The 57,671-nt window shown below is 42.2% G+C and carries 51 protein-coding genes (1 of these 51 running past the window's edge); 30 read left to right on the top strand and 21 right to left on the bottom strand.

Translation table 11 applies throughout. The features are described 5' to 3' along the window. The 3 genes from C1E24_RS19025 to C1E24_RS19015 all read right to left on the bottom strand — a co-directional run. On the bottom strand, nt 1–184 hold the 5' end (the start) of the coding sequence (locus C1E24_RS19025; protein WP_138484207.1) for an insulinase family protein. It extends 2,702 nt beyond the left edge of the window; only the first 184 of its 2,886 coding nucleotides appear in the window; it begins with the start codon at nt 182–184; the stop codon falls past the left edge of the window. A gap of 196 nt (nt 185–380) precedes the next feature. Further along, on the bottom strand, nt 381–1,481 hold the full coding sequence (locus C1E24_RS19020; RefSeq protein ID WP_138484205.1) for a c-type cytochrome: 1,101 nt from the start codon (nt 1,479–1,481) through the stop codon (nt 381–383). Nucleotides 1,482–1,623: 142 nt separating this feature from the next. After that, the gene (locus C1E24_RS19015) at nt 1,624–2,454 is read right to left on the bottom strand and encodes a mechanosensitive ion channel family protein (protein WP_138484203.1); all 831 of its coding nucleotides are present in this window, start codon (nt 2,452–2,454) and stop codon (nt 1,624–1,626) included. Nucleotides 2,455–2,590: 136 nt separating this feature from the next. On the opposite strand from C1E24_RS19015, the gene C1E24_RS19010 reads away from it, so the two are divergent. Continuing rightward, on the top strand, nt 2,591–2,830 hold the full coding sequence (locus tag C1E24_RS19010; RefSeq protein WP_138484201.1) for a hypothetical protein: 240 nt from the start codon (nt 2,591–2,593) through the stop codon (nt 2,828–2,830). Between the two features lie 98 nt (nt 2,831–2,928). Here the strand turns inward: C1E24_RS19010 and C1E24_RS19005 are convergent, their stop codons facing one another. Both C1E24_RS19005 and C1E24_RS19000 read right to left on the bottom strand, forming a co-directional pair. Further along, on the bottom strand, nt 2,929–3,330 hold the full coding sequence (locus tag C1E24_RS19005; RefSeq protein ID WP_138484199.1) for a helix-turn-helix domain-containing protein: 402 nt from the start codon (nt 3,328–3,330) through the stop codon (nt 2,929–2,931). A 120-nt stretch (nt 3,331–3,450) separates the two neighbouring features. Then, nucleotides 3,451–3,837, bottom strand: a complete 387-nt coding sequence (locus tag C1E24_RS19000; RefSeq protein WP_346765680.1) for a VOC family protein — start codon at nt 3,835–3,837, stop codon at nt 3,451–3,453. A gap of 515 nt (nt 3,838–4,352) precedes the next feature. Here C1E24_RS19000 and C1E24_RS18995 point away from each other — a divergent pair. The 3 genes from C1E24_RS18995 (at nt 4,353) to C1E24_RS18985 (ending at nt 8,662) form a co-directional block, all read left to right on the top strand. Beyond that, on the top strand, nt 4,353–6,371 hold the full coding sequence (locus tag C1E24_RS18995; protein WP_138484196.1) for a DUF1800 domain-containing protein: 2,019 nt from the start codon (nt 4,353–4,355) through the stop codon (nt 6,369–6,371). A 10-nt stretch (nt 6,372–6,381) separates the two neighbouring features. Beyond that, nucleotides 6,382–7,710, top strand: coding sequence for a DUF1501 domain-containing protein (locus C1E24_RS18990; RefSeq protein ID WP_138484194.1), 1,329 nt, complete (start codon nt 6,382–6,384; stop codon nt 7,708–7,710). Between the two features lie 103 nt (nt 7,711–7,813). Next, complete coding sequence (locus tag C1E24_RS18985) at nt 7,814–8,662, top strand: DMT family transporter (RefSeq protein ID WP_138484258.1); 849 nt, start codon at nt 7,814–7,816, stop codon at nt 8,660–8,662. On the opposite strand, the gene C1E24_RS18980 is transcribed toward C1E24_RS18985, so the two are convergent. After that, a complete protein-coding gene (locus tag C1E24_RS18980) occupies nt 8,659–9,786 on the bottom strand; it encodes a helix-turn-helix domain-containing protein (protein ID WP_138484192.1) in 1,128 nt (375 codons plus the stop codon). The genes C1E24_RS18985 and C1E24_RS18980 overlap by 4 nt on opposite strands. Before the next feature lie 275 nt (nt 9,787–10,061). Between C1E24_RS18980 and C1E24_RS18975 the strand changes: the two genes are divergently transcribed. Then, nucleotides 10,062–10,910, top strand: a complete 849-nt coding sequence (locus C1E24_RS18975) for a DUF2306 domain-containing protein (protein ID WP_240722056.1) — start codon at nt 10,062–10,064, stop codon at nt 10,908–10,910. Between the two features lie 129 nt (nt 10,911–11,039). Then, nucleotides 11,040–11,822 (top strand): SDR family NAD(P)-dependent oxidoreductase, encoded by a 783-nt coding sequence (locus C1E24_RS18970; RefSeq protein ID WP_138484190.1) that lies wholly within the window; start codon nt 11,040–11,042, stop codon nt 11,820–11,822. 32 nt (nt 11,823–11,854) lie between these two features. Here C1E24_RS18970 and ygjK read toward each other — a convergent pair whose 3' ends face one another. From ygjK to C1E24_RS18955, 3 genes are all read right to left on the bottom strand, one after another. Further along, complete coding sequence (gene ygjK, locus C1E24_RS18965; protein ID WP_138484188.1) at nt 11,855–14,185, bottom strand: alpha-glucosidase; 2,331 nt, start codon at nt 14,183–14,185, stop codon at nt 11,855–11,857. A gap of 3 nt (nt 14,186–14,188) precedes the next feature. Further along, entirely contained in the window at nt 14,189–17,395 is a 3,207-nt protein-coding gene (locus C1E24_RS18960; protein WP_138484186.1) for a glycoside hydrolase family 2 TIM barrel-domain containing protein, read from the bottom strand. A gap of 128 nt (nt 17,396–17,523) precedes the next feature. Continuing rightward, the gene (locus tag C1E24_RS18955; RefSeq protein ID WP_138484184.1) at nt 17,524–18,588 is read right to left on the bottom strand and encodes a LacI family DNA-binding transcriptional regulator; all 1,065 of its coding nucleotides are present in this window, start codon (nt 18,586–18,588) and stop codon (nt 17,524–17,526) included. 138 nt (nt 18,589–18,726) lie between these two features. Here C1E24_RS18955 and C1E24_RS18950 point away from each other — a divergent pair, with 138 nt between their 5' ends. The 4 genes from C1E24_RS18950 (at nt 18,727) to C1E24_RS18935 (ending at nt 23,571) form a co-directional block, all read left to right on the top strand. Beyond that, nucleotides 18,727–19,761, top strand: a complete 1,035-nt coding sequence (locus tag C1E24_RS18950) for a UDP-glucose--hexose-1-phosphate uridylyltransferase (protein ID WP_138484182.1) — start codon at nt 18,727–18,729, stop codon at nt 19,759–19,761. 2 nt (nt 19,762–19,763) lie between these two features. Further along, on the top strand, nt 19,764–20,909 hold the full coding sequence (galK, locus tag C1E24_RS18945; RefSeq protein WP_138484180.1) for a galactokinase: 1,146 nt from the start codon (nt 19,764–19,766) through the stop codon (nt 20,907–20,909). A 44-nt stretch (nt 20,910–20,953) separates the two neighbouring features. Next, nucleotides 20,954–22,537, top strand: coding sequence for a sodium/sugar symporter (locus C1E24_RS18940; protein ID WP_138484178.1), 1,584 nt, complete (start codon nt 20,954–20,956; stop codon nt 22,535–22,537). Nucleotides 22,538–22,614: 77 nt separating this feature from the next. After that, on the top strand, nt 22,615–23,571 hold the full coding sequence (locus C1E24_RS18935; protein ID WP_138484177.1) for an aldose epimerase family protein: 957 nt from the start codon (nt 22,615–22,617) through the stop codon (nt 23,569–23,571). A gap of 57 nt (nt 23,572–23,628) precedes the next feature. On the opposite strand, the gene C1E24_RS18930 is transcribed toward C1E24_RS18935, so the two are convergent. Then, nucleotides 23,629–24,180: a DUF1415 domain-containing protein gene (locus C1E24_RS18930; protein ID WP_138484175.1), complete on the bottom strand. Its 552-nt coding sequence runs from the start codon at nt 24,178–24,180 to the stop codon at nt 23,629–23,631. A gap of 18 nt (nt 24,181–24,198) precedes the next feature. Beyond that, nucleotides 24,199–25,455 (bottom strand): lipid IV(A) 3-deoxy-D-manno-octulosonic acid transferase, encoded by a 1,257-nt coding sequence (gene waaA / locus C1E24_RS18925; protein WP_138484173.1) that lies wholly within the window; start codon nt 25,453–25,455, stop codon nt 24,199–24,201. 153 nt (nt 25,456–25,608) lie between these two features. On the opposite strand from waaA, the gene C1E24_RS18920 reads away from it, so the two are divergent. Genes C1E24_RS18920 through hldE form a run of 3 tightly spaced genes read left to right on the top strand, consistent with a single transcriptional unit; the run spans nt 25,609 to nt 29,158 of the window. Then, on the top strand, nt 25,609–27,060 hold the full coding sequence (locus C1E24_RS18920; RefSeq protein WP_138484171.1) for a capsule assembly Wzi family protein: 1,452 nt from the start codon (nt 25,609–25,611) through the stop codon (nt 27,058–27,060). Nucleotides 27,061–27,113: 53 nt separating this feature from the next. Next, nucleotides 27,114–27,716, top strand: a complete 603-nt coding sequence (locus C1E24_RS18915) for a D-sedoheptulose-7-phosphate isomerase (RefSeq protein ID WP_240722055.1) — start codon at nt 27,114–27,116, stop codon at nt 27,714–27,716. Continuing rightward, on the top strand, nt 27,716–29,158 hold the full coding sequence (gene hldE, locus C1E24_RS18910; protein ID WP_138484169.1) for a bifunctional D-glycero-beta-D-manno-heptose-7-phosphate kinase/D-glycero-beta-D-manno-heptose 1-phosphate adenylyltransferase HldE: 1,443 nt from the start codon (nt 27,716–27,718) through the stop codon (nt 29,156–29,158). Before C1E24_RS18915 ends, hldE begins: the two co-directional genes overlap by 1 nt. A 70-nt stretch (nt 29,159–29,228) precedes the next feature. Here the strand turns inward: hldE and C1E24_RS18905 are convergent, their stop codons facing one another. Next, nucleotides 29,229–29,951, bottom strand: coding sequence for a 3-deoxy-D-manno-octulosonic acid kinase (locus C1E24_RS18905; protein ID WP_138484167.1), 723 nt, complete (start codon nt 29,949–29,951; stop codon nt 29,229–29,231). 145 nt (nt 29,952–30,096) lie between these two features. Between C1E24_RS18905 and C1E24_RS18900 the strand changes: the two genes are divergently transcribed. The 6 genes from C1E24_RS18900 to glpG all read left to right on the top strand — a co-directional run bounded on the left by C1E24_RS18900 (nt 30,097) and on the right by glpG (nt 35,418). Continuing rightward, the gene (locus tag C1E24_RS18900; protein ID WP_138484165.1) at nt 30,097–31,149 is read left to right on the top strand and encodes a glycosyltransferase family 9 protein; all 1,053 of its coding nucleotides are present in this window, start codon (nt 30,097–30,099) and stop codon (nt 31,147–31,149) included. Nucleotides 31,150–31,189: 40 nt separating this feature from the next. Then, a complete protein-coding gene (gene gmhB, locus C1E24_RS18895) occupies nt 31,190–31,744 on the top strand; it encodes a D-glycero-beta-D-manno-heptose 1,7-bisphosphate 7-phosphatase (protein ID WP_138484163.1) in 555 nt (184 codons plus the stop codon). Nucleotides 31,745–31,907: 163 nt separating this feature from the next. Further along, nucleotides 31,908–33,104, top strand: coding sequence for a glycine C-acetyltransferase (locus tag C1E24_RS18890; protein ID WP_138484162.1), 1,197 nt, complete (start codon nt 31,908–31,910; stop codon nt 33,102–33,104). Nucleotides 33,105–33,194: 90 nt separating this feature from the next. Continuing rightward, nucleotides 33,195–34,220 (top strand): L-threonine 3-dehydrogenase, encoded by a 1,026-nt coding sequence (gene tdh, locus C1E24_RS18885; RefSeq protein ID WP_058028994.1) that lies wholly within the window; start codon nt 33,195–33,197, stop codon nt 34,218–34,220. Nucleotides 34,221–34,282: 62 nt separating this feature from the next. Next, nucleotides 34,283–34,600: a thiosulfate sulfurtransferase GlpE gene (glpE, locus tag C1E24_RS18880; protein WP_138484160.1), complete on the top strand. Its 318-nt coding sequence runs from the start codon at nt 34,283–34,285 to the stop codon at nt 34,598–34,600. Next, nucleotides 34,597–35,418, top strand: coding sequence for a rhomboid family intramembrane serine protease GlpG (gene glpG / locus C1E24_RS18875; RefSeq protein ID WP_138484158.1), 822 nt, complete (start codon nt 34,597–34,599; stop codon nt 35,416–35,418). The genes glpE and glpG overlap by 4 nt, the downstream gene beginning before the upstream one ends. On the opposite strand, the gene C1E24_RS18870 is transcribed toward glpG, so the two are convergent. Then, nucleotides 35,415–35,804, bottom strand: a complete 390-nt coding sequence (locus C1E24_RS18870; protein ID WP_405127328.1) for a flagellar basal body-associated protein FliL — start codon at nt 35,802–35,804, stop codon at nt 35,415–35,417. The two genes, glpG and C1E24_RS18870, sit on opposite strands and share 4 nt — an antisense overlap. Before the next feature lie 239 nt (nt 35,805–36,043). On the opposite strand from C1E24_RS18870, the gene C1E24_RS18865 reads away from it, so the two are divergent. Together C1E24_RS18865 and ubiA are read left to right on the top strand one after the other, a co-directional pair. Further along, entirely contained in the window at nt 36,044–36,568 is a 525-nt protein-coding gene (locus C1E24_RS18865; protein WP_171040935.1) for a chorismate--pyruvate lyase family protein, read from the top strand. After that, entirely contained in the window at nt 36,558–37,427 is an 870-nt protein-coding gene (ubiA, locus tag C1E24_RS18860) for a 4-hydroxybenzoate octaprenyltransferase (RefSeq protein ID WP_138484155.1), read from the top strand. The genes C1E24_RS18865 and ubiA overlap by 11 nt, the downstream gene beginning before the upstream one ends. Before the next feature lie 58 nt (nt 37,428–37,485). On the opposite strand, the gene C1E24_RS18855 is transcribed toward ubiA, so the two are convergent. The 3 genes from C1E24_RS18855 to C1E24_RS18845 all read right to left on the bottom strand — a co-directional run bounded on the left by C1E24_RS18855 (nt 37,486) and on the right by C1E24_RS18845 (nt 40,471). Next, entirely contained in the window at nt 37,486–38,379 is an 894-nt protein-coding gene (locus C1E24_RS18855; RefSeq protein WP_138484153.1) for a LysR family transcriptional regulator, read from the bottom strand. A 109-nt stretch (nt 38,380–38,488) separates the two neighbouring features. Continuing rightward, nucleotides 38,489–40,018 (bottom strand): DUF3369 domain-containing protein, encoded by a 1,530-nt coding sequence (locus C1E24_RS18850; RefSeq protein ID WP_138484151.1) that lies wholly within the window; start codon nt 40,016–40,018, stop codon nt 38,489–38,491. A gap of 57 nt (nt 40,019–40,075) precedes the next feature. Next, entirely contained in the window at nt 40,076–40,471 is a 396-nt protein-coding gene (locus C1E24_RS18845) for a DUF2721 domain-containing protein (protein WP_138484149.1), read from the bottom strand. Between the two features lie 37 nt (nt 40,472–40,508). On the opposite strand from C1E24_RS18845, the gene C1E24_RS18840 reads away from it, so the two are divergent. Genes C1E24_RS18840 through tsaD form a run of 3 tightly spaced genes read left to right on the top strand, consistent with a single transcriptional unit; the run spans nt 40,509 to nt 42,458 of the window. Continuing rightward, a complete protein-coding gene (locus C1E24_RS18840) occupies nt 40,509–40,832 on the top strand; it encodes a DUF2007 domain-containing protein (protein ID WP_138484147.1) in 324 nt (107 codons plus the stop codon). After that, the gene (locus C1E24_RS18835; RefSeq protein WP_138484145.1) at nt 40,825–41,415 is read left to right on the top strand and encodes a YjaG family protein; all 591 of its coding nucleotides are present in this window, start codon (nt 40,825–40,827) and stop codon (nt 41,413–41,415) included. The genes C1E24_RS18840 and C1E24_RS18835 overlap by 8 nt, the downstream gene beginning before the upstream one ends. 29 nt (nt 41,416–41,444) lie before the next feature. After that, on the top strand, nt 41,445–42,458 hold the full coding sequence (tsaD, locus tag C1E24_RS18830; RefSeq protein ID WP_138484253.1) for a tRNA (adenosine(37)-N6)-threonylcarbamoyltransferase complex transferase subunit TsaD: 1,014 nt from the start codon (nt 41,445–41,447) through the stop codon (nt 42,456–42,458). Nucleotides 42,459–42,468: 10 nt separating this feature from the next. Here tsaD and plsY read toward each other — a convergent pair whose 3' ends face one another. Continuing rightward, on the bottom strand, nt 42,469–43,056 hold the full coding sequence (gene plsY / locus C1E24_RS18825) for a glycerol-3-phosphate 1-O-acyltransferase PlsY (RefSeq protein WP_138484143.1): 588 nt from the start codon (nt 43,054–43,056) through the stop codon (nt 42,469–42,471). Nucleotides 43,057–43,168: 112 nt separating this feature from the next. Here plsY and folB point away from each other — a divergent pair, with 112 nt between their 5' ends. Genes folB through C1E24_RS18810 form a run of 3 tightly spaced genes read left to right on the top strand, consistent with a single transcriptional unit; the run spans nt 43,169 to nt 44,816 of the window. Continuing rightward, nucleotides 43,169–43,525, top strand: a complete 357-nt coding sequence (gene folB, locus C1E24_RS18820; protein WP_138484141.1) for a dihydroneopterin aldolase — start codon at nt 43,169–43,171, stop codon at nt 43,523–43,525. A 1-nt stretch (nt 43,526) separates the two neighbouring features. Continuing rightward, nucleotides 43,527–44,006 (top strand): 2-amino-4-hydroxy-6-hydroxymethyldihydropteridine diphosphokinase, encoded by a 480-nt coding sequence (gene folK / locus C1E24_RS18815; RefSeq protein ID WP_138484139.1) that lies wholly within the window; start codon nt 43,527–43,529, stop codon nt 44,004–44,006. A gap of 3 nt (nt 44,007–44,009) precedes the next feature. Then, nucleotides 44,010–44,816, top strand: a complete 807-nt coding sequence (locus C1E24_RS18810; protein ID WP_138484137.1) for an undecaprenyl-diphosphate phosphatase — start codon at nt 44,010–44,012, stop codon at nt 44,814–44,816. Nucleotides 44,817–45,110: 294 nt separating this feature from the next. Here C1E24_RS18810 and C1E24_RS18805 read toward each other — a convergent pair whose 3' ends face one another. After that, on the bottom strand, nt 45,111–48,014 hold the full coding sequence (locus C1E24_RS18805; RefSeq protein WP_138484135.1) for a TonB-dependent receptor plug domain-containing protein: 2,904 nt from the start codon (nt 48,012–48,014) through the stop codon (nt 45,111–45,113). A gap of 449 nt (nt 48,015–48,463) precedes the next feature. Beyond that, nucleotides 48,464–49,582 (bottom strand): tRNA nucleotidyltransferase, encoded by a 1,119-nt coding sequence (locus C1E24_RS18800; protein ID WP_138484133.1) that lies wholly within the window; start codon nt 49,580–49,582, stop codon nt 48,464–48,466. Between the two features lie 100 nt (nt 49,583–49,682). Between C1E24_RS18800 and C1E24_RS18795 the strand changes: the two genes are divergently transcribed. Together C1E24_RS18795 and C1E24_RS18790 are read left to right on the top strand one after the other, a co-directional pair. Then, on the top strand, nt 49,683–50,603 hold the full coding sequence (locus C1E24_RS18795; protein ID WP_138484131.1) for an ExeA family protein: 921 nt from the start codon (nt 49,683–49,685) through the stop codon (nt 50,601–50,603). 11 nt (nt 50,604–50,614) lie between these two features. Further along, entirely contained in the window at nt 50,615–51,700 is a 1,086-nt protein-coding gene (locus C1E24_RS18790; protein WP_138484129.1) for a general secretion pathway protein GspB, read from the top strand. Between the two features lie 113 nt (nt 51,701–51,813). On the opposite strand, the gene C1E24_RS18785 is transcribed toward C1E24_RS18790, so the two are convergent. Both C1E24_RS18785 and putA read right to left on the bottom strand, forming a co-directional pair. Continuing rightward, nucleotides 51,814–53,022, bottom strand: a complete 1,209-nt coding sequence (locus C1E24_RS18785) for an HD-GYP domain-containing protein (RefSeq protein WP_138484128.1) — start codon at nt 53,020–53,022, stop codon at nt 51,814–51,816. Nucleotides 53,023–53,159: 137 nt separating this feature from the next. After that, nucleotides 53,160–56,963, bottom strand: a complete 3,804-nt coding sequence (putA, locus tag C1E24_RS18780) for a bifunctional proline dehydrogenase/L-glutamate gamma-semialdehyde dehydrogenase PutA (RefSeq protein WP_138484126.1) — start codon at nt 56,961–56,963, stop codon at nt 53,160–53,162. 138 nt (nt 56,964–57,101) lie between these two features. Between putA and C1E24_RS18775 the strand changes: the two genes are divergently transcribed. Beyond that, nucleotides 57,102–57,581, top strand: coding sequence for a winged helix-turn-helix transcriptional regulator (locus tag C1E24_RS18775; protein ID WP_058029014.1), 480 nt, complete (start codon nt 57,102–57,104; stop codon nt 57,579–57,581). The last annotated feature ends 90 nt before the right edge of the window (nt 57,582–57,671 follow it).

Raw genomic sequence — 57,671 nt, 5'->3', positions numbered from 1 at the left:
AAATCACTTCAATGTTATTTTCTAACTTTAAAGTTCTGTAGCCGCGTTGGTCATTCGGGCTAACAGCAAGCTTATCAAGTGGCGCAAGCGCGTTTGTTGCATTCGCTTGTGTGTTGTTATTTGATGTTTGTGAACAAGCAGCCAGTGCTAGTGCTAGTGCACTAATCGTAAATGCTTTTTTCATAGGTGTCGTCCTTTGAAATTTATCAGTTTTGAATATTTAGTTTACGCCTTTGGAATAAGTTAATCACTCAATTCTAATGGCGTTTTGTAAAGTGATGTAACAATCCCACTTCAGTGTTTAAAAGTCTCATATCAAACAATTATAAAACCAGCTTAAAAATTGTTATTAAAATTTATCTTTTATAAACAATGACTTGTTAGTCATTCACCCCTGAGATATTTCCACGTCTTACAGGGTAGCCCAAATGCATCCAGCCGAAAATACCTTCCCACAATACGGCTGTGCGAGTGTAACCCCTAGCACGGAGGCGATTGATAGTGTGATCTGCAGCGGCGCGAGGGCAAGAGCAATAGGCTACTATTTGCACGTCTTTGGGAATTCCAGCTACGGTTTCATCTAAATCAGCATAGTAGGGGAAGGGGATGGCGCCTTCTATATGTGCTGTTTGCCATACTGAGGTTACGCGCGTGTCTAGCAATACCATGCGTTTTTTTGTATTGAGTGCTTCATTGAGATCTTTTGAAAGTACATACATGCCATCTTTCAAATCAAAGTTAGGGTCTTCTCCCGCTTTGTTAACAATATAATCTTTGGGTTCAGGCAGTGCTCTAAGGACTGGTTTTTCTTCAACCTGCCCCATTGATTTGCTGCGTAAAAAGGCGGTGATATTATTAATGTCAGATGTTGATAGCTTATTTTTGAAGGCTTGCATTGGCGTACCTTGTCGACCCTCTTGAATGGCATAGCGAATAAACTCATCGGTATTATGGGCAAGGGCTGATTGATTCATCAGTGCAGGTGCTGTAATGCCTTCACCTTGTTTTCCATGACAACTCGCACACTCCTTTTGATAAGCAACTTCTCCGCGTTTTATATCGCCCTGTACTGGATTGGTTGAAAACTTAAGTCTGTCGTACCCTGCTTGCTCAAAAAGCCAATAAGTTAAATCCCAAGTTTCAGCAAGTGTCATAGGGCCGCCTACTTCATCTAAGTAGCCGCCCATCGCCGTGCCTTTTCGGCCATATTGCATGGGCCTCAATATCTGATGTGCCACGCCTGATTCCATCAGGCTTTTGCTACGAAGTGATGGGGCATGATCATTCTTATGTCCTTCGCGGTTTTCACCATGGCACAGCGCGCAGTATTTTTGATAGTTATTAGCTGCAATGCGAGCTTGCTCTGTTGTGAGTTTACGCGGTGGAGCGCGTCGCTCTCTTTCTTGCGAGTAAGCAATACTCGTATGGAAAAGCAAAACGATAAAGCTGCTTATCAGCAGTCCGAAAGATAGTTTAGACATAACCAACCCTGGAAAAAATGACGGTTAAATGAGCATAAAGGGTGGTGATGTTGTTTTCTAGCGAAATACAAATCTGGTAACAATTTAAGTGAAAGGGTTTGACTTAGCTCTTCCCCCAAAGAGGTTGAGCTAGCAAGAGAAATTAGCTGCTCTCATTAACGAGAATCACTTTTCTATGTGGGAAAGGTATTTCTATTTCAGCTTCATCAAGTGCTTTTTTGATCTGTTCAGGGACAGAATATAGAAGATCAAAATAGTGCTCTCCTTGACAGAAAGGCCTCACTAAGAAATCAACAGAGCTGTTGTTGAGTGATTCGACTTCAACAAAAGGTGCTGGGTCTTGTAAAACAAATTGGTGATCAGAAAGTACTTTTAGAATGACTGCTTTAGCTTTATCTATGTTTTCGCTATAAGCGATACCAAACCGCATATCAACACCTCTAATTGTATAATGCGAGTGGTTGATAATCTTGTTACCCCAAATATGGCTATTCGGAATAACAATTTGCTGGTTATCGAAAGTTTGCATGATTGTGGTGAACATATCTATTTCAGTTACTTTACCAAACTGCCCAGTTGTATCAATAAAGTCTCCGACTTTGTAAGGCCTAAATATAAGCAGCATTACCCCTGCAGCTAAATTAGAGAGCGTCCCTTGTAAAGCAAGACCTACGGCTAAGCCTGCCGCTCCCAGTAATGCAATAATAGAAGCGGTCTGCACGCCAAATCGATTCAAGACAGCGATAGCAACAAAAGCAAGTATTGTGTAACGAACCACACTGCCAAAAAACTTAAATAAAGTGTCATCCAGTTGATCATATTTATTAGCAATAGCGGTGACTGCTTTATAGGCTTTGCCAGCTATCCATATACCGACTAATAAGATGCCAAGCGCAAGTAACAAATTTGTTGCCCAATCTAAAGCGGTTGGTAAGTATTGGTTTATATCTAGCTTTTCAATAAAACTATTCATGAAGTAGGTCCTTATTGTTAATATATAGTTAAATTAGGCTAGAATCTCTACCTTATCAAGGTGGCAAGTTTCAGGTTGTTTTATAAAATTGTGTCTATAATTACTTTCTACGATAACCTTCAGAAAGTGAAATAAAGTGAAATTAAACAGCGTTTTATTAATTCTAATTTTGAGTAGTTTGGTTGCATGCTCTCAGGCTGACTCTGTGCCAGAGAGTGAATGCGATAAAGTTGTCGCCCATGCTAAATCGGTCTTAAAAGAAAATGCACCGAGTAAATCCGATATGTTGAAGCAATGTAAGGCTGCATCAGATGAAGCCAGAGGATGCGTTATGGCCGCGGATAAACCAATGAAATTACTTAAGTGTGACTTTTAATTTGAAGCATATTCACGCTTGAAATAACTGCCCAGAACCACCTAGTAAGTTGTCTCGCTAGGTGGTTTTTTATGCTCAAAAAGAATAGCTAATCAAGCTTAAGTGTTTTCTTCTTCATCTTCTAATGCTTTAAAGACACCAAAAACTTCTAGTCCTTCAAATAAAAGATATAAACTACCACCAAGGAATATCCACCAAACCCAATTTTCACTTTCTGTTGAGGTGACACTTATAACCATTAAAGACAGCATAACTACAGCAAAATAGATTAAGTTAGAAATAAATGACTTTTGCTCTTTATTTAAAGTAACGCTTAACTTATTTTCTCGAGTTAGCGTATTTACTTCAACATCTAGTGCTTTCGCAATGTCCTTGAGTGTCTCGAGGTTTGCGCGTTTGCCGTTTTCGATACGTTGTATAGTACGAACACTTATCTTACTTTCTTCGGCCAAAGTCTCTTGGGACCAGCCTTTTTGAGCACGAAGTTGTTTTAATAACATGGCATACCTCTTTTTTAAACTTGAGCTTTTAATGTAACCCAAGAACTTGAGTAATAACCACGTAATGTTCCAGACATAGGCGCAAAAAAGGTTTAAATAAATTTACTTATTGAGAGATTGCTAGTGATAAGCCTCCGAACGTTCTATCACTTCAATTTCATAGCCATCAGGATCGGCAATAAAAAAGAATTTAGCGACGAGTTCATCATCATTATAAAAAGACTTAACTGGGCGAGGTTGATAACCCAGCTTTACCGCTTTCTCATGCAGCGCTTCTATATTTTGCGCGCTAAATGCCAAATGACCATAGCCATCACCTAGAATGTATGGCTTGGTTTTATCATGATTTACGGTAAGCTCTAGCTCAAAATCACTTTCATTATTCCCCAAATAATGCAGGTCAAAGCCGTCAAAGTTTAAGGTGCGCTTTATCTCTAAGTTGAGTATATCTTGGTAAAATTGCGTTGATTTTTTTACATCCAAAACTCGGATCATACTGTGGATCATTTTTGCCACTTTTAAAATACCTATCTATTGTGTGAACTCTACCCATCGAAGCCACAAGGTTTATTTGAAATAACAAAACGCTCAGTACGTATTTAAAAAGGTGTTACTAAAGTTCAGGTCAAGCAGTGATTAGAGCGGTTAGCGACTGATTAAGACCGACCGGTTACAGAATTTATTTCACCCTAATATCAAACGATAAATAAACTCATTGGCAGTGAGAAAAAACTTGCATCAATGTTAAGAGTTACTTGTTAAGTTAGCGTGTTGAATAATAAATAAAGCTGGGTCACATAGGGTAGTAACCAAATACTACATTCAAATTAAATTTATTTGTCTGGCCTAATTAATCACTCGTTCAGGTTAATGTCCCTATTTTTAAAGGGTGGATAAAAAGCACTTACTTACTTGTTCAGGTATGACCAGAAACTTGAACAAAACTCATACAAAATAATTGCGTAAAACTAAATTTATAATGCTAAAGTTTCACTGTTTTTAATCAGTACTAAGGCATAAAGATGAGTAAGCGCATAGCAATTGCTATACTTACGAGCTGTTTCTTAGTTGCATGCGGCGGTGGCAATGAAGCAAACACGAGTAAGGATACACCCGTATCAGAGAGCCCTACAACAACACCGGCTAATGGTGGCACGGATGGGTCAGATAACAATGGAAATAATGGCGGCAATGATAATAGTGGCAGTGATGACGACGACAATTCAGCGTCAGAGAATAAAACGCCCGTCATAAAGTTAACCTCTCCGACAGAAGTTAACCATGGTCAGCAAGTCGAAATAAAAGCCAATGCCAGTGATGCAGACGGCGATACGCTTAGCTATAAATGGCAACAATTAGCTGGGCAGGCTGTGACATTATCAGCCCAAGCCGAGATCTCTTTCGAAATTCCTCAACCGATAAATGGCTTTGACGAAACGTATCGTTTTTTATTAACTGTAACCGATGAGCATGGTGCGCAAGCAAGCCAAGAGTTTGAATTTACAGCTAAAGCAGTTATGGATAGAAAGCAAGCTGCTCGTTTACTTCATCAGGCTGGAGTTGGGCCAAGATATGAAGAAATTTTAGCCGCAGAGGGCATGAGTGCACAGCAGTGGATCGAAGCACAAATGCAGTTGCCAATAACTTACCATGTTGATTATTTGGAAAACTATCCGAACCGTGATTATCCAATTCAAATTAATCGCATTGATGCTTGGTGGAAGGGGACAATCAATGCGCCTGATCAACTTAGACAGCGTGTAGCATATGCTATGAGTCAAATCTTTGTGGTGTCTGACTATAACAATGCGTTAGCCAATCAACCTAAGGGGATGGTGAGTTACTACGATATGTTGCAAACTCATGCATTTGGCAACTTTAGAGACTTACTCGAAACCATTACCTTATCGCCCATGATGGGCATTTATCTAGATCATCTCAATAATGAGAAGGCCGATGAAGAGCGCAATATTCGCCCTGACGAAAACTATGCCCGCGAGCTACTACAGCTATTTAGTTTGGGTTTGAACGAGTTAGAACTTAATGGCACAGCCAAAAAAGATGAAAATGGGTTGCCTATTCCGGCTTATACTCAAGAGCATATTGAAGGGTTTGCAAAAGTATTTACGGGCTGGACTTATGGTGCCAGTGAGTTTTGGAACCGGCCAAGTAACAACCACTCAATCCCCATGAGCCCATTTGAGGAATATCATTCAACTGCAGCAAAGCATTTGCTCAATGGCGTAGTGATCCCTGAGAATACAGGGCCAGAGGAATCGTTAAAAATCGCCCTTGATACCATTTTCGAACACCCGAATGTCGCGCCTTATATCAGTAAGCAGCTGATCTTAAAATTAATCACATCAAATCCAAGTCCTGGTTATGTTGAGCGTGTCGCCAAAGTGTTTAACGACAATGGTGAAGGCGTAAAAGGTGACTTTGCAGCAGTCGTAAAAGCCATTTATTTAGATGCCGAAGCTAGGCAATTTGGCGCGCCACTTGAGTACTTTGGCAAAGTAAAAGAGCCTCTATTAAAACAAGTACATTTGTGGCGTGTATTTGATGCGAAAGCACTTAACAATTTTTATTTTACAGGCAATTTACCCTTGATGTTTGGTCAAGGGCCTCTGCAATCAACGTCGGTATTTAACTTTTATCAACCGGATCACCAACCGCAAGAGCTCTCGGGTTCAGAGTTGCTCGCACCTGAGTTACAAATCGCCAATGACGCGTATGTCATCAATACCTTGAATAGCCATTTTGATGAATTTAGCAGCCGTGTCGCAGAGCGTTATGATAGCTTGTATGAAAACCGCATCTACTTATACATGTCAGAAGACATGGCGTTATTGGCAAACTATGGTTTGAATGCGGTGATAGATAAATACGATACCTTGTTTTTTGCAGGCTCCATGTCTGAAGAAATGCGCCAAGCGATTTACGATATGGATGCCTATTTCTCTTCGAGTGAAAGTCACCTAAGGCTTTCTTATATAATCTTTTTAATCACTGTCTCAGCTGAATACAGCTTGCAACAATAGGAGCAATATCATGGATAGAAGAAAGTTTTTAGGCATGTGTTTAAAAGGCGGTGTATCAATGGCCGCCTTAACACAGCTTCAGTTGCAAGCATTTCAGGGTTCAACAAGTATTGGTGATGATGATTATAAAGCACTGGTTTGTGTGTTTTTATCTGGAGGTAATGACTCGCTGAATATGTTGGTACCACTAGAAGGTGAAGCGCGTAGTTTATACGAAGCGAGTCGTCAGGGCTTAGCTGTAACGAACCCTCTGGCATTGTCACCTTATACATCTCAAGAAGGCGGAGTGGGTTTGCATAACTCACTGGCTTCACTACAAAACTTATTTGCTGAAAAGCAATTAGCTTTTGTAACTGGCGTAGGGAGCCTTATCGCGCCTACAACGCAGCAGGATGTGATAAATAAATCTGTGCCGTTACCTTTGCATTTATTCTCACACAACAAACAGCAAGCGACTTGGATGTATGGTAAAGAGCAAAGTTCAATTAATACAGGCTGGGGCGCACGATTATTAGAACGCCTTGAGCAAGCTGAGCAATTTGGTGGCAATATTTCGCTTTCGGGTATGAACCATTGGCAAACTAGCGTAAATAGCATGCCTTTTAGTTTGAGTACTAATGGTATAAGTCAAATTAATGCCTTAAGTGGTCGTCAGGAACGCAATGAGCATGTGAGCGATTTATTTAATCGAGTTTTAACCGGACAGAAAAACCCGCTTGGTCAAGCTTATGGCGCTAGGGTGAAGGCCTCGATAGACAAAACATCAGCGATGAATCTGGCGTTACAAGAGTCCGATCCCATTGATGGGGTATTTTCAGGCAGTGTGTTGTCGAGAAGACTGCGCACTATCGCACGCACTATTTCGATTCAATCTCAACTGGGCTGTAAGCGCCAAGTGTTTTATGTATCTATGGGGGGCTTTGACACCCATGGTAATCAAAACCGTAGTCATGCCTCATTACTCGGTCAATTATCTCAGTCACTGTCTGAGTTTAACCAAGCCATGACTTATTTGAATCAGCAAAATAATGTCACTACGTTTACCATGAGTGAATTTGGTCGAACCTTAACGTCAAATGGTAATGGTACTGATCACGGTTGGGCTGGAAACCATATTGTCATGGGGGGCGCGGTGAACGGCGGTGATTTGTACGGCAAGTTACTGACTCAACACCTTAATGGACCGAGAGATACGCGCGGTGGCCGGCTTATTCCCGAAGTTGCCAATGAGCAGTATTTCGCAACCTTAGCTAGGTGGTTTGGTGTGCCAGACTCAGAGCTGGTCGATATCTTCCCGAACTTGGCTAATTTCAATCAGCATACACTCGGGTTTATGTAATTTCTCTTATCGCTAAATTTCAAAGCCACAGTCGAGATGAGTGTGGCTTTTTGTTTTTGGGTATTCATGGTTTACTAAGCGAAAATAATAATCTGGTTTTATGATGTTTTATTTAGCCTTTGTAACCTGTTTATGGGCGTTTTCTTTAAGTTTAATTGGCGTGTATTTGGCAGGACAAGTCGATGCTTGGTTTAGCGCTTTTAGCCGAGTGGCACTCGCAACTTGCGTGTTTATTCCTTTTTTAATCCGCTCACGTATTCCCAAAGAGCTCATTCTTAAATTAATGGCCATCGGTGGTGTGCAGCTCGGTTTAATGTACGGGTTTTACTATCACTCGTTTTTGTTTTTGAGTGTGCCCGAGGTGCTGCTGTTTACTGTGATGACGCCGGTTTATATCACCTTACTCAATGATGTGTTAGATAGGCAGTTTAACGGTAAATATCTACTGGTTGCGGTGATAGCCGTAAAAGGTGCGGTCGCCATTCGTTACGAAAATCTTGATGGTGAGTTCTTATTTGGTCTGTTGTTAGTGCAAGGCGCTAACCTTTGTTTCGCTACAGGGCAAGTGACGTATAAACGTTTAATGCAAGACAGTGAACTCGATCATAAAACCGTGTTTGGCTGGTTTTTTGTCGGTGCATTAATCGTGTCTTTGTTGTTCTTTTTATTGTTTGGCAATACAGAAAAGCTACCAACGACCAGCACCCAGTGGGGCATATTAATTTATCTAGGCTTGGTGGCCTCTGGCTTTGGTTATTTTGCATGGAATAAAGGTACCACCTTGGTGGATGTAGGTGCACTTGCGGTGATGAATAACGTACTTATTCCTGCGGGTATACTGGTTAATTTGGTTATTTGGAACCGAGATGCTGATTTAATCAGGCTTGCGATAGGGGGAGGTATTATCCTTCTCGCACTTTGGGTTAACCAAAAGTTTGCTTCAGGTCGCTAAGCGACCTGAGCTTTATTAGGGCTAAATTGCTGCCTGTATTGGTTAGGCGTTGACCCTGTAAATTGTTTAAAAGCACGAGTAAATGGCCCGACCGATGCAAAGCCGCTTTCAAGACCAATTACTAACACGGGCCAATGCGATTTATCCGACTCAGAGAGAAGTTGTTTGGCGTGCTCGACTCTGAGTTGGTTTATGTAATGGTTAAAGTTTCGAGCACCGAAACCCTCTTTTATTACGCGGCTGACCTTATATTCAGGTAAATCGAGTTGCTTGGCTAAATCACCTACTTTCAGGTTTGCTTGTAGATACAGCTTTTGACCTATCAATAATCGTTGAATGGTGTCTTTCAGTTTAATGCCTTGAGGCTCTTCAGTTTGTATTGCCAAAGAGCTAGCTTGTATTTGTGTTTCATTTAACTTGGGTTTGAAAGCACTCACTTGCGTTGTGTTTAATGAGTTTGCTGGATTACGGGCAGAGTTAGATTTAAAGCGCCAAAACATCAGTATTTGTGTAACAAGCAGCATAAAAATAGTGATACTGGCGATGATGGATTCTTTTATATGCGGCGTGTCTATGAAGAAGCCTTTGGCGACTTTACTAATAAGCACCGCTGAAATAATGGCACACAAATAAAGCACTCGTTGCTTTTGTTGAGTCTTAGAGGCTTGATTAAACCCCCTTAATGCTTCCCATATAGATAAAACGATGATCGCAGAAGACAGCAAAATAGTAATTTCTGTGAGCGTATACTTAGCAAAACTTAAGCCGTTTGATTCTATCTGCCACAGCTCAGTGACAAACAAATAGCCTTTGCTCATCATGATTAACACAGCAATGCCAATGGCAAGTGCGATATGCTGCACACCGATGGCATTATTCCCTCTAAAATAACTGCGCACAAACAACCAATAACAGTTGCAAGTTGCACAAGCGCCTAACCCGACCAAATATTGATAAGCGCCAAAGCTATCAGCAGATAGCTTTTGCATCACTCCCATGGCAACTGAGCCACAAAATACCGCAAATAAAATATGCGTTGTATGTTTGTTTTTCACCCACAATTGGGCGAGTAAGCAGGTTAATGCCACTATAAGCTGAATGGAATAAATGTTTGATAAGGTCATCAGGGGCGCTCCAAAGTAACACTGAAGAGTTTATCTAATCGTTCGTTCTCTCTCAATTGTGCGTTTGTAAGAAAGCATGTCGCATTTTATTTGATAATCGGACAAGTAAAAAAGTTAGCATTATTTTCATGCTGTTATATTGGTTTTAGGCTCTCTTTATCAAAATTAAAAATGCGTAAACCGCTAAAACCATAGGCCGATTTTAAAATTCGGTGCGAATCGAGTTGACCACAATGCCAAGCTACTTACATCAACATAAGAGTAAGGAGCGTGTTATGGAGCAGCTAACCGTAAATCAAAAAAATATCTGGGGTATGTCAGCCGATTCTGCACTTAAAAAGGCGGTGACTAGTTGGGTCAGTATTGTATTAGTCGGGCAATGGGCGTTTGCCGTTTATATTCTCAGTTTGTATGCCATCCCTTTATTGATAGGGGCCGTGCATCAGGCAGATGAAATCTCTCCTGCAAGAGGGTTTGATACCAGTGCGGGTTTTGATTCCATCATGTTTTTTAGCCATATTTTGCCAGCGGCGATTATGGCAAGCAGTGGTTTGCTACAAATCATTCCAAAAATACGTAAAACCTACCCTAAGTTTCACCGCTGGAATGGTCGAGTATTTTTTGCTTTAGGGCTGTCTGGTGCTGTTACGGGACTGTATTTAACTTGGGGGGCTGGTATTCGCTTTAGTGACATAGGTGCGTTAGGTGTCACACTAAATGGCGTACTTATATTAGTCGCGATATTCTTTGCTTGGAAAACCGCAGTTAAAAAGCAATTTGCTCAGCATCAGCGCTGGGCGGTACATGCCTTTATTTTAGTGAATGGCGTATGGACCTTTCGATTATTCTTGATGGGCTGGTACTTAGTTAACCAAGGCCAAAACGGCAATAATAATAATCTTGATGGTCCAATGGATCTGACTATATCTTTTGCTTGTTACTTATTGCCTATGTTGTTTGCTGAACTCATTTTTTGGGCGAAACGCAGTAAAACCGAAAACGTAAAATGGTTAGCTGCGATGACAACTTCTATTGCAGCCGTGATCACGTTAATTGGTGTGATAGCTGCAGCCATGATGATGTGGGGACCAAGGCTGTCTATGGTATTTGAATCTATTTTATAAGGTTGTAGTAATTGAGAGTAAGCTAAGAGAAAGCTTATTCTCAATAGAAACTATAAACTGATTCTTCATATCAACTCATTATCAGCTGAAATTTAATGTTCTAAGATAGTAGCAGTTAACCTTGGAGGCATGATGAAAAAGATATTGGTGACTGGTGCAACGGGTGGTTTAGGGTTTGCGACTGCTGAGCATTTATTAGCCCTCGGGCATGTTGTACTTTTACATGGTAGGAGTGAGCAAAGTTTAGCTACTGCTGCTCAAGCGTTATCTCAATATAGTGAGCAGCTAGAAATATATGCCGCTGATTTGTCTGATTTAGCCCAAGTGAATGATTTTATCGAGCAAATAAAAGATAAACACACTCAGTTAGATGCGATCATTAATAATGCTGGAGTGCTCAAAACCAATACACCGATATCTTCATCAGGTGTAGATAGTCGGTTTGTCGTTAACACCATTACACCTTATTTAATTACCCGAAAGCTGTTGCCATTATTGGACGGTGGCAGAGTGGTTAACTTGTCTTCTGCAGCGCAAAGTCCTGTTGATATTAGAGGGTTATCAGGTGAGTTTCAATATAGTGATGCTATGACTGCATATGCACAAAGCAAGTTGGCAATCACTGCTTGGACTTTATATATGGCTGAAGAAATAAAACAGACGCAATTTATACCCGTAAACCCAGGGTCATTACTCGCAACGAGTATGGTTAAATCTGGGTTCGGCATTGAAGGCAAAGACATTCGAAAGTCTGTAAAGTTATTGGCTGATTTAGCGGTATCAAAAGATTTCGAAGGAGAAAGTGGTCGATACTTTGATAATGACATAGGCGCTTTTGGAGCACCTCACCCTGATGCTCAAAACCCTAATTTTCAAGCTGAGATAATTAGAATTTTTGAACGATTTCATTAAGAGAATGGCGCTGTTAAGCGCCATTTTTCATTCTATTTACCAGCAAACCCTTCATTCAGCAGCATAAATATATGTGCGGCACTCCAAGAGAAGTTAGGCGCACCTTGTTGCTCGCCGGTTTCGGGGTTGTAGTTCTCACGAATGGGGGCGTTTTCCATCAAGCCATCGGCATTGTTTAAAAAGCGCTTTACAAGCTGTTTTGCTTCTTGCTCATAGCCATAGTGTTGTAACCCCTTTACACCAAAGTAAAATTGGTCGACCCATACGCGCCCTCGCCAGTAGATGTTGGGGCCATACGCTGGGTTGTTTTTGGCGGCGGTACCGAGCGGTACTTTGTTGTAAAAGGTCTCTGGGTTCATCATAACATCGCGAACTTGTTTCGCTTGTATGGCTGTTGCTACTTGATTAAATAGCGGTGACCACCCCTCAGGGCCCATACCGCGCTCGACGATAGGTTTGCCAGCGCAGCCATTCTTAATTGGTGTGTTGTTAATGCGAATATCGTAATAAAAGCCCGTGTTGGCATCGAACATACACTGATTAATATAGCTTTTTACTTGTTTTGCATCGGCTTCAAATTGCTTGGCTTCGTTAGGTAAGTTGAGGATGTTTGCGATTTTCGCCAAATACAGAGTATCGGTATAAAAGTAACTGGCTTGGTCTACCGACTCTTGCAATAAAGAGTAGCCAAGCAGCTTACTTGTGTTATCACGGTTTTGAGCAAAATCCACTTGCCAATCAGCGGGATCACCGCCTTGCTTTACATAATTTGCAAGCTGGGCTGTGCTTATAAAGCCAAAGGTGGCCGCATCATCTCGGCCTGATTCCCACGAGGCTGCGGTTTGTGCTGGAGCAAAGACTTGCTCACCCTGCGCTAATAGTTTTCGATAGTGTGCAAGTCCGTATTTGGCGGTTTTTGTTTTGCCCTGCTGGTGGATAAATAACAATTCACCTTGCTCGTTGTTATGGGCTTTGTCGAGGGTGGCCCCATACTCAGGAATACCATTTTGGTTGTGGTCACGATTGCGCAGCCACCATGCTCGATATGCTTTGAGTTTAGGATAAAGCGCTGCCAACCATGCTTTATCTTGGTCGCTTTCATAGGCTTTTAATATCGCCCAAGCGGCAAGACTAGGCTTGGTATTGCGCTCATTCCAATTGCCACTGTCTCCGCCACGCTCTGGGCTTAGGTTGTAGCCGATTAGGTCGGGCAAAAAGCCTGTATCTTGCAGTCTGACAGTATCGACATTTTGTATTTGTTGATTGAATACCGTATCAATATTGGCTTTGGCCAATTGAGGGTGAAAGTCACTGAGCGCATAGGCTTGCTTCCACGTATCCCAAGGCCAAGTTAAATTACCAGAGAACCAGCGAGCAGTTACCGATGGGCTAACTGTGTCGGTAGTGATAGCACCTGCGGGGCTTCGCCAATTGCCAATTAAGGTTTCAATAGACTTGGCCATCAAGCGCTTCTGAGTTGGGCGCTTGAGTTGTTGTAAAGGCATTAGATATTGATGCCAACGAGCTTGGCTGGCCTGCATAAATTGTTGTGGTGCTTTAAGCATTGCTTGATGGCGCTGTTTAACTTTCGTGTGCTCTCGTGCATTCAAAACGTGGCTGAATAGGGTATAAAACGTCGTTGTGCCCTTGATATCCGCTTGGCTGGTGTACCCTTGCCCTTGAATGCGTGTGGTGGTAGCCAAAGATTTGCTCACCACATATGCGGAGCTGCCCGAGGTCAGTAGACTATAAGGCGATCGGACTTGGCCAAAATGAACAGTTAGCCCATGAGGGGTGGCAGAGATGCAGGGCTGTAATTTAGGGTGGGCTTGTTCGAGCGTACGATTTTTATCAAATTGTGTGAGTAGCTTGCCATCAAACTTTAAAGTTAGCGGGAAGTCGCTCTCAATTTTAGTTTCAACCAAAGAAGTACGCGGACCAACAAACATCAAAGTAAGGGTGACGGTTACGTCTTCGGTTTTAAGGTTTTGGATCAGTTTTCCCGGCTCGCTTAACACCGTACCTGTAAGTGTCAGCTTTCTGCCATTTTTAAACACCTGTAAACGGTCAAAGCGTTTGGCGAGATACGTTAAATACTCTTCTTGAATGAGTGCATGACCGGTAAAGCCGCCCAGTTCATCGGCTGAGTTTGGCAATAAATGCCCGTGCCAAGCGCCAGCATCAAACAATGGGTTAAATGGGCTGTGACCAAATTTATCGGCGGGCTTCATCATATTTGGCTCGCCAATTCGGGTTAGGGTGTTTTGCAACTGTGTAGTATTCGCTTGGCTTTGTGCGCAAAACAATACGCTAAATAAACCTAAAAGTAGCGTATTTGCAGTTATCAAAGATAGTTTCTTCATGCTTTATTCACCGTAACTTGCTTTAATTTCACGGGCTAATGCTGCGGCATTTTTATCACCAGAAAGCGGCGCTAGCGTAAAGCGATATTGCTGACTTTCAGCGGCAATTCGATATTGCTTGTGAACAAGGCGACCCCATGAAGTATCACCGCCCACGCCCATTTGCTTATGATCAATATTTAGGGTGACAAGGTCGCGCACAGGCACATCAATGGCGTGCTTGGTGGTCACAGGTACGAGTCCTGATGCCGATGCACTGGCATCGCCCGAGTTAAAGTCGATATCTGCTTGCAGATAAGGCCAAGCACTGGCATTCAATACCTTGTTGCCTACCGCAAGCAGCCCTTCACCTTGCGTGTTTTGCAGTGCCATCCAGCGCACCTCTGTACGGTTAGAGTTCTCTTGTGGGCGAACGTAGTAATGGTGTTGCTCGGTCACGGGTGTATTGAACACTGAAATACGCGTTGAGGTTTTTCTGTCGGCGTAACTTTCGTGTGGACCACGACCTAACCAAGACATATTTTTATATTCACCAAATGTGCTTAGCTGCATGCCAACACGCGGAATGTCAGGCAAGGTTTGGCTATCATCAAGGTTGAGTTGGTAATCTACCTGCACAAAGCCCTGTGCTGTGATCTGATAATTCAGCACTAAACTCCCTGCAAAGTCCGGTGATTGATAGCGCGCTGTTACGCCCGATGATTTGGCTTGTAGTGCGGTGAGTTTAAGTCTGTCAGTGGCACTTTGCCACATGGCCGCACGCACCTGCAGGTTGTTGCCTAAGTCATTGTCGGTTGGTGCACGGCAGAAGTTTGGCTTAAGTGGCTGGGTTAACATGGCTTGGTTATTAAAAGTAAGTTGCTGCAACCAGCCTGTGCGTTTGTCAAAGCTAAGCTGAGTGCCTGCAGCGTTAGCGATCAGCAAGTCTTTTTGATGTGTATAACTTGGTTTTACTGGTTGTTTAACTAAGTTGTTAGCGCTTTTTGCAGCTGATTTTAATTGCGATACCGGCAGTTTGAATTGTTCAAAAGCAATTTCATGACCAAGTGGCAATAGCGGCTCTTGTGCTCGAGTATGTATGCTAAGGGTGACAAAGTATTCTTTGTTGCTGTAAGCAGGCAGGCCTTGAATATCAAAATTCAGTATGGCGGTTTTGCTTGGTTGCACGTTTGGCATGGCGCTGTGGCCTTGTTTAACGGTTTCTCCGTCCGCTTCAATTTTCCAGCGTAGGTCATACTTTTTTAAGTCCGTGAATAAGAATTTATTTTGTACAGTCACTTGCCCTTTAAGCAAGTTGTGCGCAGTAAATTTGACTGGTTGGTAAACTTTTTTCACCTCAAAGGCGTGCGGGTGCGGGTTACGGTTTGGGTTCATCAGGCCGTTATTTAAAAAGTTGCCGTCGGTTGGCAGAGTTGGGTGGAAGTCTTTGCCATAAGCAAAATATGTTTCACCAAACTTATTGCGATACTCTAGTGATTGGTCCACCCAGTCCCAGATAAATCCCCCTTGAAGCACCTCGTATTTTTCAATGGCATCCCAATAGTCTTGCAAGTTACCTACAGAATTGCCCATAGCATGGGCGTATTCAATCATGATGGCGGGTCTATCTGGGTTATTGCTGGCGTAGTTAACCAGCTTTTCAATTGACGGATACATAGGCGCAAAGATATCGGTGTAATGCTTAAGCTCGGCAGGTTCGTATTGCACAACACGCAGATCATCATTGTCTTTTAACCATTGATAGGTGTTGGCAAATACCTCGCCGTGGCCGGCTTCGTTGCCTAACGACCAAATGATGATAGAAGGGTGATTTTTATCACGCTCAAACATACGTTGGGTGCGGTCAAGGTGTGCAGGCAACCAACTCATTTCATTGCCAAGTTGGTTTTTCTCGTCAATGGCAAGCGGGTGTGATTCTATGTTGGCTTCATCGATGACGTACAAGCCATATTTGTCGGTTAAGTCATACCAGTATGGGTGATTTGGGTAGTGGCTAGAGCGTACCGCGTTGATATTAAACTGCTTCATCAGTTTGATATCTTGATCCATTGACGCTTTGTCGACGACATGGCCGCGAGTTGGCGAAGTTTCATGGCGATCAACGCCGCGTATAACTATCGGCTTACCATTGATAGTCAGTTGTTTATTTACAATCTCAATGTGCCTAAAGCCAATTTCATCACGCACCACTTCGAGTAATTCACCTTGTTGATTGTATAGACTCATCACTAGGGTGTAGAGGTTTGGGGTTTCTGCTGACCAAAGTTGTGGGTGGGCTATTTGCTCTGACAAGCTGATTTGTTGTGTGCCTTGAGCTTTTGCCATGAACTTTTTTGTGGCTTTGGCGACAACTGCATGGTTTGCTTTAGGGTCGAGTAGCTCAAATTTTGCGCTGAGTTGAGCGTTATTTTTTTGATAGTTTTTAACGTCTAATTCAAGCTCTAATGTGCCTTTATCAAAGCGCTTGTTTAAACGTGGTTTGGCATGAAAATCAAAAATATGCTGTTTTGGCGTGGCGTATAAATAGACGTCGCGCTCAATACCCGAAATTCTCAGCATATCTTGGCTTTCTAGATAACTGGCGTCACTCCAACGGCGCAACCTGAGTGCGAGTAAGTTGTCGCCTTGTTGCACAAACTCGGTAATATCAAACTCAGCAGGAGTTTTAGCGCCTTGGCTAAAGCCGACCTTTTCACCATTTAGCCACACATCGAGCGACGATTTTGCCGCGCCGATATGTAAAAATACTTGTTTATTTTGCCACGACTCAGGCAAGGTGAAAGGCTTTCGATACGAGCCAGTTGGGTTGTACTCCAGTGGGACATCAGGCCACTTGGTGGTAAACGGAAAGCGCTCATCTAAGTAAATCGGGTAGCCATAGCCCTCAACCTCCCAGTTACCTGGTACGGGAATTTGCCCCCAGCTCGAATCATCAAAATTAGGCTGTTCAAACCCTTTAGGTGGATTTATCGCAGAGCGCTGCCAGTGAAATTGCCACATGCCATTAAGTAGCAAATAGTTATTGCTTTGGGCTGGATCATCTTGCATGGCACCCGCTAAGCTTTGGTAGCTAAACCCAGAGGCACGAGGGGCTTGTTTATTGATGGCAAACACTTGATGGTCTTGCCATGGCGCTTTGGCGAAAACGCTCTGACATACCAGTGTGGTGAGCATGCTCAGGCTAAATATTACAAAAGGTTTATTTTTCATTGTTGTCATCTTAGCTGTGTTGTTTATTTTTAAAATTCGCTTTAAATACAATATACAATTATTTGTTGTAGTTCTTTCCTAAGGCATTATGTTGCTCTGTTTTTGCTAGCTAGCCTTTAGCTTAAACGTTAATTTTGCCGCTCTATTTGGCTTTCATTTAGGCTTTGTTTTGGAGCCGCTGTTGGCGCAAATACAGTTGATTGTCGCTCGACTAATATTGGCTGATAGCGATGCGAATGTACGGTTTTATCTAACTGAGAGTACTTATTAGAGTGCTTATTAATGGCCAACAGTGCAGCATGTTTGGCGATGGCTTCGACAGGGTAGTGTAAGGTGGTTAGCTTAGGTCTGCTGTAATGAGCAAGGTAAATATCATCAAAGCCAATCACCGAAATATCATCAGGCACTTTAAAGCCCGCTTCTTCTAGGGCCGAAATTGCACCAATTGCCATGGCATCGTTGTAGGCGAAAAGTGCCGTAAAAGTTTGCTGATTTTTGAGTAAGCTATTGACTGCCTGCTCGCCACCGAGTTGATCTGGTGTGCCATAAACAACTTGCTCCTCAGTTAATGTAAGTGCTTGCTTATCTAAAGCCGTTTTGAACCCTGACAGCCTGAGTTTGGGATCTTGAATTGGCAGCTCACTCATAATGCTTGCAAAACGGCTGTGGCTTAAGGCGAGTAGGTGTTCAGCGGCCAATTGGCCTCCGAGTTCATCGTCGAGGTAAATGCAGTTTTCGGCTATTTCAGGAATATTTCGCGCTACCACAACCACGTTTGAATAGCGCTGTACGATATCGATTAATGCGCTATCAGCTAAATGTGTACAGTACAAAATAATGCCATCACAACGGCGTTGTAATAATGAGTCAATGGCTTGTTGTTCTGAATCGCTACTGTTTTGGGCGGTGCACAGCAGTACTTGGCTTTGATGCTGACGGGCTATGCTATCGACGCCTTTTGCTAAGCAGGCAAAAAATGGGTCGCTGATGTCGGGCACCACTAAGCCGAGTGTGGCAGTCTTTTGTGTGGAGAGTGCGCGCGCATTGACGTTTACTTGATAACCTAAGGCTTTCATTACCGAGAGTACATGCTCGCGGGTTTTGTCTCTAACTTTGTCATCTTGGTTTATCACGCGAGACACGGTGGCAATAGATACCTTGGCTTCTCGGGCAACGTCTTTAATGGTGGCCATATTTGCTCTATTTGAACGCTTAGAAAAGGTGTAATTTTAAGCGATGGTAGCAGAGTGATTTTTTTAAGTAAATTTACTTGCCAAAAAAAATGTAACCGTTTACATTTTTTGTATACATTATCCTTTTGTAATTTAAACATGACATTTGATGCAACTGAGCACCCCCATAGACGGTTAAATCCGCTCACCAATGAGTGGGTGTTGGTATCGCCTCATAGAGCCAAACGGCCATGGCAGGGGCAAACAGAAAAGCAGCAAGTATTAGCAACTGCATCGTACGATGAAAGCTGTTATTTGTGTGCTGGTAATACACGTGTTAACGGTGAACAAAACCCTAATTACAGGCATACCTTTGTATTTGACAATGACTTTGCGGCACTACAAAGTGAGCTGCCAGTTCATCATAGCGACGACCCTTTATTTACCATGCAGTCTGAACAAGGTGAAAGTCGTGTTATTTGTTTTTCACCGGATCACAGTAAGACATTGGCGCAGCTTTCGGTTGAGCAAATTTATAAAGTGGTGCAAACCTGGCAGGCGCAATATAGCGAGCTTGGCGAAATCTATCAGTGGGTACAGGTGTTTGAAAATAAAGGCGCGATGATGGGATGCTCAAACCCGCACCCTCACGGACAAGTTTGGGCGCAGCAGTCTTTACCTACCTTAGTCGAAAAAAAGCAGCAAACGCAAGCTCAGTATTTTACGCAGCGAGGCGGGAATTTACTCGCCGATTATGTGGTCAGAGAGATTCAGCAACAAACACGAATAGTCGCTATTAATGATGATTGGCTGGTGGTGGTGCCATTTTGGGCGGCATGGCCGTTTGAAACCCTATTATTACCGCGCTTTTCGGTTCAGCGTATGACGCAACTCACCGAGTCACAAGGGCTCAGTTTAGCGGCTATTTTGTCTGAGTTGACCATTAAATATGACAACTTGTTTGAATGCGCGTTCGCTTACTCAATGGGCTGGCATGGCGCACCATTTGATGGAGAGGCTCATCCAGAGTGGACTCTGCATGCGAGCTTTTTTCCGCCTTTACTACGCTCAGCCAGTGTCCGTAAGTTTATGGTGGGCTATGAAATGTTAGCAGAGCCGCAACGCGACTTAACCCCAGAGCAAGCCGCTGAACGATTAAGAACTCAGCCTTTAACGCATTACAGCGAGAAATAATAATGTACCGTACTGAAATGATTAAACTCGTTTTTGCTCAGCAGTTTGGTTATCAAGCAGAGCAAGTAAGCCACGCACCCGGGCGAGTGAACTTAATTGGCGATCATACCGATTACAATTTGGGATTTGTGCTGCCCGCTGCAATTAACTTTGGCACTGATGTGGCCATCGCAAAGCGTGATGACAACACAATACGGGTATTAGCCCATGATCTAGGTAATCAAATATGCGAGTTCGAGTTAACAGAACTTTTATTCAATCCTGATCTGATGTGGGTGAATTATGTCGCTGGGGTGGTGTATGTCCTGCAAAAAGCCGGCTTTGTAATGCAAGGCGCTAACATCGTTATCTCAGGTAACGTGCCGCAAGGTGCGGGATTGAGTTCATCGGCTAGTTTACAAGTCGCCTTGATCAAAACGTTTTCGGACTTATTTGAGCTGCAGATAGATGGCCTTACAGCGGCTAAGCTCGCGCAACAAGCCGAAAATGAATTTGTTGGCTGCAACTGCGGGATTATGGATCAGAGCATTTCAGCAATGGGCACGCATAGTCATGCCATGTTACTCGATTGCCAAGATTTAACCTTTCAAGACGCCCCCATTCCAGAAAACTTAGCCATTGTGATTGTTAATTCAAACGTTAAACGTGGCCTTGTTGAGAGTGAATATAACCAAAGGCGCGAGCAATGCGAGCGAGTGGCCAAGTACTTTAACGCTTCAGCATTACGAGCGGTGACTTTAGCTGAATTAGAGTCAGGGCAGGCAAAATTGAGTGAGTTGGACTATAAAAGAGCAAGGCATGTGATCACTGAAAATCAGCGAACCTTAGACGCATTAGAGGCACTTAAAGCCAATGATATAAGCCAATTAGGACGTTTGATGAATGCATCACATGGCTCATTAAAAGATGACTTTGGCACCAGCACAGCCGAAATTGACTGTTTGGTCGCGCTGATGCAATCGCAAATTGCTGAGCAAGGTGGCGCGAGAATGACAGGCGGCGGCTTTGGTGGTTGCGTGGTGGCTGTGATGCCAAAAACCTTGGTCGAAGCAGTAACTCAGACTGTTAAAGCCGAGTACCAAAAGCAGAGCGGGTTAAGAGTCGACGTTTATGTGTGCGAAGCCGTGCAAGGGGCTTTTAGAGCTTAGTCAATATAACCCTAGTAATTAGAAAAAGAATAACGAGGAACATCATGAATATCAGTTTACACAGCACAGATATTGCTGTTTTTAGTGCCTATGTGCTCGGCTTGCTGGCGATTGCGCTATGGATCTCCCGCAGCGAGAAAAAAGAAGGTGCCAATACTGAAGATTACTTTTTAGCTTCTAAGGCATTACCTTGGTGGGCGATAGGCGCGTCACTGATTGCGTCCAATATTTCGGCAGAGCAGATCATAGGTATGTCTGGCTCTGGATATGCCATGGGGTTGGCAATCGCATCTTATGAATGGATGGCGGCGATCACCCTAATTTTAGTCGGTAAATACATGCTGCCGATATTCTTAAAACAGCAAATTTATACCATGCCGCAGTATTTAGCACAGCGCTACGATGATCGCGTAAAAACCACCATGGCGGTGTTTTGGTTGGCCGTCTACGTGTTTGTGAATTTAACCGCGGTGCTCTGGCTTGGCGGCCTTGCGATTGAAACGGTTGCAGGGGTTGATGCTCTGTATGGCATGATGTTTTTGGTGGTGTTCTCGGTGGCGTATTCGCTTTATGGCGGCTTAAAAGCCGTGGCCTTTACCGATATTTTGCAAGTTACCCTGTTGGTATTTGGCGGCTTATTTTTAAGTTATTTAGCGTTGGATGCGGTATCTGATGGGCAAGGCGTGTTAGCAGGTTTTGGTGTACTCACAGAACAAGTGCCTACGCATTTTGACATGATCTTATCACCTGATAATGCACATTATATGAGCTTACCTGGGCTGTCGGTATTAATTGGTGGCATGTGGGTCATGAACTTTAGTTATTGGGGTTTTAACCAATACATTATTCAGCGCGCATTGGCGGCGAAAGATTTAAACGAAGCCCAAAAAGGTATTGCCTTTGCGGCGTATTTAAAATTATTGATGCCATTAATTGTGGTACTGCCGGGCATTGCTGCTGTGGTGTTATATCCTGATTTAACCGCACCAGATAAAGCTTATCCGTCAATGATGTCGCTCATGCCTGTGGGAATAAAAGGCTTGGTATTTGCCGCGTTAGTGGCGGCGATTGTGTCGTCCTTAGCATCGATGACCAATAGTATTTCGACAATTTTCACCATGGATATTTATAAAAAGCTCCATGCTGAAAAAAGCCAATCTCATTATGTGAATGTTGGGCGTGTCACGGCTTTGTTGGCTTTAATAGTGGCATTGTTAGTTGCAAAGCCTTTGTTAGGCCAATTTGAGCAGGCGTTTCAGTACATTCAAGAATTCACCGGATTCTTTACCCCGGGTATTGTGGTGATCTTCGTGATGGGGATGTTCTACAAAGGCACTACCGCTAATGGTGCACTGGCTGCGGCGTTTGGCTCTGCGCTGTTCTCATTAAGCTTGAAGTTTGCTATGCCAAGCTTACCTTTCATGGACCGTGTGGGTTTAGTATTTGTGCTGTGTTTACTGCTGTGTTTTGTGGTCTCAAAGCTGTTTAAAGCACATGAGCGTGACTCTCAAGGTACATCAGAGTGCGTGCAACTGAGTGATGTCAGTTTTGCAACTAATACGGGCTTTAATGTGGCCGCTTTGGGTGTGGTAGTGATCTTAATCGCACTTTATACCACTTGGTGGTAATCGTCATTTCTTTTTTAAACAGCAGGGAATTCACTTTTTAGTGAGTAACCTTCTGTTTTCTTTATACACGTTAACTCATGAAACAAACTTTAATTACCCTTAAAAACAGCAATGGCATGCAGGTTGTGGTATCTGACTTTGGCGCACGCTTGTGTTCTATTATTTTTTCGACCTGTCATGGGCCCAAAGAAATGCTCATGCACTATCAAGATGAAAGTCAGTTTGTTGATGACCCATTTTATGTCGGCGCTATTTGCGGGCGAGTTTCAAACCGAATTGGTCGTGGTCGTTTTGGCTATGATGGGCAAATCTATCAATATTCTCAAAATGAGGGTGAGCATTGCCTACATGGCGGAGAGCAAAGTATTGATAAACGGTTTTGGCAGATCACTGAGCAGTTGCCATCATCAGTGACGCTGACACTTAGCTCACCGGATGGCGATAATGGCTTTGCAGGCAATGTAAATATTCAAGTCACCTATCGCCTTTTTGAAGACAACAAGCTCGAAATCGAGATTTGTGCAAATACAGATAAAACCACACCGCTTAATTTTACTAATCATGCTTACTTTAACCTAGCAGAGCGTTCTGTTTCAGCACTTGAGCTATGTATTGATGCTGAATTAGTGTTAGAAAAAGATGCGGGCAATATTCCAACCGGAAAACTACTTAAAGTCGATGAAAGTGAATCAACGGCCTTAAGGTTTGATTTTCGCGAGCCGAAATCGTTGCAGCAGACTAGAGACTTAGATCATTACTATGTGTTTTACAAAGCGCCTCGAGGTATGAGATTAGTGGCGCAACTCGTATCAAAAAATAATGGCGTACGACTGAGTGTTTTTAGCGACCAAAATGGCCTGCAATGCTATATGGGGGGATTTCTATCAGCCCCATTTTCGCCGTACTCAGGCGTGTGTTTAGAGCTACATAATTACCCTGATGCATTAAATCATGAGCAGTTCGACAGCATTCTAGTTCAGCCAGAACAGCAATATAAAAACACCATGATATTGAGTTTTACGGAACTTGATTGACTTTGATACTTTTTAAAAGCCAATCAATAGTAATATTCTGAAGCTAATATATGCAGTTTAAGACTTATGGCAGTTAGCCAAAAGTTGCTGCCAGAATGCTTCGCCTTTGCGTCGAGCTAAACGGATATTGTTTTCAGGAATGCTTTCTGGGTCGTCGTAATTTGCCAGTGCTTCGGCCATGCTTTCTTCACGAATAAGGTGCAGTGTTGGGTAAGGCGCACGATTGGTGTAATTGGCAGCATCGCCCGGTTCGCTGTCGGCAAACTCATAGTCTGGGTGGAAGTGAGCGATTTGATATTTACCTTCATAGCCTTGTGCAGCTAGAAGTGCGTTAGCAAGGTCGACTAAGTCTAAGTAACTATCAAAATCTTTAAACCCTTCAGCAAAAATAAGCAGGGTAGTTTCTACTTCTGGATGCGCGTCTAAATGTGCCAGTTGTTCAAGCATGGTCATCACCGCGTCTTCGTGTTTTTCGTCTTCTGAGACAATATAGGCGATGGTATTTGCTTCGACTTCTTTGCGAGCAAACGGACAAAAGTTGAATTTTACAATGACGCTTTTAACCCAATTTTGCATGGCTTGGGTAATTAAGGTGTGTTCAGTTGTCATAAAATATTGCTCAATAAATTAAGAAAGATGTGTGCTGATTAAGTTAACGGTTTTGGCTATCGCGCCCTGATTTTTTTGCAAGCAGGCAAGGGCGTTTGCTCCGAGTTCTGCGCAATCACTTGGACTGCTGAAAAGTCTATTCAATTGCTCCGCTAATTCGTCACTTGAATGCACGGTAATACAGCCTTGGTGCACCGCTAAATCAGGGTAAATATGGGCAAAGTTATAGACGTGGGGGCCTGTCAAAGTGCCTACTGAAAATGCTGCGGCTTCTAATGGATTGTGACCACCGCGTTCAATTAAGCTGCCACCGATGTAGGCAATGTTTGCGCTGCCAAACAAGTATTTTAGTTCACCTAAGGTATCAGCTAATAGAACTTGGCTGTTCGGGTTAAATTCACCTGAGCGCTTTGAAAACGACAAGTTTGAATCTTTAAGAAGCTCTGCAACTTTGGCAAATTGCTCAGGGTGTCGAGGTGCAATAATCAGTAGCGCATCAGGATGGGTTGCAAGCACTTGTTGATGGGCCGCCAGAGCTTGTTCATGTTCACCAGGATGGGTCGAACCGGCAACCCAAATTTTGCTGCGATTGAAGCACTTTTTGAATTCAACGACAGTCGTTTTGGCTGCTTCATCGATATTAATATCGAATTTAATTGAGCCAGTTACTGTGACTTTTTCTTTGTTAAGCCCTATCTGTAAGAAGCGTTTAGCATCTTCTTCGTTATGACTCGCTAATGTAGTTATGTGGTTCATAATGTCATTGGCAAGCGGCAGTACTTTTTGATAACCCTGTAGTGACTTCTCTGACAGGCGAGCATTAACAACATTGACAGCAATATTTTTCGCATAGGCTGCGGCAAATAAATTTGGCCAAAGCTCAGTTTCAAGCACCACAAGTTGCATAGGCGTTAATGTATTTATAAAGCGTTTACTGGCGCCCCAAAAGTCGATAGGCAAATAGCAATGGGGTGTATTGGGCAAGCTATTTTTAATTTGCGCGCGACCTGTAGGGGTATTGCAGGTAACGATAATCGCTTGCTTTGGGTTTTCAGCTTTGAACGCTTTTATAAGCGGTGCTGCAGCCAAGACTTCACCGACAGAAGCACAGTGAAACACAACCGCTTTCTTAGGCAATTTTTTTAAACCAAACGCAAATCGCTCAGTAAAAAACTCTCGGTAGCCCGCATTTTTTTTGCCACGTATTACATAAAGATAAAACACAATGAGGGGGCTGAGTGCGTATAAAAACAATGAATATAAAAAGCGCGCCATAACCAACCGTTATTATTGAAGTAAGTAAACAAATGTTATTTTAACCCGCTCAACCGCTTATGAAAACGAATTAACAAATTTAAACAGTTTAGGGTCGTGCTCCTGTTTATTGAATTTGATACTATGGCAAGTTCATTAGAGAAGAATTGAATTATGAAGTTAAAGCTATTTTCAACCTTATTTGCTGCGGCTTTGGGTATCGCAGGTCAAGCGATGGCTGCACCGACCGCATATTTACCGCTAGGTAAGCATCCAGTACTGGAGCATCAAATCGACAGAATGTTTGCCATCTCAACAGGCACGCCCATGGCGAAGCCTTATCGCATTTATGATGTGCAAATTGCCTTAAGACAAATTAAACAATCTAATCCAGACCTTCACGCGCAGATTTTACTTGGTATTGAACCTTATATGAGCCGAGATGCAGTCACACGCATGGGCGTAAAACTCAGAGCGGATTCTGGTGCTGAAGTAAAGTTGGCTAATGACCGTAGTAACAGCTCAAGTGAGTATGCCGAAGTGTCTTTTGACGGTATTTGGCGTGGTGGTGAACACAGTTTAATGCAACTAGGCGCCGAGTATCGTGTTGAGCAAGGTAAGCTAGTCGCTTATAACAGCTTCTATTCGTTAGGCGGTGATAATTTACAGCTGAATTTAGGCTACAAAGAGCATTGGTTCTCGCCGTTTAAAACATTTGGCCAAGTATACTCGAATAACGCTCAAGCGCCCTTATCGGTATCATTGGGTTTAAACGCGCCGTTAAAGAATTGGTGGAATTTTGATTTTGAGCTTTTTTATTCGAAATTAGAGCATGTTGAAAAGGGTATTTTGTATCAAGGTACTTTGCACAGTGGTACACCAAAACTAGCAGGTACGCATTTATCGATTGAGCCAATTGATGGCTGGAAGATTGGCGTGAACCGCATGATGCAATTCGGCGGTGGGCCAAGAAAAGTGTCAATGAAAGATGTGTTTAAAGCGTATTTTGATCCAGCTGGAAATGACAACTCGGGCTTAACAGGCAGCCGAGATACTGAGTTAGGCGATCAGTGGGCCACTTTAACAAGTACATATAGAAGTCATTGGCTTACGCCTATTGAGTGGTCTTTTGAATATGGTGGTGAAGACACTAAAAATCATAAGAACTATCAAGTAGGTAATACGGCTGCGAGTTTTGGGGTATTTATTCCTTCGCTGTTAGAAAAGGCTACTTTTCGTTATGAATATACCAATATGCATAGTTTATGGTACGTAAATGAAATTTATGAAACTACAGGCAATACTATAAATGGTGCTGTAATTGGTCACTTTGCTTCGGATAGAAGCAATTTTGATGATGGTGCACCGTCACAGATTCATACATTTGAAACAACTTATTTTTCAAGTGCATCAGAACTATGGTCTTTAAAGTATTCAATGATAGATAATACTAGTGAATATTTAAATGAGTTAGGTGAGCTTGGTGGTAAATATGAAACTTCACATGAGCTACAAATCATTAATAACCGCGCCTATGACGACAAGCGTTTAGAAACCACGCTCACCTTGGGTAAAGACGTATTTGGTGAAAACTATACTTGGTTAGCGGTCAATGTATACTGGTAGACCAGTAGTAAGACAATAGATTTTTGACAATAGCGGGAAAAGTAGGAACGCACATGTCGCAAGATATTAAAAAAGACAACATGCTTGAAAACAGTTTTTTAGCAAGCCTAGAGCGCCACAGAGCGCTGTTTGCAACAGTAGATAAATACCAAAGTGAAGCGATGCAGCTTTTAACTGCTTGTCAAAAAGCGCTTAAATCAGGTGGTAAAGTAATTTGGTGTGGTAATGGCGGCAGCGCGGCTGATGCACAACATTTGGCCGCCGAATTTGTTGTACGCTATAAATTAGAGCGCGGCCCTTTAGCATCGATCGCGTTAACAACTGACACCTCTATTTTGACGGCACACTCAAATGACTACCACTTCGACACGGTTTTTGAACGCCAGATCCAAGCACTGTGTAAACCTGAGGATGTGGTGATTGGTTTAACGACGTCTGGCACGAGTCCAAACATTAACTTAGCACTGGAAGCTGCAAATGAGATTGGCGCTTATACGGTAGCGTTAACAGGCCGTGAAGGTGGTTTAGTAAAAGATATCGCTACTCTACCGATTATCATTGCCAATGATGAAACTGCGCGTATTCAAGAAGCACATATGTTTATCGGTCACTGGTTATGTGAAGCCATTGATTTAGCGATTGAGAAAGGCGAATAATGGATTTAAGTTATTTTCAGAAGTTATCGCAAGCGAAGATCCTCGTCGTTGGTGATGTGATGCTCGACAGATACTGGCATGGTGACACTGGCCGTATTTCACCAGAAGCACCGGTACCCGTTGTTAAAGTCAGCAAGCTTGAAGATAAGGCCGGTGGTGCAGCCAACGTTGCCAAAAACATCGCGTACTTAGATGGCCAAGTTAGCCTATTAGGTATTATTGGTAATGATGATAACGGCAGCTCACTGCAAGCGCTTTTAAAAAATGAGAAAATTAACTCTCAGCTTATTACCCAAGATGATGCGCCGACTATTGCTAAAATGCGTGTAATTAGTCGTCACCAGCAAGTTGTGCGTCTCGATTTAGAAGAAACCTTCCTTGAGTCACATTCAGAGCTATTGTTGCAAAAGCTCACTGAGATTGTTGATGACTTCGATGTGGTGCTTTTCTCAGACTATAACAAGGGGTCATTGGCGAAAATCAGTGAGATGATCCAAGTGGCAAAAGCGGCTGGTAAAACTGTTTTAGTCGACCCTAAATCTAAACAACTTGCCGATTACCGTGGTGCTGATTTTATTACTCCGAACCTGAATGAGTACACCGCAGCAGGTGGCATTAAAGGCGACGAGCAAGTGCTTGCTGATTGTGCGCGTAAGATCATTGCCGATTGTGGCATTGGTGCTATGTTACTGACTCGCTCTGAGCAGGGCATGTCTTTGATCACACCAAGTGAAAAACATGATTTTGCGGCGCAAGTATTAGAAGTCTCTGATGTAACTGGTGCAGGCGATACTGTAATTGCTACGCTAGCTGTGATGCTTGGTACAGGTATGCTAGCTAAACAAGCGGTGGAAATTGCCAATGTTGCTGCGGGGTTAGTTGTTGCAAAATTGGGTGCTGCAACAGTATCACCTGAAGAGCTATCTGCAAAGCTGACTCAATACCTACGTGAAACAGGTGAGCAATATCAAGCACCGACGCAAGAAATCTTGCATCATATTGAGCTTGCTCGTCAGCGCGGCGAGAAAATAGTCTTCACTAACGGCTGTTTTGATATTTTACATGCTGGCCACGTGCGTTATTTGGCGCAGGCTAAAGCGCGAGGTGACAAGTTAGTTGTCGGTTTAAATAACGATGCTTCAATTAGTCGTTTGAAAGGCCCTGAGCGACCAATTAATCCATTAGATGAACGTGCGACTGTAATTGGTGCACTCGCGTCAGTTGATTGGGTGATCCCATTTGGTGCGGTAGAAGAAAACGACACACCTGCTAAGCTTATCGAGCAAGTAAAGCCTGACGTATTAGTCAAAGGTGGTGATTACAAGGTTGAAGAAATCGCAGGTGCTGATTTTGTCCTTGCAAATGGCGGTACTGTTGAAGTGCTTGAATTTGTAAATGGTTGCTCAACTTCGAATGTGATTAAGAAAATTCAAAGTAATTAATTTACCTACATTCTTTATTAAAAACCCAAACTTGTGTTTGGGTTTTTCGTTTTTTATTTAGAAGTTTTAACTAGATTTTAAGAAATGAACGATATAGCGCGTAAAACTCATCCCACTCGCTTTCTCGCCAATAAAACTCAGTATTTCGATTTAACTCTTTTATAAAAGAACGTTTTAGACGCGCCATATTATTTTCAACGGTTTGTTGAGAGGGCTTGTGAACTTCGCCTCGATCAAAGTCGATTAGAAAAACCTTACCATGCTCGTCAAACAAGATGTTATTGATGTTTAAGTCAGCGTGAAACACGCCCATGTTATGAAAGCGTGCTAAGGTTTCTGCGGTTGCTTGCCACTCACTCTCAGTCAGAGGGGCTTGTTTTAGTTTGTCGAGCACACTTTGTGCGCCAGTAACGGCTTCTGTGATCAGATCGCCACGATAAATAAGCCCGCTGCGCTGAACTTTTGCAGCAATCGGTTTGGATACCGGTAAGCCTAATTCTTCTAGTTGTGTCAGAAGTTGAAACTCTTGATAGGTGCGGGTATTTTCTAATCGGCTAAATAGATATTGATCTGATAGCACCTTACCCACTAAGCCGCCACGCCAATAGTGGCGTAACACGCCGATTTGCTCACCTAGGTTTAAAAAGTAAGTTTTAGCGCGGCCTTTTTTTTCACCCACGACTTTGTTTTGCTGTTGCCAATAGCTAGGTTCGAACCAGTTTTCTTCAACGGATAAGGGGGAGTTATCGGGCAATAGAATATGTGTATTGGCAGAGGAATGAATGACGCGCATAAAGTTCTAAATCAGTTTTTTCCTAAGTATATACTTAAAAGGGATCGGGATTCGAGATGTGTGAGCGTTTGCTTTAACAAGTTGGGCTAGATAATAAATTAAGTTAAACTGCTGGCAACTATTTTTACAAGCATAAGAGACTGTTGTGGTTTTATCTTCAACTCCTAAAGATATTTGTATTTTACGTTTGTCGGCGATTGGTGATGTGTGTCATGCCGTGTCGGCCGTACAGGCTATTCAGCGTCATTATCCAGAGGCGAAAATCACTTGGGTGGTGGGCAAAATCGAAGCCATGTTATTACAAGATATGCCAGGAGTTGAGTTTGTTATTTTCGATAAAAAACAAGGTAAAGCGGCATTTAAACAGTTAAAAGAGACCTTTAAAGGGCGTCAGTTTGATGTGCTACTGCACATGCAAGTGGCGCTTCGCGCCAACCTTGCGGCTCGTTGCATACCTGCCAAGGTAAAAGTAGGTTTTGATTGGCACCGTGCCAAAGAAGGGCACTTCTTATTTACCAATAAACGCATTGCAGCAGAAAAATCAGCGCACGTACTCGAGGGTTTTAGAGGGTTTGCTAAAGCCATTGGTGTGCCACATTATGGGCCAACTTGGCAAATGCCAGTAAGTGATAACGATAAGAACGTTGCTGCAGAGTTACTATCTGGGCTTGAAAATGTTTTAGTTATTTCCCCTGCAGCGAGTAAAGCGGAGCGTAACTGGTTGCCAGAGCGCTATGCCGAAACTGCCAAATATGCAAAGCAGAAGGGTTTTAATGTGGTAATCACAGGTGGTCCTACAGACATGGAACGCCAACTGGCAGCAGACATTATCTCTTACTTAGATTTTGAAGTATTGAATTTGGTTGGCAAAACCACGTTGAAACAACTTGTATGTGTATTAGAGCAAGCTAAATTGGTCATTGCTCCTGATACAGGTCCTGCGCACATGGCGGTTACCATGGGCACGCCTGTGATTGGTTTATATGCTCATTCAAATCCTGCACGCACAGGCCCTTATCTTTATCAGGACTATGTGGTTGAGGTATATCATAAAAACCTTCAAGCTCAGTTTAAGAAAAGTGCCGAACAATTACCTTGGGGTACGCGTGTTAAAGGCAAAACCTTGATGTCGCAAATTAACGTTGCAGACGTACAAGCTATGTTCGACCGAGTTTGCAAAGAGCAAAACCTTATTTAACAGCCTTTTATTCTTAAAACTAAACGAATTAATAATCATCATGACAACGAAACAGAAAGCCGTTTTTCTTGATAGAGATGGTGTAATCAATCACGATCACGCCTATGTGCATAAAATTGAAGATTTTGAATTTATCGATGGGGTATTCGACGCTTGCCGTGACTTTATCGCTAAAGGCTATATTTTAATTGTGGTGACCAACCAATCGGGCATTGGCCGCGGTTATTATGATGAAGCACAATTTAATCAGCTGACCGAGTGGATGAAAGCACAATTTGCACAGCAGCAATGCCCAATAACTGAGGTGTATTTTTGTCCGCACCATCCTAAAAAGGCGTTACCTGAATATTTGCAAGACTGCGACTGTCGTAAGCCAAACCCTGGCATGTTGCAGCAAGGCATTGATACATTTGATATTGATGTGTCACAAAGCGTCATGATCGGCGATAAAGTATCAGATATACAGGCCGCGCGCGCAGCCGGCGTGAAAACGGCTATTTTAGTCAATTCAGGACAAGCTTTTTCAGAACGAGATGCAGCAGAAGCAGATCAAGTCTGTGTTTCTATTAAAGAAACGGTTGCATTTGTCTCATAAACGTTTACATTCGCCTCAATTTTTGAACAATGGCTCCGTGCATTTATAGTGCGTAGCCCTTACAATACGCCTGTTTAAAATTATTGCGATTTAAAGGCGCAATGAACAGACAACAAAAACTGTGTGAAAACAGGCACACCGTGCAATTTATTGGAGACTCTACATGAGAGCATCGGCATTTTATAGTCAACTACAAGAGCAGCTTGAGCAGGTAAAAGCAGAAGGCTTATACAAAAGCGAGCGTATTATCACGTCTTCTCAGCAGGCTGAAATTGCAGTAGCAAGTGGTGACTCAGTAATTAACTTCTGTGCAAACAACTACCTAGGTTTAGCGAATCATCCAAGCTTAATTGAAGCCGCTAAGTCAGGCTTAGATGCCCATGGCTTTGGTGTAGCGTCAGTACGTTTTATTTGTGGTACACAAGACATCCATAAAACACTAGAAGCAAAAGTCAGTGAGTTCTTACAAACTGAAGATACTATTCTTTACTCATCTTGTTTTGACGCAAATGCGGGTTTATTCGAAACAATTTTAGGTCCAGAAGATGCAATCATCTCTGATGCCTTAAACCACGCGTCAATCATTGATGGTGTGCGTTTATGTAAAGCGAAGCGTTTCCGCTACGCAAACAACGACATGGCAGCACTTGAAGAGCAACTCATTGCCGCAACTGAGGCGGGCGCGAAAACAAAACTAATCGCGACTGATGGCGTGTTCTCTATGGACGGCGTTATTTGTAACTTAGAAGCTGTATGTGATTTAGCTGATAAGTACGATGCACTTGTGATGGTTGATGACTCTCACGCTGTTGGCTTTGTGGGTGAAAACGGTCGTGGTACACACGAATACTGCAACGTGATTGACCGCGTTGATATCATCACAGGTACTTTAGGTAAAGCACTTGGTGGTGCGTCAGGTGGTTACACGTCTGGTAAGAAAGAAGTGATTGATTGGCTACGTCAGCGCTCTCGTCCTTATTTATTCTCAAACTCTTTAGCGCCTTCAATCGTAACAGCATCAATTGCTGTACTTGATATGCTTAAAGATGGTAAAGCACTACGTGATCAACTTTGGGAAAATGCATCTTACTTCCGTGAAAACATGGAAGCGGCAGGTTTCACTTGTGCAGGTAAAGATCACGCAATTATTCCTGTAATGCTAGGTGATGCGAAAGTAGCAGCAGCCATGGCAGACAAGTTATTAGCCGAAGGCATCTACGTAACAGGTTTCTCATTCCCTGTTGTACCAAAAGGCCAAGCGCGTATTCGTACGCAAATTTCAGCAGCGCATACGAAAGCGCAGCTAGATAAAGCAATTGATGCCTTTACCCGTATTGGTAAAGAGCTAGGTATCATCTAAATTTATTAAATAGCAATACGCTTATTAATACTGAAATTCGCCAAATCATAGCAATGATCTGGCGAATTGTTTTTTGCTTGGGACGTAACAATGAAAGCATTATCGAAATTAAAAGCTGAACCTGGGATTTGGATGACAGATGCACCAAAACCAGAGGTTGGGCACAATGACTTATTAATCAAAATTCGTAAAACTGCAATTTGTGGCACAGACGTACATATTTATAAGTGGGATGAGTGGGCACAAAACACCATTCCTACCCCTATGGTTGTGGGTCATGAATATGTCGGTGAAGTGGTTGGCATGGGCCAAGAAGTACGTGGTTTTGAGCTTGGCGATCGCGTATCTGGTGAAGGTCACATTACTTGTGGTCATTGTCGTAACTGTCGTGCAGGTCGCGTACATTTATGTCGTAACACCATTGGTGTGGGTGTAAACCGTGAAGGCTCATTTGCTGAATACTTAGTGATCCCAGCTTATAACGCATTTAAGATCCCTGATAACATCTCTGACGAATTAGCTTCAATCTTTGACCCATTTGGTAATGCAGTACACACAGCACTGTCATTCGACCTAGTCGGTGAAGATGTATTGATCACAGGTGCAGGCCCTATTGGGATTATGGCTGCGGCTGTGGCGAAGCACGTAGGTGCACGTCATGTAGTGATCACTGATGTGAACGAATACCGTCTAGAGCTTGCGCGTAAGATGGGCGCGACACGTGCTGTTAACGTGGCAGAAGAAAAGCTTGAAGATGTGATGGCTGAGCTTGGCATGACAGAAGGCTTTGACATAGGTCTTGAAATGTCAGGTGTGCCAGTGGCGTTTAACTCTATGTTAAACAACATGAATCACGGTGGTAAGATTGCCATGTTGGGTATTCCACCATCAGATATGGCGGTTGATTGGAACCAAGTTATTTTCAAAGGTTTAGTGATCAAAGGTATTTATGGTCGCGAGATGTTTGAAACTTGGTATAAGATGGCAAGCCTTATCCAGTCTGGTTTAAATCTTGACCCTATCATCACGCACCAGTTCCACATTGATGAGTTCCAAACTGGTTTCGATACCATGATCTCTGGTCAATCAGGTAAAGTGATCTTAAACTGGGATTAATGAAGTATCATTTGTTTTAAAGGCGGCAAATGTCGCCTTTTTGTTTTTTTGAGAAGTAATTTATGCCGTTTAAACATATTTCAGTTGCGCAAACTAAAGCGCTTATGCAAAGCGATGATGTCGTTATTGCCGATATTCGTGATCCAAATGCATTTGCTGCTGGCCACATACCTGGCGCTATTCATTTATCAAATGCAAACATCGGCCAATTTATGGTTGAAAAAGACTATGAGCAGCCAATCGTGGTGGTTTGTTACCATGGAGTGAGTTCACAAGGTGCTGCTAATTATCTTATTGAGCAAGGTTTTGAAGACGTGTATAGCATGGATGGCGGTTTTACGCAGTGGGCGCTTGAGCAACCAGAGTCTGTGAGCCAATGATTTTATTAGGTCAACATTCAGAGCCTAGAGCCTTGCAAGGCGCAGCTGACTATTTTAAGAGTCAGGGTATCAAGGTTAAGTTGACCTATTTAGACAACCGCACAGCACAAGTGTGGGTATCAGAACAAGATGCAGAGCGTGCAGCGCAGTTGTGGCAAGAATTTTTAAGTAACCCTTACCATGAACGTTATTTAGCGGCGTCATGGCAAACAGGTGATACCCAAGTAAAATTTAACTACATGGGCAAAGATTTTAATCTTGCGCAGCGGTTTGTCGGACTTCACTGGTTTTTAAAACTTACTTTTATTGTTTGTATTACCGTTTTTGCTAGCTTCTTCTTGGTGCAAAACCCACAATCATGGCTAGATAAACTTCTATTTAATCCAAGTGAACCTTTATCTTGGTTGACCCCTGCTATCATTCATTTTGGTGCGTTACATCTTATATTTAATCTGAGCTGGTGGCTGTATTTAGGCAATAAAATAGTTAAGCAAGCGGGTAGTTCGAGCTTATTTTTGTTGTTTTTTATTTCTGCATTAGTGAGTAATTGGGCGCAGTATTTATTAGTCGATAATCGCTTTGGTGGATTAAGTGGGGTGGTATACGCCTTACTTGGTTTTGCGTGGATCTACAGCTCAAAATTGCCAGAAGAAAAGCAGCTAATTACTAAACCTGTCGTCGGTTTTATGCTGGTGTGGATGGTGTTAGGGTTCGCTGATGTATTGTTTATTAGTATGGCGAACTGGGCGCACTTATTTGGCTTATTAAGTGGAATGGCAATTGCTGCATTACAACTGCCAAAATCAAAAAGAGGTTAGTGGTAAAGGTACTTAGTAAATAATACTTCGCGAATAATCTCTTCACCGGTTTCATCTTTAAGTAGTTTCTTTAACTTCTCAGCGCAACGCTGGCGAATCTCTTCTCGACCAGTTAATGACTTTATAGTTTCTTCAGGCTCTTTACTTAAAATTTGCACTATTGCATCACGAAGCAGTGGCGTATGGTGTTCTACAATAGCAATGTTCTTCACATCATTGAGCATTAAATCTACGGTGACGCGAATATAACCGAGCTTTTTATTAGATTGGCCAATGTAGTTGGTGATGATATCAGGTTCAAAACCAAAGTAACCCACATTTGCTTCTGCTCGAACTGATGTACTACTAAATGTCAGTAGTAATAACGCAAATAGGCTTGAGAGCATTTTCATAGTGGGTGAAGTTCCTGTTATATAACTGTCTTTGAAAGCGATTGTAACTGTATTTTTTAAAAAATTATACTCTGTTGAGTCTGTTACAAGTATAGAAAGTGACTAAAAAATTGCCGATTATTTTAGCCAGGGTTACGCTTTTTCCACCAAATAGTAAAAAGCAGAGACTGAACTTTGTTGCCGTACTGAGCGATGTTATTATGTGTCGGTTGTAATCTGGGTAAGATATTATTGTGTTAAAGCATCCTCTTTCAATCGATTTTTCATGGCAAAGCTCACTCTCGGAGCTTTCTGTACCAGCAGCTTTAAAACCTGTGTTAAGTGATACAGGCTCACTCACTGAACGTTTGAAGCAAAAGAGTGCTGACTTTAAAGTGGTTGTCCTGAACGAACAGCCAATCACAGCAAAATTATGGGGAGAGACGGCCCATGATTATATTTGTCGTGAAGTTTTATTATATTGCGATGAGGTTGTTCAAGTTTACGCTCAAAGTTGGATCTCTATTCCAGCTTGCGAAAAAGGTGTAGAGCAGCTGGGAGACACGCCTTTGGGTGAGGTGTTATTTCAGAATGAACTTTGGCAACGTTCTGAATTAGAAATGGCTGAAGTAGAATCTCGAGAAGAGTTAGCTCAACTGTTGAAGAGGAGCGACATTACTCGCATGCCTATTTTTGCAAGAAGGCGTATTTTCTCCCAATCAGAGGCACATGTGATGGTGTGTGAAGTATTTTTACCTGAGGTGTTAGATGCAGCTTGAAGCCTTAAAGTGGCAAAATATTGATGCTTATAAGCAATTAATGCGTACTGACAAACCAATTGGTACCTTGCTTTTGTTGTGGCCTACATACTGGGCGTTATGGTTAGCTAATGATGGGCTGCCGAGCTGGGATCTTTTTCTTGTGTTTTCGCTTGGTGTGTTTGTGATGCGCAGTGCAGGGTGCGTCATTAATGACTTTGCTGATAGAAAGATTGATGGCTCGGTAAAACGTACAGCTAACCGTCCGCTTGCTACAGGTAAAGTTTTAGCGGGTGAAGCATTAAGTCTGTTTGCATTATTGATCGTTGTTGCGTTTTCTTTGGTATTGGCGTTGAATTGGCAGACTATCGCGTTGTCGTTGGGTGCACTTGCATTGGCTGCTTGCTATCCGTTTATGAAGCGTTATACAAATTTACCTCAAGTTGTGCTTGGCGCCGCTTTTAGTTGGGCGATCCCAATGGCATTTATGGCCTCGAAGCAACAAGTTCCAATAATTGCATGGTGGCTATTTGCTGCAAATTTAATTTGGACTGTGGCGTATGACACTATGTATGCCATGGTCGACAGGGACGATGACTTAAAGCTAGGTGTGAAGTCGACGGCTGTGTTATTTGGTCAATATGATAGGCACATCGTTGCGGTACTGAACATCATATTTTTAGTAATAATGATCTTAATCTACCAAGCTGTCGAAGCGACGTTTTGGGCTTATTTGGGTCTCGCATTTGCTGCTTGTTTGCTGTTTTATCAACAAAAATTAATCCACGGTAGAAACAGAGAAAACTGCTTTAAAGCGTTTTTAAATAATCACTATGTGGGGTTGTTGGTATTTTTGGGGTTGGCGCTTTCTTTTTGGTAGAGCATTACTTAGACATAAAAAAACCTGCTCAGCGCAGGTTTTTTTATCTAAGTAATGTTTAAACATTTATAGTTTGTCTTTGTTCAAACTTCTCAATCAAACTAACTAGCTCTTTAATGTTTGCGTCTTCACTGAGTGTGTGGTTTGTTCTAACTAAAACTTGCTCGGTCGGAAGATCTTTATTTGTTTTGATCAAAACAACCTCAGGATCTTGAGCAACTAGCTTAGAATGTTCAATACCGGCAATGGCAAATAAATCGCTATTTTTTATATTACTAAGCACTTCATTGATGTTACCAACTCGCATCGACGTCACTTTATTAAAGCTATCAGCTGTTTCGTTGACCATATGCTGTACTTGTCTTGACTGAGAAAGGCAGCCAAACATAGGGTAACTCATCAGGTCTTGTCTAGTGACTGAGTCTTTTTGAAGCAGAGGGTGATTTCTCGCAACAAACATGATTAGTTGATCAGGAATATAGATATCTGAGCTTGCTAATTCAGAGGAGTGCATACATACACTGATATCGATTTCTCCAAGCTGAAGCTTGTTCGTTAGCTCGGTTTCGTCGAGCATTTGCATTTCTACTTTAACGCTTGGATGGTGTGCTAAAAATTGTCCGCAAACAACAGGCACAACACTGCTCATTTGTTGTGTATAGCCAATAACCAGTTTATCTTGATCATTACCAAATAAACTCTGTTTTATGTTCTTTTTGGCATTTTCAAGCTCGTTTAGAGTTGCTTTACAGTACGTGAGAAAAAGCTCACCTTGTTCAGTAAGACGAACAGAGCGTGTTGAACGTTTTACTAACTCACAACCAATCTCATCTTCAAGAGTTTGGATACTACGGGTGAGGGCCGAAGTACTTATATTCGTCTGTTCAGCGGCTTGGCGAAAATGTCTTAAATTGCCTAGAGCAACAAATTGCTCAAGTTGTTCAAATCTCATTTGAAATTCCTTTTAATTTCAACGGTTCTTTTAGAACTGTGTGTTTACCCAATAGTAATACAAAATGCAATAAGGGTGAAATACTTTTTTACATTAAAATTACAAACAGCTAGTCTGGGTAGCTATCTCTAATAAAAATAAACTCATCTAAGTTATTTATAAATAAATCAACGAGTTTGGGGTCAAAATGTTTACCTTTCTCAGATTGTATCAGTGAAATAACATTTTCTAAAGGCCAAGCTGGTTTATAGCATCGATCGCTGCCTAAAGCATCAAATACATCAGCCAGTGCGGTAATACGGCCGACAATGTCTATTTTCTCACCTTCTAAGCCTTGTGGGTAACCACTGCCATCCCATTTTTCATGATGATGGTAGGCGATTATTGCACCGCATTTGAGAATTTCATTACTTGAATTATGGAGGATCTCATACCCAACTTTTGCATGTGTCTGCATAATCTCCCATTCTTTGTCATCGAGTTTCCCTGGTTTATTTAAAATACTGTCGGGAATGCTTATCTTTCCGATGTCATGTAAAGGTGATGCTAGCTTGATGATTTCAGATTGGTATTCATTTAAGCCATATAGCTTGGCAAGTAGTTGACTGTAATTGGCAACGCGTTTGACGTGTGAGCCTGTTTCTTTAGATCGCTTCTCTACCGCTTCACCTAGAATATAAGATAGCTCTTTTTGAGACTCTTTGACTGTTTCTCGTAATCTGATATTGTCGTAAGCCATCGCAATATTATTGGCGAAAAAAGCCAGTAATTGTCTATCAGTTTGTTGCAATGCTGAATCTTTACTGACATACAGCATGGTCTCGCTGCCTTCTTGTGAAGGGAAATAACCAATATATTCAAACTCAGTTTGATGCGAGTGCTTTTTGTTATGGGTCTCCATAAACAGTTGCTTTACATTTTGTGGAATTGCTTCTGTATTGGGCTCAATACCTTCGCCCGATGCGGCGAGTAACCTGAAATGTTCAGCTTGTGCATCTTGGCTGTTTACAGCCGCAGCGCAGTAGATATCACTTGAAGAGATCCCCATAACGTCTGAAACATGAGAAAGAATTGTTGAAGCGAACTCTCGAACACTATTACATCTTAAAAATGATCCCGAAGCATCAATAATTCGCTCAAGTCCTGCCTTATGCTTACCGATTGTTTGAATGTCACGGTGGGAACGTAGTGCAGAGTAGAGCAGGGTCTTTAGCTTAACCGCGGTTAACTCGGTTTTGTTTTTATAATCATTGATATCGTAATCACGGATCACAGCTTCTTCTGGTGCTTCGCCTGGCTGACCGGTTCTTAATATGAGGCGGATGTCATGATTGCCGATATCTTGGCGGATGTATTTTATCAGGTCTAAACCAGCATGATTGCTTTCCATAACAACGTCAATCAAGCCAACGGATATATTTTCTTGTTGGTTCAATAGTTCCATCGCTTCTTTTGCAGAATAGGCGTGATGAAATCTGAGTGTTTTATCTTCAAACTCAAAGCCTGAAAGCACTAATTTTGTTACTTGATGAATATCTTCTTCATCATCAACAACAAGTATGTCCCAATAATCTTCGTTATTACTGGTTGCTTCGTGTTCTTGATTTAAATTTTCGTCTGAAAATAGGAAATTATTCACACTTCACCCTAGCCATACTCACTCAGTGTGAGTATAGACAGGAAAAGTCGAGCTTGCTTAATCGGTGGGTTTTTTTTCTATATTTTGCAATTCTATTTCAATGGCATCACAAGAAATATGTATTTCGTAGAGTGAAATAATCAAAGATAAAGTCAAACAACACAAACTCACACCAAACAAGATAATGCCAGGTAATTGCTGCTCAATAAACAAACTAAACATAGAAAGTGTACAGAGTAAAAAAGAAAAAACACCCCAAACCTGCATGGCACGAATTAACTTTATGCGCTTTTTTAAATTGTCGATTTGTGCCAAAACGACAGGTCGATTGGTCTTTCCCTCTCTTGCATTGAGCTCTCTAATTAATTGCGCTAGCACTAAAAACCGATTGGTATAAGCTAATAGTAATAACGAGATGGCAGGAAATAACAGTGCAGGTGTTGTAAGTGTCATTGCATTCTTAATGTTTTAGGTCTTTTCAAAGTTTATTATGACAGATAATTCTTGGCAGTGGTGTGAAGTTTTTAACTCAGATAATGTACTAGAAGCCCATTTAATAAAAGGGTTACTAGAGCAGGCAAACATAGATGTATTACTTAAAGGAGAGGCTTTACAAGGGGCACTTGGAGAAATTCCGCTAGATCAGGCAAAAGTTTCTGTGTGGGTTTACAAGATAAAATTGCGCCAAGCGCAGGAATTATTGGTAAACTACCAACAACAAGAAAAAAGCACTGAATGGCAATGTCCTGAGTGTGACGAATTTAACGGGCCAGCCTTTCAAGCATGCTGGCAATGTGGAAAAGATTATGAGTAAAGCGAATAACTTTCAACGAATTAGAGAGTTAAATTATTTACAAAAGGCGGTGCTGGCTGCTGCAGTTTTGGAGCGTATGTTGCCTAACTACGAATTGTTCAGCGAGGCCACAGAATTTGGTGATGCCAGTACGTTACGCAGTGCGTTAAATGTGTGTTGGGAAAAAATCTTATTGCCAAAAAGTAAGATCAGCTTAGAGAAACAAGTTGAGAAAATTGAACCGAATGTACCAGAGTTAAACGATTATCCAATGTTTGGTACGTATCCGGCCATAGATGCAGCAACCGCTTTACTTGGTCTAATTCATGGTCTAATGGCTAAAGATGAGCATGAATTTGTGAGCGTTGCGAAAATTTCGCAAGCAACCGTCGCGCGTTATGTTGAGCTATTGATTGAAAGCGAAGGACTTGAACCTGAAAACAAACTGGTTCGCGAGCACCCTTACATGCAGTATGAGATTGACGTGTTAGGTGAGTTAATTGAATTCGTAGAGAATATGGGCCGTATCAGCAGTGACAGTGTGAAAGCACTTAAACAACAGGCTGTTGCTGATGGGCAAACTAATATCGGCATTGCAATTTAACGTAAAGATTAAAGACTGGAGAATTATTGATGCGCATTTTAGGCATTGAATCATCTTGTGACGAGACGGGAATTGCAATCTACGATGATGAACAGGGTTTACTAGCTCATAAGCTTTACAGCCAAGTAAAAGTGCATGCTGACTACGGCGGTGTTGTACCTGAGCTGGCTTCTCGAGATCATGTCCGCAAAACCATTCCACTGATAGATGAAGCTTTTAAAGAAGCAGGTTGTGGCCCAGAAGACATCGATGGTGTTGCTTATACTGCAGGTCCTGGATTGGTTGGTGCTTTATTGGTCGGTACTTCAATTGGTCGCTCTTTGGCATTTGCATGGGATAAGCCTGCTGTAGCGGTGCATCATATGGAAGGCCATTTATTAGCGCCGATGCTTGAAGACGAGCAACCAGAGTTTCCATTTGTTGCTTTACTTGTCTCTGGCGGCCATACCATGATGGTGAAAGTGGCAGGCATAGGTGAATATGAAGTGCTAGGTGAGTCAGTTGATGATGCCGCAGGTGAGGCATTTGATAAGACTGCTAAATTATTAGGTTTAGACTATCCTGGCGGTCCGCTACTGGCAAAAATGGCCGAGCAGGGGACGCTCGGACGTTTTACTTTTCCGCGACCTATGACAGATAAACCAGGCTTAGATTTTAGTTTTAGTGGTTTAAAAACGGCAGCAGCCAACACCATTCGTAGCGAAGGTGATGACGAACAAACCAAAGCTGATATTGCTCATGCATTCCAAACTGCTGTAATCGATACTCTGGCGATTAAGTGTAAACGTGCCCTGAAAGAGACGGGCATAAAACGTTTAGTCATTGCAGGCGGTGTGAGTGCAAACACTGAACTGCGCCAAAAGCTTGAGCGCATGATGCAAGGTATGAAAGGGCAGGTGTTTTATCCACGTACTGAGTTCTGTACTGATAATGGCGCGATGATTGCTTTTGCAGGTATGCAGAGATTAAAAGCTAAGCAATACGCAACGTTAGACATGAAAACTCAGCCGCGTTGGCCGATTGAAAGCTTACCAGCGCTATAAGATTTTAAAACTAAGCTTTCTTCTTACCTATTTTTGGCTCTTTCCCTTGAAGGAGCCTTTTTATATTGGCGCGATGACGAAAGATAATCAGCACAGTTAAAAAGCTCACTGGCACAGTATAAAGCGGTTTGATCAGCCAAGTATAAAACGGAGCCAGAGCAACGGTAACAATCGCGCCTAGCGATGAATATCGTGTGAGCCAAACCACAATGGCCCACGTTGCAATCAACAGTCCACCTAAACTTAACCCAATAGGTAATAAAGCGCCAAATGCAGTAGCAACGGCTTTCCCCCCATTAAAATGAAAGAAAACCGGATAGATGTGACCAAGGCAAGCTGCGACAGCTATTGCGCCCAACCAGTTTGGCTCTACACCTAAAAAGTAAGCGCCCCAAACAGGAATTGTACCTTTCAAGATGTCGAAGGTGAGTACTAAAGCGGCGGGAAGTTTGCCGCCTAAACGCAGCACATTGGTTGCGCCTGGATTATTTGAGCCAGAAAAGCGAGGGTCGGGTAATTTGAATAACTGACATACGAGCACTGCAGACGATACAGAGCCAATTAAATAGGCACATATGCAGATTAACGTAATTAACACAGGTTTCCTTATTTTGTCTTCAGCGTATTTCGGCTATCATTTCCCGATTCGAATGTAACTATATAAGTTACTAATCTATTTGTCACAGACAAAATACCAAAGTGGGGCGTGAATGGATAAGGTCTATATTTCTCAGCTACATGTTGAAACCATTATTGGCGTGTACGATTTTGAGAAAGAAAGTAAACAAAGTTTGTACTTTGATGTGGAAATGCTGACTGATATTCGAGCTGCAGCGCAGAGTGATGACATTAACTTAGCAGTCGATTATGCAAAAGTTAGCGAAGATATAATTACGCATACCACAGCCAAACCAGTTGAATTACTTGAAACCTTAGTTGAGCAACTCGCAGCATTGATTTTAGAGAAATACAACGTCACACAAGTGACGATTAAGGTGAGTAAGCCCGCAGCAGTGCCTGCAGCGCAAACCGTTGGTGTAGAGATCACTCGAGCGAAAGCAGCTTAACATGGCACAGATTTTTATAAGTTTAGGTTCAAACGTCGACAGAGAAAAGCATCTACGTGCCGGCTTGAAAGCCTTAGCTGCAAGCTTTCCTGAGTATCAGCATTCTAGTGTCTTTGAAAGTGAAGCCGTTGGTTTTAATGGCAATAACTTTTTTAATTCAGTCTTTGTAGCACAAACAGATATGCCGCTTGAACAGGTGTGTGCTTTGCTCAAACAGATCGAAAGAGATAATGGCCGAACACCGTCAGATAAAAAGTTTAGCCCACGTACGCTCGATCTCGACCTACTTTTTTATGATGATGTAATTTGTGACTCACCTGCACAATTGCCTCGTGATGAAATTACCAAGAATGCGTTTGTATTACAGCCATTGGCTGAATTAGCACCGCATTTTTATCACCCAGTAGCCAAGCAAACCATAGGTGAACTTTGGCAAAATTATAACAACTTAAACCAAAAGCTATGGAAAGTGGAGTTCTAACCCATGAGCATTATTGAAATTATTGTGTTGGCCCTAGTACAAGGTCTGACAGAGTTTTTACCTATTTCGAGTTCAGCACATTTAATTCTGCCGTCACAGGTATTGGGCTGGCAAGATCAAGGCACGGCCTTTGATGTCGCTGTTCACGTTGGCACATTGTTAGCGGTGATTATCTATTTCAGAAAAGAAGTTGTTGATATTTTAACTGCTTGGTTTAACTCATTTGGTGCAAAAGGCAAAAAAACGGATGATAGCCAGCTTGGCTGGTGGATCATTTTGGCAACCTTACCGTCATTGATTATTGGTTACTTATTAAAAGATTTCGTAGAAGTATATTCTCGTAATGCGTGGATCATAGCTACAACGACCATCGTATTTGGCTTATTACTTTGGTATGCCGATGCAAAAGCGAAACAAATCAAAACCATTTATCAAATTAACTGGGTAATGGCGCTATTGATTGGTTTGTCGCAAGTGGTTGCTATGTTATTCCCGGGCACATCGCGCTCAGGTATAACAATGACAACGGGTCTATTACTTGGTTTGAATAAGCAAAGTGCAGCACGTTTCTCTTTCTTGATGTCTATTCCCGTTATTGCTGCAGCGGGTTCATACTATATCTATAAGCTATCGACAGGCGATGAACTGATTGATTGGAACGCGATTATTTTAGGTGCGGTGTTATCGTTTATTGCGGCTTACGCGTGTATTTACTTTTTCTTAAAAGTGATTGAGAAAATGGGCATGTTCCCGTTTGTAGTTTACCGTTTGCTTTTAGGTCTAGGACTATTTGCTTTCTTAATGTGGTAAACGTTATTTAAGTTTTTTAGCATGACTATAATGACAGCGCTTCGGCGCTGTTTTTTTATGTCTAAAACAAAATAGTAAATAATCTCTTGAGAAACGAGAAACGAGAAACGAGAAACGAGAAACGAGAAACGAGAAACGAGAAACGAGAAACGAGAAACGAGAGACGGCTAATCCCAATTTTCATTAGCTCAAGTAATAATAGCTTGGCTTTAAAATTATCATGATCAAGTGTCAGTTTGAGGCAATAAAAAACGCCTCCGAAGAGGCGTTTCGAAATACTAACTTCTAACTAGATTAGAAAGTGTATTTAGCACCGATTGATAGACGGCGACCTTTCACGTCAAAGAATTCACCATCATCATAAGTGAACGGGTTACGTGGTGGTTCACGGTCTAATAGGTTGTTAATACCTACACGTAACTGTAACTCATCCATTAGATACGTCTTGTACATGAAATCAAATGTCGTGTAAGACGGGATATCGTTATAGTTGTTGTCTTCTGCAGTCCAGTCGTTGTCATTTACAGTTGAATGACGGTAGTTTGCCGTTAACACGTAAGATGAATCATCTTGAGAGTAAACAGCACTTAAACGACCTTTCCAGCGTGGAGATGCAGTTTCACCAACGTAGTTACGGAAGTCTTCTTCACGACCAGTTGAGTTTTGGTTGTCATCAATTAGGTACGTTGCAGTTAGCTTAAGAGATAGGCTACCGTTGAATACGTCTGTACGGTAAGCTGACTCGAAGTCCATACCTTTCTTAGTGATTTGTGCAGCATTGATTGGACGAGTGTAGAAGTGAGTGATATTGCCCGTCTTCTCGTCACGCTCAAAGTTACCACAGAATGGGTTATCTAAAGAAGATGACTCATAACATAGTGCAACACTGTTACGACCGAAGTATTCAATTGCGCCATCAACTTCAAATGACCAGTAGTCCACTGTGAAGTCTAAACCGTCTACGAATGAAGGCGTGTAAATTACACCGACTGTGTAGTCGTTTGATACTTCATTCTCAAGGTTTTGGTTACCTTGAATGTAACCAGGCAGGCTACCGCCACCGATCCACTCATCAGTTGGCATCCAACCAGAAGCTAGGCCATCTGCTTGACAATTCTTGATGACATTGTCTTTGTACTTGCTACCAGAACTTGCAATTGAATCAGCACGACATACGTCCGCACGACCTGAGCTAAACGTTTTTGAGTTTGGTGTGAATAAATCACCTAGGTTTGGCGCACGTACTGATTTTGAACGGTTTAAACGTACACGTAGGTCGTCAGTTACACCCCAGTTAAGTGCTAGTTTCCACGCGTTATCAGAACCAGTTACAGAGTAGTCCATGTAACGGAATGCAGTTTCTAGTGTTAGATCTGTCGCAAGGAAAGCATCTTCAAGAAGTGGGATTGAGATTTCAGCTGATAGTTCGTCAACTTCAATTTCACCGTCCATCGGAAGGCTAGAGTTACCGAAAATTAAGCCTTTTTCCATGTTTTCAGATGGTGCAGTTGTTGCTGATTCACGACGGTGCTCCGCTGTGAATGCTGCAGCTACATAACCTGCTGGTAGTTCATACAAAGAACCATCTACAGTTAATGCAAATACAACTTGGTCGTGTTTAGCAAAACGAGTTGCCGTCGTTGCAATGTAATCTTGCTGAGCTGCTGTTGCAGATGTAGCGCCCATTGGGTTGAAAGGTGTACAACCTTCAATTGCACCAACCACATTGCCTTCTGCATCGCGATCAGCACATACGATTTGACCGTTATACTCTACAGCGTCAATCGCGTTTGTAAGGTTTTGTGTTAATACTTCACCTGTCCAAAGCGTATCTTGCTCGATACGTCCATATTGAACGTATGTGCTGTAACCCCAGTCATCAGTTAAGTAACCTTCAGCGCCAAAAGAAGTACGGAATACTTCACGCTCTTGGTTGTACATACGGTCACCCCAAAGGTGCTCGTTTGCTTGGCGAAGCGTTACAGAAGTAAGCTCATTGTCGTCCATTAGCTTCGCCATATCATCTTTGATGAATGCGTTGTCGCGACGAATCGTGTGACGGAAGAAAGCAGGTGAGCTTTCTGTTGTTGCATCTGTGTTTGAGTAAGTGAAGTCAAACGTTAATGCATGCTCATCATTTAGCTGATAAGTACCGTAAGCTGATGCAATTACACGCTCAAGCGGAGTTTGGAAGTAAGACTTATAACCATCGCTAAAGATACCATCACCCATATTGTTTGCATCAGTGAAGTAACGGTTTGCATCACGGCCAACACCTGGATTTGGGATCATACCAAGGCCGTTGTCGAATGCACGGATGTTACCGTTCTCATCAAATGTGTAATGGTGGTTTAAGTAACCATCTGTAGAGAAAGCGTTTTTCGTGAAGAAATCACCACCTTCAGAGTAATACGCAAGCGCAGTTGGTTGACCAAGAATAACGCGACCAGGAACATTGTCGTCACCGCTTGCATTTGCTGGGTTGCCGTATGAGTTTACTGGGTTTGCGAAGAAATCACGGCTAAGCTTTGTGTAGCTTTCGTTTTCTGTGTAGTTTAAAGAGGCAATGAAAGATAATTTATCTGCTTCCATACCGCCAGTGATTGAGAAATAGTTTGACTCACCACCGCTTTGCTCTGGACGAACTGTTGAAACGTCAACTTCGATACCGTCCATAGACTTTTTAGTAATGATGTTTACAACACCTGCAACAGCATCTGCACCATAAACAGCAGCAGCACCACCTGTTGCGATTTCAATACGCTCAATCATTGACGTAGGGATGTTGTTTAAGTCAACAGCAGTGTCACCTACAGAGCCAGGTACGAAACGACGACCATTAACAAGCACTAAAGTACGCTCTGAACCTAAACCACGAAGGTCAGTTGTATTCAGGCCTGAAGCATAAATGTAGTTAGTCGTTGTTTCAGGAGAAAGGCCAACTGTCGCTTGAGGCATTTCTTCAAGTAGGTCGTTTACGTTAGTAATACCTTGGTTTTCTAGTTCAACACCACCGATCACAGTAACCGGAGTTGGAGACGTTAGGTTAAAACGCTTAATTTTAGAACCCGTAACCTGAATGCGCTCTACTTTTTGCGCTTCAGTATCTGTATTTGCTACCGCAACAGTACCTGCTGCAGTACCTGCTAGTACAGCAGCCTGAATGCTTGCTGTTAATAGGTTTAACTTCTTCAACATATAACCTTTCTCTATTTGTTTTGAATCTCACATGCGTTGCATGTGCCATAGGTCAGGTACTGTTTTTAGCATAAGTAATTGTTACTTAATTCTTTGCTCTGTTTGTGTTAAATGTTCCCTTTTTGTGAATTGTGTTTTTATTTTGGGTTTTAATTGTTTTTGTTATTTAATTACAGCGGTTTACAGCTTGTGTTTTTGTAATCTTAAATTTACAGGTGAGGGTTGCTGTTTGGTTTGTTAATATTTGTTTTAACTCTTTGTTAGTGTGTGCAAACTTTCGTTAAAGATGTTGCTTTTTTAGTGTTCGGAAATGTAACTTTGTTGTTCTTGTTAATGTTAATTGGGCTGTTTCAATAATGAGCATTTAAGGAGGAAAATAAAAAATAATGGGAACTTTAGAGATGTTGAATAAAAAAACACCTCTAAATGTATGTAAAAAGAGCGAGCTGTTAACTGAGTGTTTTTTCTATTGCAGCAATTCGCGCTGTTTGTAATCCAAGTTTAATCGCTGCACCGTGATATCCTAATGAGATGACCTGTTGTGCAGTAACCGCTTGAGATGCCATCGCACAATTTTGTAGCGTTTGTGCAATATCCTGCTGACACTGTGTATATTTTAGTATCTCTAGTAACAAGTTAAAACGTTCTGGACGACGCCAAAGATCTATAAGGTTAAAGAACTCTAAAATATTTTCAGGGCTAAAGTCTTTTTCATTTAAAAAGTTATTTAATAACTTAAAGTCTCTCAAGCTGTTTGCAAAAGTGCTGGGGATCTTTAACGTCTGTTCTATATGTTTAAGGCCATCAGGTGAGCTGGTTTCAAGACAAAAACAAAAGTGACAAACTTGCAGTGTGTCAGAATCAATTGCAATCTCTTTTGTGGCTACAAATTGATTAGCACTTGTTATTTTTTTGGTTTCTAAGTTGGACCAGCTTGGCAAAATAGGAAGGACATCAGCTAAAGCATTAATGTCATTTATTACTTCTAAGAATAAATGAAGGGTTTTGGTTTTTAGACATTTTTCTATCTCTATCCAGATACGCTCTTTGGTTAATGTTTTAAGTTCACCACTGGCAACCATATCTTTCATAAGCAAAAGCGTTTCAGGCGCAATGGTAAAGCCTAAATGATGGTAACGCGCAGCAAATCGAGCAACGCGTAAAATGCGGAGTGGGTCTTCACTAAAAGCTGGGCCAGTATGCCTAAGTAAGCGGCTTTTTATATCTGCTTGGCCCTGGCAAGGGTCAATCAGCTGTCCATTTTCATCTTGTGCAATGGCGTTGATAGTTAAATCACGGCGATACAAGTCTTCTTCTAACGTGACTGTCGGGTCGAAGTCACATATAAAGCCGGTATAACCTTGTCCGTTTTTACGTTCTTTACGAGCGAGGGCGTATTCGTCTTTACTTTTCGGGTGTAAAAAAACAGGGAAGTCTTTCCCAACTTGTTTGTAGCCTAAAGACTGCATTTCATCAGGGGTGCTACCGACGACGACATAATCGTGTTCTACAACTGGGTAATTTAAAAGCGCGTCACGAACAGCGCCTCCAACTAAATAAACTTTCATGTGTATTCCAATGTTTCAACGGGTGCACTTGGTTTCAAGGTTTTATCTTGCGCACTTTTTTGCCATTATAGGGCCTATCATAACAATAAAGAGTTTTATCGTGTATTTAAGCTATTTTGGGTTGAAAGAGAAGCCGTTCTCAATTGCGCCTAATCCTGAGTATTTATATATGAGTGAGCGCCACAAAGAGGCGCTGTTACACTTAAATTATGGATTGGGTGACACAGGTGGGTTTGTATTACTGACGGGTGAAGTTGGAACTGGTAAAACCACCATTACGCGTTCAATGCTGAAATCATTGCCTGAGAATACCGAAGTAGCTTTTGTATTAAATCCTGCGCTTTCTGAACTAGAACTACTAGCAAGTATCTGTGATGAGTTAACAATATCGTATGATCCAGAAACCGCGACTCTTAAAAGCTTAACTGACGCCTTAAAAGCGCGATTTACAGAGAATTATAAAGCGGGCGGCCACACTTTACTTGTGATTGATGAAGCACAGCATTTATCACCGAGTGTTCTTGAGCAACTGCGTTTATTGACCAACCTTGAAACAGACGATAAAAAGTTGGTGCAAATAGCGCTGATTGGTCAACCAGAATTGCAAACCCTACTACAGCGTAATGAGCTTAGGCAATTAGCTCAGCGTATTACTTCTAGATATCATTTATTGGCACTGACAGAATCTCAAGTGTTTGCGTATATTCAGCATCGCCTGCAAACCGCGGGCTGTGATACTGCTTTATTTAGCCATGAAGCTGTATCGCATATTTATAAACGTACTCAGGGGATCCCGCGTTTAATCAACCTGCTGGCAGACAGATGTTTGCTTGGTGCTTTTTCTGCGCAGAAAAGAGTCATAGATAAAGCGGTTGTTGAACAGGCTGCAAAAGAAGCCCTACCTATGGTCAGCGTAAATAGTGAACCAGCTTCTGAAAGTAAGCTGAAGAAGTTTGCGCCTGTCTTGTCTCTTATTGTAGCAAGCTATATTGTTGGTTTTGCTGCTGCTTATATTTTTTAAGAAGTTCAATTATGTCTATTATTGATGCCGCATTTAAACAATCACAAACCGCAAACAATACTGAGCAAGCGCACTTAGCCTATCAACAAACAAAACAATTGGCTTTCTATAGAAAGCTATCGATTGGTCTTGCGGGTGTTGGTTTGAGTGTCACTTTTGCATTGGCTGGGTTTTACAGCGGCCAATACCTTCAAAGTCAATCTCAATCAATTGCGACCTTACAAAATCAGCAAGAGCAAGCTGAAGGAACAACCGAAACAGTAGCGCAGCAAGAAATAAAGCAACAAGACAATGTATCGCGCTCGCAGCTAACTGCTGAAAACCTAAATAATCAAGGGGCTGTTCAATCCGGTGAACAATATCAATGGATGTCAGTGCAAGTTGGGGTAAACGAGCAGGGGACGCCTATTTTTAAACAGCAATTGGTACCGCTGTCGGCTGTTGCTCAGATCAATACTGAGCTAGCCGAGTCTTCTGTTGTCAGCAATACCGTTATACCTGAACAACGGGAAGAAGACTTAAGCCAGTATCGTGTATTAGGTAAACCACTGGATAATACGCAGTTGAATAGTCAAGTAGGTGCATCTTCACAAACAACATTACCGCAAGAAGATATTAGTCAGTATCGCGTATTAGGAAAACCACTAGAATCTGAGCCTGGGATACAAACAGAGTTGTTTAATAACTCCGCCTCTCTGAGCAGTACAGAAAATAAAACACCAGAAAGTACAACTGAAGAAGTAACTGATGAGGCAGCAGAAAGGTTAAAAGCGGCATTTGAGCTTGCGGTTGCAGAAACGGCAGATAAAGATTTTACTGAGGCAGAGCCTACCGAAACTACGCCAGAAAAAGAGCGCTTATCTATTGAATTTCTACCTGCAAAAACACAGGCTGCAATAGGAAAGTTGACGTATCAAGCTCATATTTATGCCACCTCAGAGCACAAACGTTGGATAAAAATCAATGGCGTTGAACTGTACGAGGGTGACAAAATTAATGGTATGAGGTTACTGGAAATTGCGCCAGAGGCGAGTGTTTTTAGATTCCAAGGGTATGACTTTGCAGTGAAAGCCATGCAAGATTGGCAGCCTTATTAATAACCCTTGATCGTAATTTAGATATAAATTAAAGCCTAAATCACTTATGTTGTTTAGGCTTTTTTATGTCAGCGCCTATTAAGGCATGCGGAGGCGAATTTAATGAAAGCACCTTATGGTAAAACTGAGTGCTTGAAAAACTTAATCAGATCTAAACCAAACTCTTCAGGTTTTATTGCTGCTTCTAACTCATCCGTACAGCGCTTTTCTGCCAAATCTATGTCTTCAACAGCGATGTGATACATTGTTTTGGCACTGTAAAACACTTTAACAATGGGCTTTAGGGGTTGCTCTGGGTTTGAGCTTGCAACCATGCCTACCCTTTGAGACTTCAACTTTACCAAAGAGCCAACAGGGTATACCCCAATACAGTTAATGAATTCATTAAGGAGTTTTTCATCAAAGTGGTGTGGACTGCTTTCTCTGAGCATTTTAAAAGCTTGAATTGGTGTAAGCGCTTTTTTATAAACTCGTTCAGCTGTAAGCGCATCAAATACATCAACAATCGAGGCCATTCTGACATAGTCTGATATTTCCCCATTACTTAAACCTTGTGGGTAACCTGAGCCATCAAGTCGTTCATGGTGAAAGCCTGCCACTTCGCAGCTTATCTTAGATAAGCCAGCTTCAGTGACAATTTCATAACTGAATTGTGCATGTTGTTTCATTTGCTCGAATTCGCTGTCACTGAGTTTACCTGGCTTGTTGAGGACTGCATCATTGACTTTTATTTTACCGATATCATGGAGTAAAGCGCCGGTAGCGAGCTGTTCGATAACCTCTCTATCTAAACGTAAATGCTTAGCAAAAATAGTAATGAGTGTGGCAACATTAATAGAATGCTCGAGTAGATAAGCGTCTTTTTGTTTGATCATGGCAATGCAAGATAGGGCATCTTGATTGCGGAAAATTGAATCTATAAAGCTCGTTGCTACCTCTTTAAAAGCCTCGACATCAATAGGATTACCCGCTTTTAAATCTGCAAAGGCTTTTGCTTGAAGTGCTTTTGCTTCTTCAACAAGTTTCATTGCCTGATTTATTTCAGCGCTGATGGCAGTAGATTTATGCCATGGGTCTTTTTCTTGATCAGGCGTACTTTGAATATCAGAGTCGGGCGCAGTAATACCGTGTTTGTTACTGCTTAAGTCGAGCATTTTATCCGGGTCTACTTCAACTCTTAAAATACCCGCAGAAGCGAGTTTGTCGATGCTAGTTTGTGTTTTGACCCAGCCTTGCGTTTTGACTTGTACACTGCCTGTTTGCTCTAACACACTCACGACAAACATGCCGGGCTGTAACTCTTCAATATTTATGCTCTTCACATTACTTTCTTTTTTAGTGCCAGTTATTTAAGCCTAGCAAAAGATAGATAAAAAAACAGTTGAGGGAGATCATGAAAATAAAAAAGCCTGTACTTAATTAAAAGTACAGGCTTTTTAAAATCAAAGATTAAAATAGCTTATTCGTCGTCTTCAACCAATGTCATTAGTGACGTGTTACCACCAGATGCGGTAGTATCGATACTGATGGTCTTTTCTGTCACTAGACGGTTAAACAGCGTGTCGTAGTACTCAGCACTGATCACAGGCAGGATAGCGCCTTTACGTGCAGCCAGTTGCGTGCTGAAGTAACCTTTACGTGCACAGCCACTGCCTACTACAGCTGCTGCAAGGTGATCATGAGCCAATACCGCAGGCAATTGGTTAAGTTTAGCAACCTGCATAACACCTTCAGCTACACCGCAGCTGATTAACTTGTCTCTAAAAGCAAGTGCTTCTTCGTGGAATAAGTCAGACACTACAGTGATCACGGTGTTACCAGCAGCCAGTGAAGTAATGATAGACATTACCCAGAAGTTGAATGAGGTGTCTTTATCTGCAAAACACACAACACAACCACGAGGCTCGTAACGAATTGTATTTGACTCACCTGTAGGACCTGGAAGTTGTACAACTTTGCTTAAACGTTTTTCAACACGAATAATTTGCTCACGTGCATCAGCTAAAGTGTGTGATAGGTCATCAGCAAGTTGATCCATAATCTCAACATTGGCAAGTTTTGCTAATAACTGACGTACCACAGATACGCGGTTGTTTAGCGGCATTGCACGCCAAGCTTTTTCATCACGCATTGAGTTTTGCATTAGCTGGCTAACTTGCTCTTGCGCACCTTGGAATGCTTTAAGCGCTTCAGTATCAACTGCAACGTTAGTAGATTGACGGTTATCAGGTGTCTTGTTCTCTTTTACTAGGCGAGATAAGTAATTAGGGCCACCTGCTTTAGGGCCCGTACCAGAAAGACCACGACCACCGAACGGCTGAACACCTACTACCGCACCAATCATGTTACGGTTGATGTAAATGTTACCAGCTCGTGATTGCTTAGCTAAGTAGTTTGCACGCTCTTCAATACGTGAGTGAATACCCATGGTTAAGCCAAAACCAGTGCTGTTCACTTGGTCGATTACTTTATCGATTTCAGTGCCTTTGAAGCGGATCACGTGTACACATGGGCCGAATACTTCTTTCTTCAGTACAGATAGGTCTTTGATCTCATATAAACGAGGTGCAAAGAAGAAATGACCAGTGTCACCCATATCAGGTAATGGACATTCAAAATGCAGTGTTGCATTGCCTTTTAAGTACTCTACGTGCTCAGTAAGAGCGCTATGGGCTTTTTGGTCGATTACCGGGCCAACATCCGTTGAAAGGTAAGCAGGATCACCAACATGTAGCTCTTTCATTGCACCTTTGATCATGCTGATCACTTTGTCTGCGATTTCTTCTTGTACAAATAGTACACGAAGTGCAGAACAACGCTGGCCCGCAGATTGGAAGCCTGAAGAGATCACATCGTCAACAACTTGCTCCGGTAGCGCCGTTGAATCAACGATCATACAGTTTTGACCACCGGTTTCAGCAATCAGAGGCACTTGGTCGCCACCGCGCTCAGCAAGCGTTTGTGAAATACGCGTACCTGTCTCGGTAGAGCCTGTGAACATAACGGCTTGAATACGCTCATCAGGTACAATCACCTGACCAACTTTGCTACCACGTGCGATAACAGGCTGGACTACGTTTTCAGGTAAACCAACTTGCTTCATTAGGTCGATAGTACGAAGTGCGACCAGTGATGTCTGCTCAGCTGGTTTTGCAATAACAGTGTTACCTGTCACGATTGCCGCTGCCACTTGACCTAAGAAAATCGCCAATGGGAAGTTCCAAGGGCTGATACATAAAATCACGCCACGAGGAGAGAAACGCTCGTCTAAAGAAAGCTCTTCTGCTTTTGCTGCGTAGTAACGACAGAAATCAACCGCTTCACGTACTTCGTCGATACCATCTTGGGCAATTTTACCTGCTTCTTTAATACACAGAGCGATTAATTCGTCAGTGTGTTCTTCAAGAATATCACCAGTACGGCGAAGAATGTCCGCGCGCTCGTTAATTGGCACTTTAGACCAAGCTTCGAATGCTTGTTCTGCGTTGGTCACTAGCAGCTTCATTTCAGCTTCGTCTTGGTGACGAATTGAACCAAGTACTTCATCGTGGTTTGCAGGGTTGATAACCGCTTCATGACCTTCAGGCACATCATTGTGGCTAATTAGATTTTTTTCTACCCAAGCATTTAAGTTTTCACGCATTGGCGTGATGTGATTAATGTTGGTTAAGTCTAAACCTTTAGAGTTGTTACGCTCTGCGCCGAACATATCGATAGGCATGGTGATTTGCGTATTACGCTTGTTACGTAAACGCTGAATTTTTTCTACCGGATCTTCTAATAGGCTTTCAACAGGCTTGCTCTCATCAACAATCGCGTTAACGAATGAAGAGTTTGCACCGTTTTCTAATAGACGGCGAACTAGGTAAGCTAGTAGGTCTTCGTGCTGACCAACTGGCGCATATACACGACACTGTACTTTGTCTTCGGTTACAACTTGGTTGTATAACGAGTCACCCATGCCATGTAGACACTGGAATTCGAAGTTGTTGTATTCGCCGTTTGCTAGTTCAAGAATTGTTGCTGCAGAGTATGCGTTGTGCGTTGCGAACTGAGGGAAGATCACATCACGTGCGTTCATTAGTTTAATCGCACAGGCTTTATAAGATACGTCAGTGCTTGCTTTACGTGTGAATACCGGGAAGCCTTCAAGGCCATCAGCTTGAGTTAGTTTTACTTCAGTATCCCAGTAAGCGCCTTTCACAAGACGAACCATCATCTTACGGCCAACGCGACGGCAAAGAGCTTCTAACCAGTCAACAACCCAGATAGCGCGCTTTTGGTATGCTTGCATTGCCAGACCGAAACCGTTCCAGTCACCTAATGCTTCATCAGAGAATACTGCTTCGATGATGTCTAAAGAAATATCTAAACGGTCAGCTTCTTCAGCATCCACAGTGAAGTTGATGTCATATTGTTTAGCTGCAAGTGCAAGTTCTTTTAGTTTAGGCACTATTTCAGCCATTACACGTTCACGGTGTGAGAACTCATAACGAGGGTGAATCGCTGAAAGCTTTACAGAAATACCAGGGCTCTTGATAGGACCACGGCCCTTTGATGCTTTGCCAATGACATGAATCGCGCTCATATAGCTGTTGAAGTAACGCTCAGCATCGGCCATAGTGCGTGCTGCTTCACCTAGCATATCGTAAGAATAGGCATAGCCTTGTGCTTCTTTTTCTTTGGCACGCTCTAGGGCTGCTTCAATGGTGGTGCCCATTACGAACTGCTGACCCATGATCTTCATTGCGTATTGCACAGATTTACGGATAGCTGGCTCACCAATACGGCCCATAGTGCGTTTTAGCAGACCAAACTGTTCTTCTTTCGATTTGTCTGCATAGTCAACCATCTTGCCAGTCAGTAATAAACCCCAGCTTGATGCATTAACAAATAGAGAGTCACTGTTACCTAAGTGAGAGCTCCAGTCACCTTGACTTAGCTTGTCACGAATTAGTTCGTCTTGTGTTTCTTTATCTGGCACGCGCAGCAACGCTTCTGCTAAACACATTAATACGATGCCTTCTTCAGAAGATAAAGAATATTCTTCTAAAAGCGCATCAACACCACCTTTCCCTCGGTTGTCTTTGCGAATGTTTAATACCATTTGACGCGCGCGCTCCCAAGCACGGCTTCGAGCAGAAACACCAACTTCTGCTAAAGGCAAAATCTCATCGATTACTTGCTCTTCATCGATGCGATAAAAGTCACGGATCTTTTGACGGATCGGACATTGGGTCGTTAAGTCGCCTTTAAATAGCATAATGTGAACCCTCTAAAATTATAAGGTGATAGAAATTTCGTGCATTGTATACAAATACCAGCAGAAGATGCTGGTTTAATTTATCTATTTACGATAATTTACGGGGTAAATTTAAAATAATTCAGCATAAAATTCTGTATGACAACTTCAATCAAAACACGTGTGCTAGATCGCATTGATTTAGCAATTTTAGACGCTTTACACAAAAACGGCAGAATTTCGAATGTAAATCTCGCTAAGGCAGTAAACTTAAGCCCTAGCCCGTGTTTAGACAGAGTAAAAAAGCTTGAAAGTGAAGGTTATATCGAGGGGTATAGCGCTCGATTAAATCCTGAAAAATTAGGCCAGCATTTGGTGGCCCACGTAGAAATACGATTAAAAAGCTCTACAGAATCGGTATTTGAAACGTTCAAACAGCATATTATTCGGATCCCCCATGTTGTAAGTTGTGACATGGTCGCAGGTGGTTTTGATTATTTAGTGAAAATCCGTGTGCCAGATATGACCGTTTATCGTGAAGTGTTAGGACAAATTGTAGAAATTCCGGGCGTTGGTACAAATCATACTTATATGGTGATTGAGCATGTAAAACCAGATTTAGGAGTAGGGGTGCTTTAGGGTATGGAGTGTTTTTACTAGGTTTAATTTATTAAAAGCTTGTAATACATTCATGTATCTATAAGCTTTTACTCGCTTACTCGCTTACTC

Source organism: Pseudoalteromonas phenolica, assembly GCF_005876835.1.
Lineage (GTDB): Bacteria > Pseudomonadota > Gammaproteobacteria > Enterobacterales > Alteromonadaceae > Pseudoalteromonas > Pseudoalteromonas phenolica_B.
This window is presented reverse-complemented; position numbering and strand designations above follow the sequence as displayed.

Bases quoted from the DNA above. Each gene is read 5' to 3' on its own strand.
- C1E24_RS18950 (WP_138484182.1), top strand. From the start codon at position 18,727: ATGACATTTGATGCAACTGAGCACCCCCATAGACGGTTAAATCCGCTC.
- ubiA (WP_138484155.1), top strand. From the start codon at position 36,558: ATGCAGCTTGAAGCCTTAAAGTGGCAAAATATTGATGCTTATAAGCAA.
- ygjK (WP_138484188.1), bottom strand. From the start codon at position 14,185: ATGAAGAAACTATCTTTGATAACTGCAAATACGCTACTTTTAGGTTTA.
- C1E24_RS18940 (WP_138484178.1), top strand. From the start codon at position 20,954: ATGAATATCAGTTTACACAGCACAGATATTGCTGTTTTTAGTGCCTAT.
- C1E24_RS18995 (WP_138484196.1), top strand. From the start codon at position 4,353: ATGAGTAAGCGCATAGCAATTGCTATACTTACGAGCTGTTTCTTAGTT.
- C1E24_RS18790 (WP_138484129.1), top strand. From the start codon at position 50,615: ATGTCTATTATTGATGCCGCATTTAAACAATCACAAACCGCAAACAAT.
- folB (WP_138484141.1), top strand. From the start codon at position 43,169: ATGGATAAGGTCTATATTTCTCAGCTACATGTTGAAACCATTATTGGC.
- putA (WP_138484126.1), bottom strand. From the start codon at position 56,963: ATGCTATTTAAAGGCGACTTAACGACCCAATGTCCGATCCGTCAAAAG.
- gmhB (WP_138484163.1), top strand. From the start codon at position 31,190: ATGACAACGAAACAGAAAGCCGTTTTTCTTGATAGAGATGGTGTAATC.
- C1E24_RS18890 (WP_138484162.1), top strand. From the start codon at position 31,908: ATGAGAGCATCGGCATTTTATAGTCAACTACAAGAGCAGCTTGAGCAG.
- C1E24_RS18855 (WP_138484153.1), bottom strand. From the start codon at position 38,379: ATGAGATTTGAACAACTTGAGCAATTTGTTGCTCTAGGCAATTTAAGA.
- C1E24_RS18975 (WP_240722056.1), top strand. From the start codon at position 10,062: ATGGAGCAGCTAACCGTAAATCAAAAAAATATCTGGGGTATGTCAGCC.
- C1E24_RS18960 (WP_138484186.1), bottom strand. From the start codon at position 17,395: ATGAAAAATAAACCTTTTGTAATATTTAGCCTGAGCATGCTCACCACA.
- glpG (WP_138484158.1), top strand. From the start codon at position 34,597: ATGATTTTATTAGGTCAACATTCAGAGCCTAGAGCCTTGCAAGGCGCA.
- C1E24_RS18775 (WP_058029014.1), top strand. From the start codon at position 57,102: ATGACAACTTCAATCAAAACACGTGTGCTAGATCGCATTGATTTAGCA.
- C1E24_RS19000 (WP_346765680.1), bottom strand. From the start codon at position 3,837: ATGATCCACAGTATGATCCGAGTTTTGGATGTAAAAAAATCAACGCAA.
- C1E24_RS18810 (WP_138484137.1), top strand. From the start codon at position 44,010: ATGAGCATTATTGAAATTATTGTGTTGGCCCTAGTACAAGGTCTGACA.
- tsaD (WP_138484253.1), top strand. From the start codon at position 41,445: ATGCGCATTTTAGGCATTGAATCATCTTGTGACGAGACGGGAATTGCA.
- C1E24_RS19020 (WP_138484205.1), bottom strand. From the start codon at position 1,481: ATGTCTAAACTATCTTTCGGACTGCTGATAAGCAGCTTTATCGTTTTG.
- C1E24_RS18920 (WP_138484171.1), top strand. From the start codon at position 25,609: ATGAAGTTAAAGCTATTTTCAACCTTATTTGCTGCGGCTTTGGGTATC.
- C1E24_RS18915 (WP_240722055.1), top strand. From the start codon at position 27,114: ATGTCGCAAGATATTAAAAAAGACAACATGCTTGAAAACAGTTTTTTA.
- C1E24_RS18980 (WP_138484192.1), bottom strand. From the start codon at position 9,786: ATGACCTTATCAAACATTTATTCCATTCAGCTTATAGTGGCATTAACC.
- galK (WP_138484180.1), top strand. From the start codon at position 19,764: ATGTACCGTACTGAAATGATTAAACTCGTTTTTGCTCAGCAGTTTGGT.
- tdh (WP_058028994.1), top strand. From the start codon at position 33,195: ATGAAAGCATTATCGAAATTAAAAGCTGAACCTGGGATTTGGATGACA.
- C1E24_RS18835 (WP_138484145.1), top strand. From the start codon at position 40,825: ATGAGTAAAGCGAATAACTTTCAACGAATTAGAGAGTTAAATTATTTA.
- waaA (WP_138484173.1), bottom strand. From the start codon at position 25,455: ATGGCGCGCTTTTTATATTCATTGTTTTTATACGCACTCAGCCCCCTC.
- C1E24_RS18800 (WP_138484133.1), bottom strand. From the start codon at position 49,582: ATGAAAGTTTATTTAGTTGGAGGCGCTGTTCGTGACGCGCTTTTAAAT.
- C1E24_RS18845 (WP_138484149.1), bottom strand. From the start codon at position 40,471: ATGACACTTACAACACCTGCACTGTTATTTCCTGCCATCTCGTTATTA.
- C1E24_RS18985 (WP_138484258.1), top strand. From the start codon at position 7,814: ATGTTTTATTTAGCCTTTGTAACCTGTTTATGGGCGTTTTCTTTAAGT.
- C1E24_RS18840 (WP_138484147.1), top strand. From the start codon at position 40,509: ATGACAGATAATTCTTGGCAGTGGTGTGAAGTTTTTAACTCAGATAAT.
- C1E24_RS19015 (WP_138484203.1), bottom strand. From the start codon at position 2,454: ATGAATAGTTTTATTGAAAAGCTAGATATAAACCAATACTTACCAACC.
- hldE (WP_138484169.1), top strand. From the start codon at position 27,716: ATGGATTTAAGTTATTTTCAGAAGTTATCGCAAGCGAAGATCCTCGTC.
- C1E24_RS19005 (WP_138484199.1), bottom strand. From the start codon at position 3,330: ATGTTATTAAAACAACTTCGTGCTCAAAAAGGCTGGTCCCAAGAGACT.
- C1E24_RS18905 (WP_138484167.1), bottom strand. From the start codon at position 29,951: ATGCGCGTCATTCATTCCTCTGCCAATACACATATTCTATTGCCCGAT.
- C1E24_RS18955 (WP_138484184.1), bottom strand. From the start codon at position 18,588: ATGGCCACCATTAAAGACGTTGCCCGAGAAGCCAAGGTATCTATTGCC.
- glpE (WP_138484160.1), top strand. From the start codon at position 34,283: ATGCCGTTTAAACATATTTCAGTTGCGCAAACTAAAGCGCTTATGCAA.
- C1E24_RS18990 (WP_138484194.1), top strand. From the start codon at position 6,382: ATGGATAGAAGAAAGTTTTTAGGCATGTGTTTAAAAGGCGGTGTATCA.
- C1E24_RS18930 (WP_138484175.1), bottom strand. From the start codon at position 24,180: ATGACAACTGAACACACCTTAATTACCCAAGCCATGCAAAATTGGGTT.
- C1E24_RS18805 (WP_138484135.1), bottom strand. From the start codon at position 48,014: ATGTTGAAGAAGTTAAACCTATTAACAGCAAGCATTCAGGCTGCTGTA.
- C1E24_RS18870 (WP_405127328.1), bottom strand. From the start codon at position 35,804: ATGCTCTCAAGCCTATTTGCGTTATTACTACTGACATTTAGTAGTACA.
- folK (WP_138484139.1), top strand. From the start codon at position 43,527: ATGGCACAGATTTTTATAAGTTTAGGTTCAAACGTCGACAGAGAAAAG.
- C1E24_RS18970 (WP_138484190.1), top strand. From the start codon at position 11,040: ATGATGAAAAAGATATTGGTGACTGGTGCAACGGGTGGTTTAGGGTTT.
- C1E24_RS18935 (WP_138484177.1), top strand. From the start codon at position 22,615: ATGAAACAAACTTTAATTACCCTTAAAAACAGCAATGGCATGCAGGTT.